Source organism: Pseudogemmobacter sp. TB195 (assembly GCF_058313095.1).
This window is the reverse complement of sequence record NZ_JBZEGG010000018.1, coordinates 1-55,629: the sequence shown is the minus strand read 5'-3', so window position 1 is coordinate 55,629 and position 55,629 is coordinate 1. Positions and strand designations below refer to the sequence as shown.

General features: G+C 63.7%; 53 protein-coding genes (1 of these 53 only partly in view). 36 read left to right on the top strand and 17 right to left on the bottom strand.

Annotated features, from left to right (window positions below; genetic code table 11):
* Positions 1-86: the 5' end (the start) of an NUDIX hydrolase gene (locus AC4FS3_RS18035; protein WP_491021678.1), read on the bottom strand. Its footprint begins 358 nt before the window's first position; 86 of the gene's 444 nt are visible here — the first part of the coding sequence; its start codon is at positions 84-86; its stop codon lies off the left edge, out of view.
* Between the two features lie 224 nt (positions 87-310).
* On the opposite strand from AC4FS3_RS18035, the gene hslO reads away from it, so the two are divergent.
* From hslO to AC4FS3_RS18000, 7 genes are all read left to right on the top strand, one after another.
* Positions 311-1,330 carry an Hsp33 family molecular chaperone HslO gene (gene hslO, locus AC4FS3_RS18030; protein ID WP_491021677.1) on the top strand — a complete coding sequence of 340 codons (1,020 nt, stop codon included), beginning with the start codon at positions 311-313 and terminating at the stop codon, positions 1,328-1,330.
* Positions 1,320-1,940: a CoA pyrophosphatase gene (locus tag AC4FS3_RS18025; RefSeq protein WP_491021676.1), complete on the top strand. Its 621-nt coding sequence runs from the start codon at positions 1,320-1,322 to the stop codon at positions 1,938-1,940. Before hslO ends, AC4FS3_RS18025 begins: the two co-directional genes overlap by 11 nt.
* Before the next feature lie 13 nt (positions 1,941-1,953).
* Complete coding sequence (locus tag AC4FS3_RS18020) at positions 1,954-3,105, top strand: CCA tRNA nucleotidyltransferase (RefSeq protein ID WP_491021675.1); 1,152 nt, start codon at positions 1,954-1,956, stop codon at positions 3,103-3,105.
* Between the two features lie 60 nt (positions 3,106-3,165).
* The gene (locus tag AC4FS3_RS18015) at positions 3,166-5,022 is read left to right on the top strand and encodes an ABC transporter ATP-binding protein (protein ID WP_491021674.1); all 1,857 of its coding nucleotides are present in this window, start codon (positions 3,166-3,168) and stop codon (positions 5,020-5,022) included.
* On the top strand, positions 5,019-6,881 hold the full coding sequence (locus AC4FS3_RS18010; RefSeq protein ID WP_491021673.1) for an ABC transporter ATP-binding protein: 1,863 nt from the start codon (positions 5,019-5,021) through the stop codon (positions 6,879-6,881). The genes AC4FS3_RS18015 and AC4FS3_RS18010 overlap by 4 nt, the downstream gene beginning before the upstream one ends.
* Positions 6,874-8,109: a class I SAM-dependent RNA methyltransferase gene (locus AC4FS3_RS18005; protein ID WP_491021672.1), complete on the top strand. Its 1,236-nt coding sequence runs from the start codon at positions 6,874-6,876 to the stop codon at positions 8,107-8,109. Before AC4FS3_RS18010 ends, AC4FS3_RS18005 begins: the two co-directional genes overlap by 8 nt.
* Before the next feature lie 97 nt (positions 8,110-8,206).
* The gene (locus AC4FS3_RS18000) at positions 8,207-8,707 is read left to right on the top strand and encodes a L,D-transpeptidase family protein (protein WP_092895730.1); all 501 of its coding nucleotides are present in this window, start codon (positions 8,207-8,209) and stop codon (positions 8,705-8,707) included.
* An 87-nt stretch (positions 8,708-8,794) separates the two neighbouring features.
* Here the strand turns inward: AC4FS3_RS18000 and dalA are convergent, their stop codons facing one another.
* A complete protein-coding gene (gene dalA, locus AC4FS3_RS17995; RefSeq protein WP_092895728.1) occupies positions 8,795-9,313 on the bottom strand; it encodes a divisome-associated lipoprotein DalA in 519 nt (172 codons plus the stop codon).
* 263 nt (positions 9,314-9,576) lie between these two features.
* On the opposite strand from dalA, the gene AC4FS3_RS17990 reads away from it, so the two are divergent.
* Both AC4FS3_RS17990 and AC4FS3_RS17985 read left to right on the top strand, forming a co-directional pair.
* The gene (locus AC4FS3_RS17990) at positions 9,577-10,179 is read left to right on the top strand and encodes a L,D-transpeptidase (protein WP_092895726.1); all 603 of its coding nucleotides are present in this window, start codon (positions 9,577-9,579) and stop codon (positions 10,177-10,179) included.
* Between the two features lie 144 nt (positions 10,180-10,323).
* Positions 10,324-10,500, top strand: a complete 177-nt coding sequence (locus tag AC4FS3_RS17985; protein WP_092895724.1) for a hypothetical protein — start codon at positions 10,324-10,326, stop codon at positions 10,498-10,500.
* A 204-nt stretch (positions 10,501-10,704) separates the two neighbouring features.
* Here the strand turns inward: AC4FS3_RS17985 and hemH are convergent, their stop codons facing one another.
* Positions 10,705-11,757 (bottom strand): ferrochelatase, encoded by a 1,053-nt coding sequence (hemH, locus tag AC4FS3_RS17980; protein ID WP_491021671.1) that lies wholly within the window; start codon positions 11,755-11,757, stop codon positions 10,705-10,707.
* 72 nt (positions 11,758-11,829) lie between these two features.
* Positions 11,830-12,651 carry a methyltransferase domain-containing protein gene (locus tag AC4FS3_RS17975; protein ID WP_491021670.1) on the bottom strand — a complete coding sequence of 274 codons (822 nt, stop codon included), beginning with the start codon at positions 12,649-12,651 and terminating at the stop codon, positions 11,830-11,832.
* A 56-nt stretch (positions 12,652-12,707) separates the two neighbouring features.
* Here AC4FS3_RS17975 and AC4FS3_RS17970 point away from each other — a divergent pair, with 56 nt between their 5' ends.
* From AC4FS3_RS17970 to AC4FS3_RS17955, 4 genes are read left to right on the top strand one after another with little or no spacing between them, the layout of a single operon-like run.
* A complete protein-coding gene (locus tag AC4FS3_RS17970) occupies positions 12,708-13,484 on the top strand; it encodes a double zinc ribbon domain-containing protein (RefSeq protein WP_491021669.1) in 777 nt (258 codons plus the stop codon).
* 35 nt (positions 13,485-13,519) lie between these two features.
* Complete coding sequence (gene grxC, locus AC4FS3_RS17965; protein WP_491021668.1) at positions 13,520-13,777, top strand: glutaredoxin 3; 258 nt, start codon at positions 13,520-13,522, stop codon at positions 13,775-13,777.
* Complete coding sequence (locus tag AC4FS3_RS17960; protein WP_491021667.1) at positions 13,777-14,619, top strand: carbon-nitrogen hydrolase family protein; 843 nt, start codon at positions 13,777-13,779, stop codon at positions 14,617-14,619. The genes grxC and AC4FS3_RS17960 overlap by 1 nt, the downstream gene beginning before the upstream one ends.
* A complete protein-coding gene (locus AC4FS3_RS17955; RefSeq protein ID WP_092895714.1) occupies positions 14,616-15,062 on the top strand; it encodes a MarR family winged helix-turn-helix transcriptional regulator in 447 nt (148 codons plus the stop codon). The genes AC4FS3_RS17960 and AC4FS3_RS17955 overlap by 4 nt, the downstream gene beginning before the upstream one ends.
* Before the next feature lie 28 nt (positions 15,063-15,090).
* Here AC4FS3_RS17955 and AC4FS3_RS17950 read toward each other — a convergent pair whose 3' ends face one another.
* Positions 15,091-16,233: a polysaccharide biosynthesis/export family protein gene (locus AC4FS3_RS17950; protein WP_491021666.1), complete on the bottom strand. Its 1,143-nt coding sequence runs from the start codon at positions 16,231-16,233 to the stop codon at positions 15,091-15,093.
* Between the two features lie 144 nt (positions 16,234-16,377).
* Between AC4FS3_RS17950 and AC4FS3_RS17945 the strand changes: the two genes are divergently transcribed.
* The 6 genes from AC4FS3_RS17945 (at position 16,378) to AC4FS3_RS17920 (ending at position 23,366) form a co-directional block, all read left to right on the top strand.
* Positions 16,378-17,238 carry an NAD-dependent epimerase/dehydratase family protein gene (locus AC4FS3_RS17945; RefSeq protein ID WP_491021665.1) on the top strand — a complete coding sequence of 287 codons (861 nt, stop codon included), beginning with the start codon at positions 16,378-16,380 and terminating at the stop codon, positions 17,236-17,238.
* Between the two features lie 3 nt (positions 17,239-17,241).
* Positions 17,242-17,865: a sugar transferase gene (locus AC4FS3_RS17940; RefSeq protein WP_491021664.1), complete on the top strand. Its 624-nt coding sequence runs from the start codon at positions 17,242-17,244 to the stop codon at positions 17,863-17,865.
* A 99-nt stretch (positions 17,866-17,964) separates the two neighbouring features.
* Entirely contained in the window at positions 17,965-19,887 is a 1,923-nt protein-coding gene (locus AC4FS3_RS17935) for a polysaccharide biosynthesis protein (RefSeq protein WP_491021663.1), read from the top strand.
* A gap of 180 nt (positions 19,888-20,067) precedes the next feature.
* Positions 20,068-22,128, top strand: a complete 2,061-nt coding sequence (locus AC4FS3_RS17930) for a YjbH domain-containing protein (RefSeq protein ID WP_491021662.1) — start codon at positions 20,068-20,070, stop codon at positions 22,126-22,128.
* Entirely contained in the window at positions 22,119-22,757 is a 639-nt protein-coding gene (locus AC4FS3_RS17925; RefSeq protein WP_283177131.1) for a YjbF family lipoprotein, read from the top strand. The genes AC4FS3_RS17930 and AC4FS3_RS17925 overlap by 10 nt, the downstream gene beginning before the upstream one ends.
* Positions 22,758-23,168: 411 nt before the next feature.
* Complete coding sequence (locus tag AC4FS3_RS17920; protein WP_198836724.1) at positions 23,169-23,366, top strand: hypothetical protein; 198 nt, start codon at positions 23,169-23,171, stop codon at positions 23,364-23,366.
* Positions 23,367-23,560: 194 nt separating this feature from the next.
* Here the strand turns inward: AC4FS3_RS17920 and AC4FS3_RS17915 are convergent, their stop codons facing one another.
* Positions 23,561-27,109, bottom strand: coding sequence for a translocation/assembly module TamB domain-containing protein (locus AC4FS3_RS17915; protein WP_491021661.1), 3,549 nt, complete (start codon positions 27,107-27,109; stop codon positions 23,561-23,563).
* On the bottom strand, positions 27,109-28,929 hold the full coding sequence (locus AC4FS3_RS17910) for an autotransporter assembly complex protein TamA (RefSeq protein WP_491021660.1): 1,821 nt from the start codon (positions 28,927-28,929) through the stop codon (positions 27,109-27,111). The genes AC4FS3_RS17915 and AC4FS3_RS17910 overlap by 1 nt, the downstream gene beginning before the upstream one ends.
* A 424-nt stretch (positions 28,930-29,353) precedes the next feature.
* Between AC4FS3_RS17910 and rimP the strand changes: the two genes are divergently transcribed.
* Genes rimP through infB form a run of 4 tightly spaced genes read left to right on the top strand, consistent with a single transcriptional unit; the run spans position 29,354 to position 34,924 of the window.
* The gene (gene rimP / locus AC4FS3_RS17905; protein ID WP_198836726.1) at positions 29,354-29,971 is read left to right on the top strand and encodes a ribosome maturation factor RimP; all 618 of its coding nucleotides are present in this window, start codon (positions 29,354-29,356) and stop codon (positions 29,969-29,971) included.
* Positions 29,972-30,023: 52 nt separating this feature from the next.
* Complete coding sequence (gene nusA / locus AC4FS3_RS17900; protein ID WP_092895700.1) at positions 30,024-31,649, top strand: transcription termination factor NusA; 1,626 nt, start codon at positions 30,024-30,026, stop codon at positions 31,647-31,649.
* A 24-nt stretch (positions 31,650-31,673) separates the two neighbouring features.
* Positions 31,674-32,321 (top strand): RNA-binding protein, encoded by a 648-nt coding sequence (locus tag AC4FS3_RS17895; protein WP_198836727.1) that lies wholly within the window; start codon positions 31,674-31,676, stop codon positions 32,319-32,321.
* Positions 32,322-32,326: 5 nt separating this feature from the next.
* Positions 32,327-34,924 carry a translation initiation factor IF-2 gene (gene infB / locus AC4FS3_RS17890; protein ID WP_491021659.1) on the top strand — a complete coding sequence of 866 codons (2,598 nt, stop codon included), beginning with the start codon at positions 32,327-32,329 and terminating at the stop codon, positions 34,922-34,924.
* A 98-nt stretch (positions 34,925-35,022) separates the two neighbouring features.
* Here infB and AC4FS3_RS17885 read toward each other — a convergent pair whose 3' ends face one another.
* Positions 35,023-35,919 carry a LysR family transcriptional regulator gene (locus tag AC4FS3_RS17885; protein WP_491021658.1) on the bottom strand — a complete coding sequence of 299 codons (897 nt, stop codon included), beginning with the start codon at positions 35,917-35,919 and terminating at the stop codon, positions 35,023-35,025.
* A 5-nt stretch (positions 35,920-35,924) separates the two neighbouring features.
* A complete protein-coding gene (locus AC4FS3_RS17880; protein ID WP_491021657.1) occupies positions 35,925-37,310 on the bottom strand; it encodes an SLC13 family permease in 1,386 nt (461 codons plus the stop codon).
* Between the two features lie 204 nt (positions 37,311-37,514).
* Between AC4FS3_RS17880 and rfbF the strand changes: the two genes are divergently transcribed.
* The 5 genes from rfbF to AC4FS3_RS17855 are packed head-to-tail and all read left to right on the top strand — an operon-like array spanning position 37,515 to position 41,941.
* Positions 37,515-38,285, top strand: a complete 771-nt coding sequence (gene rfbF / locus AC4FS3_RS17875) for a glucose-1-phosphate cytidylyltransferase (RefSeq protein WP_491021656.1) — start codon at positions 37,515-37,517, stop codon at positions 38,283-38,285.
* Positions 38,282-39,352, top strand: coding sequence for a CDP-glucose 4,6-dehydratase (rfbG, locus tag AC4FS3_RS17870; protein WP_491021655.1), 1,071 nt, complete (start codon positions 38,282-38,284; stop codon positions 39,350-39,352). Before rfbF ends, rfbG begins: the two co-directional genes overlap by 4 nt.
* Positions 39,349-40,581: a methyltransferase domain-containing protein gene (locus AC4FS3_RS17865; protein WP_491021654.1), complete on the top strand. Its 1,233-nt coding sequence runs from the start codon at positions 39,349-39,351 to the stop codon at positions 40,579-40,581. The genes rfbG and AC4FS3_RS17865 overlap by 4 nt, the downstream gene beginning before the upstream one ends.
* On the top strand, positions 40,578-41,111 hold the full coding sequence (locus AC4FS3_RS17860) for a dTDP-4-dehydrorhamnose 3,5-epimerase family protein (protein ID WP_491021653.1): 534 nt from the start codon (positions 40,578-40,580) through the stop codon (positions 41,109-41,111). Before AC4FS3_RS17865 ends, AC4FS3_RS17860 begins: the two co-directional genes overlap by 4 nt.
* A 17-nt stretch (positions 41,112-41,128) precedes the next feature.
* Complete coding sequence (locus AC4FS3_RS17855) at positions 41,129-41,941, top strand: glycosyltransferase family 25 protein (protein WP_491021652.1); 813 nt, start codon at positions 41,129-41,131, stop codon at positions 41,939-41,941.
* A gap of 3 nt (positions 41,942-41,944) precedes the next feature.
* Here the strand turns inward: AC4FS3_RS17855 and AC4FS3_RS17850 are convergent, their stop codons facing one another.
* Positions 41,945-42,748, bottom strand: coding sequence for a hypothetical protein (locus tag AC4FS3_RS17850; protein WP_491021651.1), 804 nt, complete (start codon positions 42,746-42,748; stop codon positions 41,945-41,947).
* Positions 42,749-42,899: 151 nt separating this feature from the next.
* Here AC4FS3_RS17850 and AC4FS3_RS17845 point away from each other — a divergent pair, with 151 nt between their 5' ends.
* On the top strand, positions 42,900-43,823 hold the full coding sequence (locus AC4FS3_RS17845; RefSeq protein WP_491021650.1) for a glycosyltransferase family 2 protein: 924 nt from the start codon (positions 42,900-42,902) through the stop codon (positions 43,821-43,823).
* A 3-nt stretch (positions 43,824-43,826) separates the two neighbouring features.
* On the opposite strand, the gene AC4FS3_RS17840 is transcribed toward AC4FS3_RS17845, so the two are convergent.
* Entirely contained in the window at positions 43,827-45,113 is a 1,287-nt protein-coding gene (locus AC4FS3_RS17840; protein WP_491021649.1) for a glycosyltransferase family 2 protein, read from the bottom strand.
* Positions 45,114-45,314: 201 nt separating this feature from the next.
* Here AC4FS3_RS17840 and AC4FS3_RS17835 point away from each other — a divergent pair, with 201 nt between their 5' ends.
* Positions 45,315-46,004: an LbetaH domain-containing protein gene (locus AC4FS3_RS17835; RefSeq protein WP_491021648.1), complete on the top strand. Its 690-nt coding sequence runs from the start codon at positions 45,315-45,317 to the stop codon at positions 46,002-46,004.
* A gap of 16 nt (positions 46,005-46,020) precedes the next feature.
* Here AC4FS3_RS17835 and AC4FS3_RS17830 read toward each other — a convergent pair whose 3' ends face one another.
* Positions 46,021-46,428 (bottom strand): CmcI family methyltransferase, encoded by a 408-nt coding sequence (locus AC4FS3_RS17830; protein ID WP_491021647.1) that lies wholly within the window; start codon positions 46,426-46,428, stop codon positions 46,021-46,023.
* On the opposite strand from AC4FS3_RS17830, the gene AC4FS3_RS17825 reads away from it, so the two are divergent.
* On the top strand, positions 46,406-47,527 hold the full coding sequence (locus AC4FS3_RS17825) for a DegT/DnrJ/EryC1/StrS family aminotransferase (RefSeq protein WP_491021646.1): 1,122 nt from the start codon (positions 46,406-46,408) through the stop codon (positions 47,525-47,527). The two genes, AC4FS3_RS17830 and AC4FS3_RS17825, sit on opposite strands and share 23 nt — an antisense overlap.
* 220 nt (positions 47,528-47,747) lie before the next feature.
* Here AC4FS3_RS17825 and AC4FS3_RS17820 read toward each other — a convergent pair whose 3' ends face one another.
* Positions 47,748-48,059: an ETC complex I subunit gene (locus AC4FS3_RS17820; protein WP_092895672.1), complete on the bottom strand. Its 312-nt coding sequence runs from the start codon at positions 48,057-48,059 to the stop codon at positions 47,748-47,750.
* A gap of 201 nt (positions 48,060-48,260) precedes the next feature.
* Between AC4FS3_RS17820 and uvrB the strand changes: the two genes are divergently transcribed.
* Positions 48,261-50,450, top strand: coding sequence for an excinuclease ABC subunit UvrB (gene uvrB, locus AC4FS3_RS17815; RefSeq protein WP_283177109.1), 2,190 nt, complete (start codon positions 48,261-48,263; stop codon positions 50,448-50,450).
* Positions 50,451-50,635: 185 nt separating this feature from the next.
* Positions 50,636-50,773 (top strand): hypothetical protein, encoded by a 138-nt coding sequence (locus AC4FS3_RS17810; RefSeq protein ID WP_491021645.1) that lies wholly within the window; start codon positions 50,636-50,638, stop codon positions 50,771-50,773.
* 19 nt (positions 50,774-50,792) lie between these two features.
* On the opposite strand, the gene AC4FS3_RS17805 is transcribed toward AC4FS3_RS17810, so the two are convergent.
* Complete coding sequence (locus tag AC4FS3_RS17805; protein ID WP_198836744.1) at positions 50,793-51,050, bottom strand: GlsB/YeaQ/YmgE family stress response membrane protein; 258 nt, start codon at positions 51,048-51,050, stop codon at positions 50,793-50,795.
* A 249-nt stretch (positions 51,051-51,299) separates the two neighbouring features.
* Here AC4FS3_RS17805 and AC4FS3_RS17800 point away from each other — a divergent pair, with 249 nt between their 5' ends.
* Positions 51,300-51,521 (top strand): hypothetical protein, encoded by a 222-nt coding sequence (locus AC4FS3_RS17800; protein WP_283177107.1) that lies wholly within the window; start codon positions 51,300-51,302, stop codon positions 51,519-51,521.
* On the opposite strand, the gene AC4FS3_RS17795 is transcribed toward AC4FS3_RS17800, so the two are convergent.
* The gene (locus AC4FS3_RS17795) at positions 51,478-51,795 is read right to left on the bottom strand and encodes a hypothetical protein (protein WP_283177106.1); all 318 of its coding nucleotides are present in this window, start codon (positions 51,793-51,795) and stop codon (positions 51,478-51,480) included. The genes AC4FS3_RS17800 and AC4FS3_RS17795 overlap by 44 nt on opposite strands.
* A 311-nt stretch (positions 51,796-52,106) precedes the next feature.
* Here AC4FS3_RS17795 and AC4FS3_RS17790 point away from each other — a divergent pair, with 311 nt between their 5' ends.
* Positions 52,107-53,171, top strand: coding sequence for a 3-deoxy-7-phosphoheptulonate synthase (locus tag AC4FS3_RS17790; protein WP_283177105.1), 1,065 nt, complete (start codon positions 52,107-52,109; stop codon positions 53,169-53,171).
* Here AC4FS3_RS17790 and AC4FS3_RS17785 read toward each other — a convergent pair.
* Both AC4FS3_RS17785 and dcm read right to left on the bottom strand, forming a co-directional pair.
* Complete coding sequence (locus tag AC4FS3_RS17785; RefSeq protein WP_491021644.1) at positions 53,105-53,617, bottom strand: very short patch repair endonuclease; 513 nt, start codon at positions 53,615-53,617, stop codon at positions 53,105-53,107. The two genes, AC4FS3_RS17790 and AC4FS3_RS17785, sit on opposite strands and share 67 nt — an antisense overlap.
* A complete protein-coding gene (dcm, locus tag AC4FS3_RS17780) occupies positions 53,610-54,806 on the bottom strand; it encodes a DNA (cytosine-5-)-methyltransferase (protein WP_491021643.1) in 1,197 nt (398 codons plus the stop codon). Before dcm ends, AC4FS3_RS17785 begins: the two co-directional genes overlap by 8 nt.
* 180 nt (positions 54,807-54,986) lie before the next feature.
* On the opposite strand from dcm, the gene AC4FS3_RS17775 reads away from it, so the two are divergent.
* The gene (locus AC4FS3_RS17775; protein WP_491021642.1) at positions 54,987-55,433 is read left to right on the top strand and encodes a pseudoazurin; all 447 of its coding nucleotides are present in this window, start codon (positions 54,987-54,989) and stop codon (positions 55,431-55,433) included.
* The last annotated feature ends 196 nt before the right edge of the window (positions 55,434-55,629 follow it).

Here is a 55,629-nt window from a genome sequence, read left to right as displayed (position 1 = left end):
CCCCCGCGCAACAGAACCGCATAGACCCCTGGTCGCCGGCGATACTGCTGCCCGGGTTTCACCGCCTCGCCATACCGTCTGATCATCGCATCCCCATACAGCGCCCCATAAACGGCCCCCCTTGGTCACCCGCCCTGGCGCGCCTATATAGGCCGTCGAACCCAGTCCCGGCCCGGGTGCCGTTCTGCCACCAGCCTTGCCAGAGCCCGCCCTGATGGGCAAGGCTGATGGCGTGCGCGTGCAGAGCCCAGGCCCTGCCCGGGTCTCAGCCCTTCAGACATGCGCAAATTCCGCGCCCGAGGATAAATCTATGGCAACCGGGATCCAGATCGGCTCCAAAATCGCATGGGATGACACGGTCCTTCCCTTCCAGCTCGACCTCAGCGGCATCCGTGGCCGGGTCGCGCGGCTGGACGGGGTGCTTGACCAGGTCCTTTCGCAACACAAATACCCGCCCGCCATCGAGGCGCTGGTGGCAGAATGTGCGCTTCTGACCGCGCTGATCGGGCAGACGATCAAACTGCGCTGGAAGCTCTCGCTGCAGATCCGGGGCAATGGTGCGGCCCGGCTGATTGCCACCGATTATTACGGCCCGACCGCCGAGGGCGAACCCGCCCGCATCCGCGCCTATGCCAGCTATGATGCTGAGCGCGTTTGGGAAACCGATGATCCTTTCTCGCTGATCGGCGACGGGTATTTCGCGGTCATGCTCGACCAGGGGGAAGGGATGCTGCCCTATCAGGGCTTTACCCCCATCGCCGGGGGCAGCCTGAGATCCTGTGCCGAAAGCTATTTCGCGCAATCCGAACAGATCCCGACCCGTTTCGCACTGAGCTTTGGCAAAAGCCACGAGCCGGGGCGTGAGGCCGGCTGGCGCGCGGGCGGCATCATGCTGCAACATATGCCGCAAACCGGCGGTGTGGCCGCGGCGCAGGGCTCGGGCGAAAGCGGGCTGCTGACCCATGCGGATATTCTTTCCGGCGCACCGGCCGAAGACTGGAACCGCGCCAATCACCTCCTCGACACGGTCGAGACGCTGGAGCTGATCGGCCCCAATGTCGCGCCGACGGAACTGCTGGTGCGGCTGTTCCACGAGGAAGAGCCCCGGGTGTTTGACGCACAGCCGTTGCGGTTCGGCTGTTCGTGCTCGGAAGATAAGGTGCGCAACACGCTCTCGATCTACAGCCAGAAAGACATCGCCCATATGACGACACCCGAAGGCAAGGTCACCGCCGACTGCCAGTTCTGCGGCGCGCATTACGAGATGGATCCGGCGACGCTCGGCTTTGAGGGCACAGCTGCGGCCAGCGCCACCGGCAATGGCGGCTGACCTTTCGCCCGAGACGCTGCGGCAGCTCCTGGCTTTGCCAGGGGCCGCCCCGCCATCGTCGGATTACGACCTGAACCCCGGCATCCGCCTGCCCGAGGGCCGCAAACTGCGCCCCGCTGCGGTGCTGATCCCGGTGCTGCTGACCCAGGGCGGCGCGCGGGTCATGCTGACGAAACGCTCCTCGCAGCTGAAACACCATCCCGGCCAGATCGCCTTCCCGGGCGGCAAGACCGACGAGGGGGATGCCGGCCCCGAGGCCACCGCCCTGCGCGAGGCATGGGAGGAAACCGGCCTTGCCCCCGGCGCGGTCGAGGTCCTTGGCCGCCTGCCAGATCATGAGACGGTGACCGGCTTTCAGGTCACCCCGATTCTGGGGCTTATAGCGGCCCCGTTTACCCCGCGCCCCGAGGCCGGCGAGGTCGCAGAGGTTTTCACCGTGCCGCTGGCACATCTTCTGTCGATCCCGCGTTACTCGATCGAGCGGCGGATGTGGCGCGGTGAATGGCGACGCTATTACACCGTGCCCTGGGGGCCCTGGTATATCTGGGGTGCCACCGCCCGCATCCTGCGCGGCCTGGCCGGGCGCGCTGCCGGGCGGGACGGATCATGAAAACCACTGCATCATGAAGATTACCGGCGACTGGCTCACCCGCGCCGAAAGCCAGCAGGTCTTTCACATGCTGGAAAGCGCGGGCCATCAGGCTCTGGCGGTGGGCGGCTGCGTCAGGAATGCGCTGATCGGCGCGCCGGTGGCCGATGTCGATATCTCGACCGATGCGCGCCCCGACCGGGTGATCGAACTCGCGCGCGCGGCGGGGTATCGCGCCGTGCCGACCGGGATCGACCATGGCACCGTCACCGTGATCATCGGTGACGCGCCCTATGAGATCACCACCTGGCGGCGCGATGTCGAAACCGATGGCCGCCGCGCTGTGGTGGCTTTTGCCGACCGGATCGAAGACGATGCCATGCGGCGCGACTTCACCATGAACGCGCTTTACGCCCGGGCCGATGGCACCGTGACCGACCCTTTGGGCACCGGCCTCGCAGATGCACTGGCCCGCCATATCCGCTTTGTCGGCGCGGCAGAGGCGCGGATCCGCGAGGATTACCTGCGCATCCTGCGCTTCTTCCGTTTTTACGCCTGGTATGGCGACCCGGATGAGGGCCCGGACCCGGACAGCCTCGGCGCCTGCGCGGCGCTGGCGGGCGGGGTCGACACGCTGTCGCGCGAAAGGGTCGGGGCCGAGCTGAAAAAGCTCCTCGCCGCCCCCGATCCGGCACCTGCGCTGGCGGCGATGCAGGCTGCGGGCGTGCTGGCGGCCGCGTTGCCCGGCGCCGATGCGCGCCAGGTCGCCTTGCTGGTCCATTTCGAGGCGGGCCGCACCCCGCGCTGGACCCGCCGCCTTGCGGTCATGGGCGGCGACACTCTGGGCGAGGCACTACGCCTCTCACGCGCCGAGAGCACAGAAATCACCCGCCTGCGCGAGGCCACCCTGGAAGGCGGCGCCCCTACCCGGCTGGGCCATATCCTCGGCACAGAGACCGCCACCGACGCCATTCTCGCGCGCGCGGCGCTGCTCGAAAGCCCGCCGCCCCTGGCTTGGGAAGACGCGGTCGCGCGCGGTGTCGCCGCCACTTTCCCCGTCACCGCTGCGGATCTGATGACGGATTACAGCGGCCCCGCGCTTGGCCGACGGCTGGCGGCGCTGAAAGAGGCCTGGCTCGCATCGGATCTGACCCTCGGCAGAGACGCACTGCTGGCTCTGCCCTGAGCCGCAGTTTCCTTCTGCCGCAAAACCGTATAGACACCCGGGACAATTCCGGGTGCTGAAATGTTTCGCTTTTTCGAGGGTCTCGTCGACCCATATACCGCCTATTCCGAAACGGATACCCCGCCGCGCAAGCTCTGGCCCTGGCTGAGGGACTATATCCGCCCCTTCCGCAAGGTCTTTGCGGTCACCGGCACCCTGTCGGTGGCCTCGGCCTTCATTGAAGTGGCGATGATCTGGTATCTCGGGCGGCTGATTGACCTGATGGTAACGTCGGGGCCCGCCGCCTTTTTTGCCGCACACGGGCTGGAAGTGGCGCTGATCGCGCTGGCGGTCCTGGTGATACGCCCGATGATCCAGGTCGGCAGCGTGGCGCTTCTGCACAACACGATCCTGCCGAATTTCGGCACCATGATCCGCTGGCGGGCGCATCGCCATGTCCTGCGACAGCCGGTCGGCTGGTTCGAGAGCGACTTTGCCGGCCGCATCGCCAACCGCATCATGCAAACGCCGCCCGCCGCAGGTGATGCGGTGTTCCAGACATTTGACGCTGTGGCCTTTGCCGCCGTCACGGTGGTCGGTGCCGGGCTTATGCTGGCCGAGGCCGATCCGCGCCTGCTGGTACCGCTGGTGCTGTGGTTCGCGCTTTACATGGCGCTGGTCCGCTGGACGATCCGCCGCGCCGGACCGGCCGCAATGGCAAGCTCGGATGCGCGTTCAGCCGTGACCGCGCGGGTGGTCGATGCCTATTCCAACATCCATTCCGTCAAGCTCTTCGCCCATCACGACCGCGAAATCCTCTATGCGAAAGAGGCGATCGAAAACGCCCGAGCGACCTTCCAGAAGGAAATGCGGATCATCACCAGGATGGATCTCGCGCTGACGCTTCTGAACGGGTTCCTGATCATCGCGATCATCGGCTGGGCGGTCTGGCTCTGGGTTCAGGGTCATGCCTCGACCGGAACCGTCGCCGCCGCTTCGGCGCTGGTTCTGCGGCTGAACAATATGACCTTCTGGATCATGTGGGCCTTTTCCGGCCTCGTTCAGGCTCTCGGCGTGGTGCAGGAGGGGATGCAGACCATCACCCAGCCCATTCAGCTGACCGATGCGACCGGCGCGAAACCGCTGGATTATCGCGAGGGGCTGATCGAGCTGAAAGGCCTGCGCCACCATTACGGGCGTGAGGCGGGCGGCATCCAGGGCATCGACCTGGTGATCCGTCCGGGCGAGAAAATCGGTGTGGTCGGGCGGTCGGGCGCGGGGAAATCTTCGCTGGTGAAGCTGATCCTCAGGTTCTACGACCCGGAAGGCGGCCAGGTGCTGATCGACGGCCAGGATGTGACGAAAGTCACCCAGGATTCCTTGCGCCGGCTGATCGGCATGGTGCAGCAGGACAGTTCGCTGATGCACCGCTCCGTGCGCGACAATATCCTTTATGGCCGGCCGGATGCGACGGAAGACGAGATGATCGCAGCCGCCAGACGCGCCGATGCACATGAGTTCATCCTGACGCTGGAAGACCCTGCAGGGCGCCGTGGCTATGACGCCCATGTCGGCGAGCGTGGCGTGAAGCTTTCGGGCGGCCAGCGGCAGCGGGTGGCTCTGGCGCGGGTGATCCTGAAAGACGCCCCGATCCTGATCCTCGACGAGGCCACTTCGGCGCTGGACAGCGAGGCGGAAGCCGCGATCCAGGCCGCGCTTTACGGCGTGATGCAGGGGAAAACCGTGATCGCGATTGCGCACCGGCTTTCCACCATTGCCGAGATGGACCGCATTGTCGTCCTGGATGATGGCCGCGTGGCCGAACAGGGCAGCCATGCCGAATTGCTGGCGCGGAACGGGCTTTATGCCCGGTTCTGGGCGCGCCAGTCAGGCGGCTTTATCGGTCTTGAAGACCAGTCTGAGGATCAGCCGCAATGAGCGTTTTCGCCTGGCTCGGAGCAAGGATCGACGCGTTCCGTCCGGCGGATGGGCCGCCGCCGCAGCAGCTCGGCGCCTTCATGCGCTGGTGCCTGCGCGGCGCCTGGCCCTGGATGGTGGTCGCGGGTGTGATCTCGGCGCTGACCGGCGTGACCGAGGTGGTCAGCGCGATGATTCTCGGCCAGGTGATCGATGCCGCGGTCACGTCCGGGCCAGAGGCCTTTTTCAGCACCCATGCCTGGCTTTTGCTGGGCTTTCTTGGCTTTTACCTGATCGTAAGGCCGCTGGCTTTCGGGCTTGGCAATGCCTCGAACGCGGTGGTGATCGGGCCGAATGTGATGCCCCTGGTGCTGTCGCGCCTGCATCGCTGGACGCTTGGCCAGCCGGTGACCTTTTTCGACAATGACTTTGCCGGCCGCATTGCCACCAAACAGATGCAGGCGGCCCGCGCCGTCACCGATACGGCGTCCGAGATCATCAATACCGTCTGTTTCGCGCTGGCCTCGGTGATCGGTTCAGCGATTTTCCTGATCGCAATTGACCCCATCGTTGCAGTCGCCCTGCTGGTCTGGCTGGTCGCGTACCTGCTGATGATCCGCTTTTTCCTGCCGCGGATCCGCAAGAATTCGGCCGCCCGCGCAGCAACCCGGGCCATGGTTTCAGGCCAGGTTGTCGACACGATCACCAATATCAAGACCGTCAAGCTGTTCGCCCATCACCGGTTCGAGGATGAAGTTGCGCTGAAGGCGATGGAGAATTTCCGCGACGCCTCGCTGGAATATGGCGAGATCTCCACCTGGTTCCGGCTGGCGCTGATGACGCTGGCGGGGGTGCTGCCGGTGATGCTGATTGGCGGCACGCTGCTGCAATGGCAGGCCGGGGCGGCGACGGCGGGGGATATCGCGGCGGCGGGCGCGGTGGCTCTCAGGATCGCGCAGATGTCGGGCTGGGTCTCCTTCACGCTGATGGGGATCTATACTTCGGTCGGCGAGGTCGAGGACGGGATGAAGACGCTCTCGATCCCCCATGCGCTGGCCGATGCCGAAAGCGCGATCGAACTGCCAAGGATCCGGGGCGAGATCGGCTATAATGGCGTGACTTTTGCCTATGGCCGCACCGATGAGAAAGGCCGGGGCGGGGTGCGCGGCATCCGCCTGACCATCCTGGCGGGCGAGAAGATCGGCATTGTCGGTGCGTCTGGCGCGGGGAAATCGACATTGGTTTCGCTGCTGCTCAGGCTTTACGACCCGGAAAAAGGATCGGTCACCATTGACGGCCATGACCTGCGCGGCGTGACGCAGGAAAGCCTGCGCCGTCAGATCGGCATGGTCACGCAAGAAACCGCGACCTTCAACCGATCCGCCTGCGACAATATCGCTTATGGCAATCCCGAGGCCTCGCAGGCCGAGATCGAAGCGGCGGCGCGTGCCGCCGAGGCACATGACTTCGTCTCCTCCATGGTCGATCACCAGGGGCGCCAGGGCTATGACGCCTTCCTTGGCGAGCGCGGCGTCAAGCTTTCCGGCGGCCAGCGGCAGCGCATCGCTCTGGCGCGGGCCTTCCTGAAAAACGCACCGATTCTGGTGCTGGACGAGGCGACATCGGCGCTTGACAGCGAGGTCGAGGCTTCGATCCAGGAGGCGCTGGAACGGGTGATGCAGGGCAAGACCGTGCTTGCCATCGCGCACCGGCTTTCGACCATCGCGGCGATGGATCGCATCATCGTGATGGAAAAGGGCGAGATTGTCGAAGAAGGCAGCCATGAGGCGCTGCTGGCACAGGACGGGCGCTACGCGCGGTACTGGAAACGCCAGTCGGGCGGCTTCATCGTCACCGAACAGGAAGAAGCGAATGGGTGAAACGGTTCGGCTGGTCATTGACCGGCTGGGGCATCTGGGCGACGCGATTGCGTCTGGCCCGGATGGTGCGGTGTTTGTTGCCGGGATGCTGCCCGGCGAAGAGGTCGAAGGCATATTGCAGGGCGACCGTCTGACCGGCGCGCGAATCGTGACGCCCTCGCCTGCGCGTGTAAAACCGCCCTGTCCGCATGCGAAAAGCTGCGGTGGCTGTCAGCTGCAACATGCCTCGGATGATTTCGTCGCCGGCTGGAAACGCGATGTGGTTGCCCAGTCGCTGCGCCTGCAGGGGATCGAGGCGCCGCTTTTGCCCGGGGTTGTGACCTCGCCACCCGCCACACGGCGGCGCGCGACCCTGTCGGGGCGGCGCACCAAAGGCGGTGTGCAGCTTGGGTTTCACGCCAAGGGCCAGGAGCTGATCATCGCGATGCCGGGCTGCAAACTGCTGCATCCCGACCTGATGGCCACCCTGCCCGCGCTGGAGGCGCTGGTGCAGTTCGGCGGCTCGCGCACATCCGAGATCCAGCTTCAGGTAACGCAAAGCCTCGCGGGGCCGGATGTGGTTGTGACCGGCGGCAAGGTACTGGATGGCCCGGCCCAGATGGAGCTTGCGCGGCTTGCCGAGCGGTTCTCCATCGCGCGCCTGACCTGGGACAAAGAGATCATCTCGCAACGCGAGGCCCCGGTGATCCGGCTGGGCACGGCGCGGGTCGAATTCCCCCCCGGCGCCTTTTTGCAGGCGACATTCCAGGGTGAGGCGGCACTGGTCAGCGCGGTGAAAGCCGCCGTCGGGGGCGCGAAGCGCATCGCGGATCTGTTCTGCGGGCTTGGCACTTTCGCCCTGCCGCTGGCGGCAGAGGCTGCGATTCATGCGGTCGAGGGCCACCCTGCCCTCACGGGTGCGCTTGAAAAAGCCGCGCGCAACACGCCGGGGCTGAAGAAAATCACCACCGAGACGCGCGATCTCTTCCGCCGCCCGCTTGAGACCGATGAGCTGAAGGGCTTTGACGCGGTGGTGATCGACCCGCCCCGTGCCGGAGCCGAGGCGCAATGCCAGCGGCTCGCGGTGTCAGAGGTGCCGGTGATCGCGATGGTGTCCTGCAACCCCGTCACCTTCGCGCGCGATGCAAAGATCCTGATCGCGGCGGGCTACCAGCTCGACCATGTTCAGGTCGTCGACCAGTTCCGCTGGTCGGTTCATATCGAACTGGCCGCCCGCTTTTCGCGTTGAAAATAACGCATCCGTGAGACCGGATGGCGACGGGAATGCTGGCCTCAGTAAGGTGATTCCGCTATCCGGTAAAAAAACAGGCGAGCGGAAACACTCCATGCGGGCATTCAGACTTCTTATTATCCTGGCGCTTGCGGTGACGCTGGCAGCCTGCGGCAAGAAGGATACCAAATTCCGGACATATAAGGGCCCGGAGGTCACTTCGGTCGTCATCAAGAAGACCGACCGAATCATGTATCTTCTTCACAATGAAAAAGTGCTGAAGAAATATGATGTGGGCCTCGGCTTTGCTCCGGTCGGCCACAAGCAGTTCGAAGGGGACGGCAAGACGCCCGAAGGCACCTATTACATGACCTTCAAGAACCCGAATTCGCGCTATCACCTGTCGCTTTACGTGAATTACCCCAATGTCATCGACAAGGAATTCGCGCTTTTGCAGAACAAAAAGCCTGGCGGTGAGATCTTCATCCATGGCGGGCCGCGCAACAAGGTCTCGGTGCGGGACTGGACCGAGGGCTGTATCGCCGTGACCGATGATCAGATCGAAGAGGTCTATTCCATGGTCAATCTGGGCACGCCGATCCACATCCTGCCCTGAATTCTCGCCTCATAACCAGTACCCAAAACAAAACGGGCGACCTGTGCGGGGCGCCCGTTTTGCTTTGAATGGGTCTCTGATTCCGGATCAGCCGCCGGTAACCAGCGTCCACCAGATTTTGCCGCCCTCTTCCTGATACCAGGCGAAGCCCGCCTCGCGCGCATTCGGATCGAGAATCACATCGCGCTGGTCCTTGGCCGCCATCCAGACCGAAAGCGTCTCCAGCTCCGTCTGATAGGTCTCAGAGATATTCTCGCCCAGAAGCCGCCCGTTATAGCCCGCGCGCTGCACCCGAGTCAGCGGCGAAGAGCCGTCAGAGCCGAAATGCCAGGGGCGGTTCTGCACCGACATATCGCGCGAATGGGTCTCTGCCGCCGCATTCAGCGCCGCGCTGAAGGCCAGAGGCTGTGCGCCCTTTGCCCGGCGCATCGTATTGACGCTGTCGAGGAAGCGATAAGGGATCTGTTCGGCAATGGCCGGGGTGATGCGATAGATGCGCGGCAGCGGTTTGCCATCCGCACCAAGCTGCACCGGTTCGGTTCCCGCCCCCACACATGCCGCCAGCAGAAGTGCCGGCCCCAGGGCCAGGAATGCTCGTCTGTTCATGCTCTCACCAACTACTGCCCGTTTCGGTGTTTTGCCCCCTTTTATCCGTTCTGCGGCGCGGGCGCAAATGCTACGCATAACTCAGACGACGGGCGGCCCCCGGGGCCATGCCCAACGGCGGCGCCGACATCGCCCCCGCCCGCTTTCGCGCCTTTGCACAGCGCAGGGCGCCGCCATGCACCGAAGTTACAACCGTTTGATTTGCGCATGACGCCGGAAAACACTAGGTTCCGCACAAAAATACCCATTGCAGGAGTAAAGAGATGTCCGCTGACCACCTGAATCGCCGCAGGGTGCTTGGCAATGCCGCCGCGTTGGGGGCCGCCGCTCTGGGCGCCTCTGCCTTCGGAGCCGCCACTTTCGGCACCGGGCTGACGCCGGCAATGGCCCAGGATACTCCGCGCAACAATGCCTCCAGCTTCCGGATGCTGGACTGGCGGGGCTATTTCGACAACACCCGCAAAGGGGCGATTCTCGTCGATATCACCTCGCGGGCGCTTCACTTCTGGTCGGAAGACCAGTCGGTCTACCGGCTTTACCCGACTTCGGTGCCGCTCTCGGATGATCTGACCCGTCTGGGCCGGACCGAAGTGGTGCAAAAGGTCGTCAATCCGTCCTGGCGTCCGACGCCCTCGATGAAAGAGCGCAATCCGGAATGGCCGGATGTGGTCGAAGGCGGTGCTGCGGACAATCCGCTTGGAACCCGCGCAATGTATCTGAGCTGGACCTATTACCGGATCCACGGCACGCATGACACGCGCAAGATCGGGCGGAAATCGTCCAATGGCTGCATCGGCATGTATAATGAACACGTGCAGGAACTTTACGATATGGCGCAAATTGGCACACAAGTGTTGCTAATTTGACGACACTTTAGCCCTACATACAGCACCCGCTTACAGCGAATTGCATTTTCCAGGGGCTCCTGATTAACAAACGGTTACGAGGACACTTGGGTGCATGTCGTGACCTCTGCAATACCACGGCATGCTGTAACTGGAGATTCTAAGATGAAAAAAATCGCGCTTGCCGCTGCTCTCTCGGTTGCCGCTTCGTCGGCTTTCGCAGGTGGTGTTGTTGAACCCCATATGGAGCCGGAAGTCGTGAAGCAAACGACGTCGTCCTCGGGCGGCATCCTTGTTCCGCTGCTGGTGCTCGTTGTGATCGCAGCAGCTGCCGCAAGCTGATCACTGAAGCAATTCATGGAAAGGGACGGCAGAGTTTCTGCCGTCCCTTTTCATTTGTGCCGATGCGTGAATGCCCATGCGTTCTGCCTGTGTCGGTCCTTGGCGACAGATGCGCCAATGAAAGGCAGGGTGAACCCAGACCGCCCTGCCGGAAGTAGCCGTCAGAACCACCCCGCAAAACGGCCCGGAAGGTGCCTCGCCGGCTCAGACCCAGCCGGCCAGATTCGCTGCGATGATGCCGGTGAGGGCCTCGATATGGGCCGGATCGTCATTGAGGCAGGGAATATAGGTGAAGCGCTCGCCCCCGGCATGCAGGAAGGCCTCCTGAATCTCGCCCTGGATCTCTTCCAGCGTCTCGATGCAATCGGCCGAAAAGGCCGGCGCGATCACTGCGATCCGCTTCCTTCCCTGTTTCGCCAACTCGGCCACATATTCGACCGTATAGGGGCGCAGCCATTCCTCGGTGCCAAAGACCGACTGGAAAGACGTATGCAGCTCTGCCTCGTCCCAGCCGAGCGCCTCGCGCAACAGGCGCGAGGTCTTGCGGCATTGGCAGAAATAGGGGTCACCCTCTTCGACATAGCGTTTCGGCATGCCGTGATAGCTTGCGACCAGCAGATCGGGACGGTGATCCAGCGCCGCATAGGCGCGGGTGACCGACCCCGCCAGTGCCGTGATATAGGCCGGGTTGTCGTAATATTCCGGAACGATCCGGACCGAGGGCTGGCGCTTTTCCTGCATCAGCGCGCGGAAGAGCTGGTCATTCGCCGTCGCCACCGTTGCCCCCGCATATTGCGGGTAAAGCGGCAGGAAGGCGATCTTCGTGCACCCTTTTGCGATCAGCGCTTTCAGCTTTTCTTCGGTCGAGGGCTTGCCGTAACGCATGCAGAAATCGACCTCGACCCGGTCGCCGAACTGCGCCTTCAGCGACGCCGCAAGCGCAGCCGTCTGCGCCTTGGTGATCGTCATCAGAGGCGATTCGTTCAGGTCTTCGTTCCAGATCAGCTTGTAATTCGCCCCCGAGGTGAAAGGGCGTTTCGACAGGATCACCGCCTGCAACAGCGGCTGCCATTTCCAGTCCGGGATATCGATCACCCGCTTGTCTGACAGGAATTCGTTCAGATAGCGGCGCATCGACCAGTAATCATAGCCGTCAGGCGTGCCGAGATTGGCGATCAGCACGCCGATCTTCTTGCTGCCCGTCACCGGATGCCCTTCGGGAAGCCCGTTCGCCGCGCTGTTTCTCGCGTCAGTCATGCCTGTCGCTCCCTCTGCTGGTTGCGGGTCCGGGATACAGGCTTGACCTGTGGGGTCAAGCGCAAGGCCGCATCACGGCAAGCGGTGTTCCGTCGCATGAAGCGCATCCGCCAGCCGCGCGCGCGCCGATCCGGGGCGCAGGGGCTTTTGCTGGCTTTCATGCGGGGTCCATCCGGTCAGGCAGATCACCTCGAATGTGGCCTCGATCCGGTCGCCGGCTGCCGGGAAATTCTGCCGGTAGATCTCGCCCGCCCTGAGAAACAGCGCGCGCGATGTCGGGCGGCGCAACCGGGCTGCCAGCGCATTGGTCTCGCCCATGGCGCGCAGGTCCGACATCAGATGGAAAATGTCGCGATAGGCCACTTTGCGGGTGAAACTGTCGGCCACCGGCAGTGCGAATCCGGCACGTTGCAACAGCGCGCCCAGATCGCGGATCTCTGCCATCGGCAGGATCCGGGGCGAGAGACCGCTACTGATTTCGGCCTCGGCCTCGGCAAGACAGGCGCGCAGCTCGTGCAGCGTTTGCCCGCCGAACAAAAGGGCGAGGAACAACCCGTCGGGCTTCAGGGCGCGAAACCCCTGCACCATCTGCCCGACCGGATCATCCGCCCAATGCAGGCTCATCGCGTGGATTACGGCATCCTGGCTGCCAGGGGCCAGCTCCAGCAGCGGCAGATCCGGGGAGTGCGGCAGATCCGGCAGCGCCCCGGCCCAGAAATCCGGAAAACCGCTGATCAGAACCGGCGCCGTAAACCTCCTGTTAACCGAAAGCAGCCTTTCCTTGATCTCATCGGCAGCCTCTTCAAGCAGGAAAAAGGCCGGATCAGGCAAGGCAACCGCGCGACGGCGGTGCAGCGAAAGGGCGTGGCGATCGGTCAGGACAGGTGCGGACATGATGGCGGAAAATAGGGGGCGCAGGCAAAGATGCAAGCGAAGATACGGTGATCAGGATGCGTCCTGGCCGGGCCGCCCTGCTGGCGAGAACGCTGGGGCTCGGGGTGATCCGGGCGGTATTTCCGCCGCAATGCCTTGCCTGCGGCGGGCTGGTATCATCGGATTTCGGGCTTTGCGGCAGCTGCTGGCGGGACACGCCGTTTATCACCGGCGCCTGCTGCAGCACTTGTGGCCTTGAGGTGCCCGCAGATCCGGATGCCTCCGGGGCAGCTGGCGGCGGGGATCACCTTTGCGAGGAATGCCATGCCGCCCCCCGCCCCTGGGCGGCCGGGCGCGCGGCGATGCTGTACAGGGCGGCGACCGGGCGCAGCCTTGTGCTGGCGCTGAAACATGGCGACCGGCTGGATCTGGCGCGTCCAATGGGCCAGTGGCTCGCGCGCGCGGCACGGCCCCTGCTGGCCGAAGGCATGGTGATCGCCCCCGTGCCGTTGCACCGCTGGCGGCTCTTTCGGCGGCAATACAACCAGGCTGCCCTTTTATCGCATGAACTGGCCCGGCTGACCGGGCTTGATCACGTCCCCGATCTGTTGACCCGCCCGCGCGCCACCGGCAGCCAGGAGGGCCGCTCGCGCGAGGCGCGCTTTGCCGCGCTGGACGGCGCGATCCGCATTTCGCCACGCCAGGCCGCCCGGATCCGGGGGCGTCCGGTGCTGCTGGTCGATGATGTAATGACCTCGGGCGCGACATTTTCCGCAGCCACTGCCGCCTGTCATGCAGCAGGCGCAGGGCCGGTATCTGTTCTCGCCCTCGCACGCGTTGCACGCAATGGTTAAATCCCTATAGTTCCATCCGGAATAAGGGACCAGCCATGCGTAAAGTCGAGATCTACACCACCCCCACCTGCCCCTATTGCCTCGCGGCAAAGCGGCTTCTGACGAAAAAGGGCGTGGCCTTCACCGAGATTGACGTCAGCCGCGACCCGGATCTGCGGATCGCCATGACCAATCGTGCCGGCGGGCGGCGGACGGTGCCGCAGATTTTCATCGGCGAGACCCATGTCGGCGGCTCGGACGATCTGCATGCGCTGGAGCATGAGGGCAGGCTTGACCCCCTGCTGGCCGGCTGATGCGCGCGGCTCTGATCCAGCTGAATGTGACAGACGACCCGGTCGAGAATCTCGCCTCGGTCCAGGGTATGTTTCGCACCGCGGTGGCCTCGGGTGCGGATTTCATCCTGACGCCCGAGATGACCAATTGCCTGTCCTCATCGCGCGATCACCAGCGCAGTGTTTATCACCATGAGGACGACGACCCCACGCTCAGCGCCTTGCGCGAGGCAGCAGCGGCGGCGGGGAAGCATCTGCTGATCGGTTCGCTGGGGCTGTTGACCCGCGATGCGGATGGACGATTCGCGAATCGCTCCTTTCTGATCGGGCCGGATGGCGGCATCCTCGCGCGGTACGACAAAATTCATATGTTCGACGTCAATGTCTCGGAAACCGAGATCTACCGCGAGAGCGCAGGCTATCGGCCCGGCGACCGCGCGGTGGTGGCGGAAACACCCTTTGGTAAGGTCGGCATGGCGGTCTGCTATGACCTCCGCTTCCCGCATCTTTTCCGCCACCTCGCGAAAGGCGGCGCAGAGATCCTGACGGTGCCGGCGGCCTTCAACGACACAACCGGCCGCGCGCATTGGGAGACCCTGCTGCGCGCCCGCGCCATTGAAAATGGCTGTTTCGTCCTCGCCCCTGCCCAGACCGGTTTTCACCGCGAGGCGCATGGCCGCGGGCGGCGCACCTGGGGCCATTCGCTTGCCATCGCGCCCTGGGGCGAGGTGATCGCCGATGGCGGGACCGAGCCGGGCGTCACCCTGGCCGATCTCGACATTTCCCAGATCGCGCGGGCGCGGGGCCGGGTTCCGGCGCTGACCCATGACCGCGATTTCAGTGGGCCGGACACAAATCTATGAGCCAGGACCGCACCGAAGACATTGCCGTCGCGCTGTTTGGCGAATTGTTCATGACCGATCAGCTGGCGCGCAACCGCATCTCGAAGGCACTGCCCAAGGGCATGGAACTGTCGCAGTTTTCGGTGCTGAACCACCTCGCGCGGGTGCAGGATGAACGCAGCCCGGCGCAGCTTGCGCGCGCGTTCCATGTCACGCGGGGCGCGATGACCAACACGCTGTCGCGGCTGGAATGGGCCGGGCATATCCATATCCGCCCCGACTGGGATGACGCACGCCGGAAATTCGTGGCGATCAGCCCCGCCGGACGCGCCGCCCGCGATGCCGCCGTTCAGGCGGTGACGCCGATGATTGCCGAAGTGGTCGAGGCGCTTGGCCAGGACCGCGTGCGCGCCGTCCTGCCGGTCCTGCGCGAGATGCGGGCAAGGCTGGAACAGGAGGGCTGAAGGCCCTCCCGCCGCCTCGGTCCCGCAATCAGTTGTTCGAAATCGCCTGGGCCGCGCGTCCGATGCCCATCACACCCGCCGCAAGGCCGATGATGGAGGCCGCCGAGCCGATCGGGCTTTCTGCCACCACAACCACATCCTTGTTCTGGATGTAGAACTGTCCGGCCGAGAACAGTCCGTCTGCCGAGGTCAGGTCGATGGCAAAGATCACGCGTTGCTTGTCCGGGCCCACGCCCGCCGCGCTGCTCGCCGCACGCAGCGCAGTCGCCGGATAATTGCGCAGGACCAGCACCGATTTGGCATCCGCACGCGCATCGTTCAGCCCGCCGGTCAGCGACAGAGCCTCCAGCGCGGTCACCCGCTCTTGCGGGAAGGGCACCTGCGATTCGGCGCCCGAAGCGCCCAGCGCGATGAAATAGCGCTCATCCGATTCGACATAGACCTTGTCGCCGCCACGCAGCGTGGTGTCCTGCGCCGGGTCTTTCAGCAGCCGCTCTGCAGAGATGCCGTAGAGCTTGCCGTCGCGCATCAGCCGCACATAGGGGTTCTTCATCGCGGCGGGGATGCCGCCTCCCATGGCAAGCAGGCCCAGCACGGTAAAGTCCCGCGAGGGCATCGGATAGCTGCCAGGCGCATTGACGCCTGAGACCAGATCGACGGTCGATTTATGCCCCGGCTGATGCGCGACCAGCACCTGCGACGAGGGCATGATCGTTTCGATTTTTTTCTGTACCGCCTCGCGCGCCTGGTCGGGGGTCATATTGCCAATATAGACCTTGTCGGCGAAGGGCAGGTAGATCGACCCATCGGGCGAGACGGTAAGCCCCGGCAGCGCCACGAGTTTCTGTCCCGGCTGCGACAGGAGCGTCACATCCCCGGTCTCCCAGATCGTCAGATCGACCTTGTCGCCGGCCTGGATAGTATTGCCCGAAGGCCCACGCTTTTTCGTCAGCCAGCCCGAGGTGGCGGCGCCCCCGCCCATGCCGGGCCAGCCCGAGACCCGCCCCACCGTATCGCGCGACACATGCACCACCTGGAAATCGGCGTCTTCGGCATCAGCGCCGCGCAGGATCTCGCTCGCCTTCCCCGCCCCTCTCGGCGCGGTGCAGCCGGCAAGTGACACAGAGACAGTGGCTGCGACAAGCAGCCTGACGACAGACGAGGAACGCATACAAATCTCCGGCGGCAGCCCTGGAATTCCGGCATCGTGCCTGTCCGCATATCCCCATATATGGACAGTTCGACCCCCGGGACCATAAGCTCTGGTCGGCTGCGGTCAATTGCCTGTGACATTGGCCGGGACGATTTGGCGGGAATGCGGCGCAAAAACCTGGGGGCAACTCTGTCAGATACCACTGTTATTGTAACCGGCGCGGCAGGCCGGGTTGGCTCGATCCTGAAACGGGTCTGGACGGCCGCGCCACCGCCGGCGCTGCGGTTTCTGTGGTCTTCGCGGCAGGAGACGCCCGGCATCCGCTGGGATATCGGCGCCGGCCCTGCACCGGCCTGGCGGCGGGATGCGATCCTTTTGCATCTGGCCGGCACGACCGGCGCGAGGGATCCGGGTTCCAATCCGGGTCTGATCCCGCCGGTGCTGGAGGCCTGTCGCCAAAATCATGTCCGCCATCTGGTCTGTCTCTCAACTGCGGCCGTCTATGCGCCGGGGCCGGTGCCGGCCCGCGAAAGCGACCCGCCTGCGCCGCCGGGCCCCTATGGTGCGGCCAAGCTGGAGGCCGAGCGTCTGCTTGTGGCATCGGGCCTGCCGCTGACCATCCTGCGGCTTGGCAATCTGGCCGGGGCCGATGCACTTTTGGCCCCGCGCGCGCCCGGGCAGGACATTCGCCTCGACCCGGTTGCAGATGCGCCGGGCGGGCCATTGCGGTCCTGGATCGGCCCCCTCACCTTCGCCCAGGCACTGGCCGCGCTGCTGGGACGGATTGCAGCAGGCGAAGCCCTGCCGCCCGTGCTGAATATCGTGCAGGCGCCACCTTTGGGCATGGCCGACCTCCTGCGCGAGGCAGGCCTCGCATGGGGCTGGGCCGCACCCAATCCAAAGGTGGTGCCGGTCGCAACCCAGGACAATGCCGCGCTTGCCGCGCTGCTGCCGCTGCCTTCTGCCACGCCCGCACAGATCATCGCGGAAATCCAGGCGCTGCGCGCCCTGCCGGAGCCATAAACCATGACCCCCGGCAAACGCCTCTTTGACCTTGTTCTCGCGCTGGTGGCAGCCTGTCTGCTGGCTGTGCCGGCGCTGATCATCGCGATCTGGATCCTGATCCGTTCCGGCCGGCCGGTTTTCTACCTTGCCGAGCGGATGAAGACCCCCGACCAGCCGTTCCGGCTGTGGAAATTTCGCACCATGACGGTGGACCACACGGTGGACCGCGCCGATAGCGGCGTCTCGGGCGGCGATAAAAGCGCACGCATCACCCGCGAGGGCCGCATCCTGCGCCGCTACCGGCTTGATGAGATCCCGCAGATCTGGAACATACTGAAGGGCGATATGAGCATTGTCGGCCCGCGCCCGCCCTTGCGGCAATATACCGAGGCCTTCCCCGATCTTTACCGCGAGGTGCTGCAATGCCGCCCCGGTCTCACCGGCCTCGCCACGCTGCACTTCCATCGCCACGAGGCATGGCTGCTTGCGCAATGCCGTGACGCGGTCGAGACCGACGAGGTTTACCGGCGGCGCTGTGTGCCCAGAAAGGCGCATCTCGACCTGATCTACCGCGCCAAGCGCAGCCTTTGTTACGATATTGTCATACTTGGCCGCACGATCGGGCAGGTTTTACGGCGGAAATAGGCAGGTAAGCGCCACCGATACTCTGCCTTGCATGTTATGCTTGCCCGGTTGGTGGCATATGCTCATTCTGTGTTCAGTTACCTGGTGATCTTTCTGACAATGACATCTTTTCGCAAGACGCTGTTCTGGATCTCCCAATCTCTGACCAGGCAGCACAAGCAACTGGCCATCTGGCTGCTCGATGTCTCGCTGGCCCCATTCAGCTTTTTGCTGGCCTGCATTTTCACGTATAATACACTCTGGCCCAGCGAGCAGCTCTCGCGGCTGGGGCTGGTCTTTCCGCTGCTGGCGGTGTTTGGCGGCTTTGCCTCGGTCGCCTTCGGGCTGCTGCGGGTCAAGCTGAAAAGCTATGAGACCTTCGGCACCATAGGGATCTTCCCCTATGCGGCAGTGGTGGCGACCGGCGCCTTTTTCGTTACCAGCCTGCCGGGGCTCTATTTTCCAGTGGTCGGCACGCTGGCCTTCGCGCTGATCCTGTTTTTATCCGCCATCGGGTCGCGTGTGATATTGCTGCAGCTTTACCTCTCGGCGCTGCGCTATAACAAAGTGCCGGTACGGGTTCTGATCTATGGTGCCGGCACCACGGGCTTACGTCTCGCTTCGGCCCTGAAAGCGCATGAGACGATCCGCGTTGTCGCCTTCCTTGATGATGACACGAACCTGTCCAGCCAGCGCATTGCCGGGCTGCGCATTCTTTCGCCGCAGTGGATTTCCGACATTGCCCGCAATCATGAGATCAACCGGGTGATCCTGGCGATCCCGTCGCTGTCGGCACCAAAACAGATGCGGATCGTGCGGCAGATGCAGGCGCTCGGGCTGGAGGTGCAGGTGCTGCCCTCGTTCGAGCAGCTCGCCGGTGCCGAGATGCGCGTCGATACGCTGAAATCGGTTTCGCCGGGGCATTTTCTGAACCGCGACCGGCTTGATGTCGGCCTGCCGGACGGATCGGACGCCTATTACGGCCGCTCGGTCCTGGTCTCGGGCGCCGGGGGGTCTGTCGGGTCCGAGCTGTGCCGCCAGCTTATGTCCTGCGGACCGGCGCGGCTGGTTCTGTTCGAGATGTCCGAACTGGCGCTTTACACCATCGAGCGCGAACTCGCCGCGCTCCCCTGCGCGCAGGGCATCCATATCGAACCGGTGCTGGGATCGGTAACCGATGCCCGCACCCTGCGCCGCACCATCCTGGAAAACGGCGTCGAGGTGGTGCTGCATGCCGCCGCCTATAAACATGTGCCGCTGGTCGAGGCCAATCCGATTTCGGGTCTGGTGAACAATGTGCTGGGCACCAGGGCGCTGGCCGATGCCTGTGTCGAGGCGGGGGTGCAGCGCTTCCTGCTGGTTTCGACCGATAAAGCGGTCAGGCCAACCAATGTGATGGGCGCCTCCAAACGGCTGGCGGAACTGGTGATCCAGGACATGGCGCATCGCCACCCGGGCACGCATTTCTCAATCGTGCGGTTCGGGAATGTGCTGGGGTCTTCCGGCTCGGTCATTCCGCTCTTCAAGGATCAGATCGCGCATGGCGGGCCGGTCACGCTGACCCATGAAGACGTCACCCGCTATTTCATGACGATTTCCGAGGCGACGCGGCTCGTGCTGCTGGCGGGCTCGTTCGAGGATGCCTCGACACGCGGGCGCGCCAATGTCTTCGTGCTGGATATGGGCAAGCCGGTCCGGATCCGCGATCTTGCAACCCAGCTGATCGAAGCAGCGGGCTATACTTTGCGCGATGAGAACAACCCGACCGGCGATATTGAAATCACCGTCATCGGGCTGCGTCCTGGCGAAAAACTGCATGAGGAATTGCTGATCGGCGACGGCCTGTTGCGCACGCCGCATCCCAAGATCCTGCGCGCGAGTGAAGAAGACGAAACCCGGCTGGAAATTCCGCTTCTGCTGCAACGGCTTGGCCGGATTGCCGCCACGGGCGATGCCGCGGAAGCCCGTGAACTTGCGATCAGCGTCGCCTGCGGCACTGGCGAAGCCGGGCGGGATCTCAACGCGGCAGTGATGTCGCAGTGACGCGGTTCCTGCCAATCTGTGGGCAGCTGCGCACAGCAGGGCTTGCCGTCCGGTGCAGGCTTTCGCATAGATGGGGCGAACGGAGGGTCAGTTTTGGCAAGCAAGACACGTAGCCTTCTGCTTGCGACGGTTTGTGCATCGGTGATGACGTTTCCCTTTGTGCGAGAGTCGAAGGCAGAGATGAAACCGACGCTGAGCTTCAGCGGCGTGCCCGGCCTTATTGATATGCCCTCGGGCGATGCTATGCCGGATGGGACCTTCAATCTCTCTGTTTCGAAGTTTGGCGCGGTGTCTCGCGCGACACTCAGCTTCCAGATCACCTCCTGGATGGCCGCAAGTTTCCGGCTGCAGGCGACCGGCAAGTGGAACGATGTTCTGCCCGACCCGAATGATTATTCGACCTATAATGACCGAAGCTTCGATCTGCGATTTCGCCTCGCGGAAGAGGGCACATGGATGCCCGCTGTCACCCTCGGGTTGCAGGATTTTCTGGGGACAGGCTTTAATTCTGCCGAATATCTTGTCGCGACCAAAACCTTCAACGACAGGCTGAAGGTGACCGCCGGCATCGGCTGGGGGCGTTTTGGCAGCTACCAGTCCTTTGGCAATCCGTTCGGCGGCGTGCGCGACACCTGGGATTCCGCCACCGGCCTCGGCTCAGAGCTGAACGCCGATAACTGGTTTCGCGGCCCGGCCGCACTCTTTGGCGGCCTTGAATATAAGATCAACGACAAATGGACGGTGAAGGCCGAGTATTCCAGCGACAATTACAATCTGGAATCCGGCGACCGGAAAGTGTTCGAGCGCAAGAACCCCTATAATATCGGCGTCGAATACGCTTGGGGCGACAATGTCCGCATCGGCGCCTATTCGCTTTACGGGTCGGAATTCGGGCTTTCCTTCCATTTGGTGATGGATCCGAAAAACCGCCCCGGCACCATCGGCGTGCTGGGGTCAGGGCCGATCCCGGTGATCACCCGCCCGTCGCGTGCCTCGAACCCGGATGCTTATGACGGCGGCTGGGTGACGCAGGCCGATGCCAATGGTGTGTTGCGCAAGAACCTGAACCGCTATCTGGAAAAGGACGGAATCCGGATCGAGGATTTCGCCTATACCGCTGATCGCGTGCAGATCCGCATCCGCAATGACAAGCTTGACGCCCCGGCCCAGGCGATAGGCCGCACCGCCCGCGCCCTTGCCGCTGTGATGCCGGCCTCGGTCGAGACCTTTGAGATCGTGCCGGTCGTCAAAGGCATGGGCGTGTCGAAAGTCACCATCCGCCGTTCGGATCTTGAACGGCTGGAGCATACGCCCAACAATGCCGCGACCCTGCGGGACCGTGTCACCTGGGCCGATGCAGGCGAGATGATCCCCGGTGGCGCAGGCGCCGAAGAGGACATGTATCAGAAACTCCGCTGGCGCATCCTGCCGGGCTTCCGCGTGACGTCGCCGGCGCATGGCGATATCGGTATCCGCGCCTCGGCCAGCTATGATTTCGCCCCTGGCTGGGTGGCCTCGGGCACCATCTATCAAAAGATCGCCGGCAATTCCGAGAAAGCCCATCTGGTCCCCAAAGGCGGCACCCTGCCCCATGTTCGCTCGGACACGCGCAAATATAACGAGGATTCCGATTTCGCGTTCGAACGCGCGACGCTGGCCTGGTACGCCCACCCTGCCCCGAATTTCTACAGCCGCGTCACCGTCGGTTATCTGGAACGGATGCATGGCGGCGTCTCGGGTGAGGTGCTCTGGAAGCCCGCCGACAGCCCGCTCGCCCTTGGGGTCGAGGTGAATTACACCAAGCAGCGTGACACCGACGGCATGCTGGGCTTTGGCGACTATGACTATGCCATCGCGACCGGCTACCTTTCGGCCTATTACGATTTCGGCAATGGCTATCTCGGCCAGCTAGATGTCGGGCGCTATCTTGCGGGCGATGTCGGCGCAACGCTGACGCTGGACCGCGAATTCGCCAATGGCTGGAAAGTGGGCGCTTTTGCCACCCTGACCGATGCCAGCGCGGCAGAGGTTGGCGAGGGGCGGTTCGACAAGGGGATCCGCATCACCATCCCGATGAACTGGATGCTCAGCAACCCGTCCCGCCAGGAAATCAGCCAGACCATCCGCCCGCTGCAACGCGACGGCGGCGCGCGTGTCGATGTCGAGGGCAGGCTCTATGACACGATCCGCGATTATCACTCTGACCGGGTCGATGACCAATGGAGCCGCGTATGGCGCTGAAAACCACCACCGGCGCGCTGGCGCTGCTCGCCACGCTCGCGGGCTGCGGCAAGCTGGAAAAGCTCATCCCCGGGGTCAGCGACCTGACGGGCGGCGAGGCCGGTGGCCAGCTGGCACCGATCGGCAATGTCAGCCGCGCCGCGATCGAGAAATCGGGCGGGCCGGTGATGAAACTGCGCGTCCCCTCGCGCGGGATCGAGACGTTCCTCACCATCCGCGACCGTCGTGGCGATGTGACACAATGGTTCTCGGCGGATGGGATGCTGTTCTCGTTCCGTGGGGATATCCTGATCGAGACCCGGGGGCTTGGCGCTGATCTGATGTCCTCTGCTGCCCCCCAGGCCGGCCAGATCGCCTCGGGCGGCGCTTACCGGCGGTCGTATTTCTATATGGATGCCGATGACCAGACCGGACGGCGCGATTACAATTGCGTCACCACCACCGACGGGTCCGAGACGGTGACGATCTACGGGCGCGGCCACAGCACCCGCAAGATCAGCGAGACCTGTGAACGCGAAGGCGGGCGCCTCACCAATCATTACTGGCTGGAAGGCGGCAAGGTCCGCAAATCGCGCGAATGGGTCAGCCCGGGCATCGGCCAGATCGAATTCGAACGCGTGGTCGACTGACCGCGCGCGGGCAAGAAAGTGACGGGGGCAGGGAATCCCCGCTGCCTCGCCCGCAGCACCTTATCTTTTATCCGACGCATCACAGGCTTTCGGGCACTGAGGCATATATTCTGGCCTCCTGTAGCCGGAAATACCCGCAATCCCAGGCGTGATTCCGCCGCTTTTGTTGACCAAACGCCACCGCCCTCCGGCCTGGCCACGCGACGATTGCCAGCGCCCCCTCAAATTCCGCGTTTTCGGCCTTAAAAAGCATCATTTTCAGGGTTAAGTCCGACAGGATTGGCGGATCTCTGCATCCGCAGGGCGAATTCATTGCACCGCTGCCACAGTTTCCGCTCAGCGCGTGAGATTAGCTTTTGTCCTGAGCAGAAAAATGCTATCCGAAAGGTGGAGTCGTTCTGGAGGTTTCCGATGAAGAAAGTCATGACTGCTGCAGTCGCACTGTCCCTCGTGGGCTCGGCTGCTTTCGCTGGTGGCCCGGTTGTCGTCGTTGACGACGTTGAACCGGTAGTTGTTACCGAGCGCACCTCGAGCACCGGTGGCGTTCTCGTCCCGCTGCTGATCGGTGCTGCGGTTCTCTGCGCCGTTGCTTGCGGCAGCGACAGCTGAGCCAACTGCGCATAACTCGCGCAGAAACTTAAAAGGGTCAGCCTTCGGGCTGGCTCTTTTTTTTGCCTCATCTCCTTCAGCTGTGCGGTATATCGCAGTGAGGCCGGACAGAAAAAGGGCCACCCGCCAGGGTGGCCCTTTTCCGTTTTCACTGGCCCGCCCGTGCTGGCCCCTCAGTGCTGGCCTGACTGGCCTCAGTAATCGCGCTCCATGAAGATACCGATGCCGCTGCTGCCATCGCTGTCGACCCTGCCCTTGACCGTGACACCGGGCTTCAGGCTTAGGTTGAGGTTGACCCGCGTATTGCCGGACTGATCAACGCCGACCTCGGTATAGACTTTCTCTGAGATATATTTCCCGGCGCTGACCGATGTATTCCCGTCCGCCGAGGTCGAGACATCCAGATCGTCAAAACCAAAGCCGCGCCGCAGTTTATTGACGATCCCCTCGCCACCGCGGCCCGCCAGCGTGGCCACCGCATTGGCCAGCTGCGCAGCCTGGAAGGCCGAGATCGTATCCAGCCCACGCCCGAACAGAAGCCAGGCAAGAACCTCTTCCTGTGGCTTCTCCGGGTCAGAGGAGAAGGTCACTTCCGGGTCATTGGCCGGGCCCGAGACCGTCACGGTGCTGGTCACCTCATCCGAAACGTTGCTCGCCTGGAAATTGATATAGGGCACGAGGCTGCCTTCCATCGTCAGCGACGCGACATCCAGCACAAGACGCTTGCCGAGGATGTCGAGACGCCCCCGGATCAGGTCGAAACTGCCGGCGGGGACGATATTGTTCAGCGTGCCGCCAACGCGCAGCTGCCCGCCGAGTTCGGCATCAAGCCCGCGTCCGCGCACGAAAATCCGGTTCGGTGCCTGGATCACCAGGTCCAGCGCCCAGGGCGGCATGCCAGAGCCGGCCTCTGCCGCAGCACCGCCCGGCGGTACGGCCCCCAGCCCTGCCCGGTCGCGGGTGGCCCGCACCGCGCTCGAATCCCCGACATGGCGGATCTTCTCCATATCGGCCGCGGAAGCAAAGCCGGTCGAGGGCACGCGCAACTCGGTCTCGCCGATCTGCACAGTGCCTGAAAGCCGCGCCGCGCCCATCAGCGGCCCGTTCAGCGCAAGCGCCGCATCAATGGTAGTGTCGTAAAGCTCGGCATCGCGCAAATGGACCCGGTCGGCCTGGATGGTCAGATCGGCGTTGAATGGCGCGGCCAGCGCCAGCGGTCCGTCGACCCGTATCCGCCCGCCCCGCGTCACATCAGTCGTCAGCGCAAGCCGCACCGTACCACCTGAGAGATCCGCCGTCGCCGCCATCCGCTCGAAAGAGATCCCCCGCGCCGGCACGGCCAGCTGGCCATTCGAGAGCGTCACCCGCCCGGCGGCATTCGTCACTCCCCAGCCGCCCTGAAGGCGAATGTCATAGCCCAGCCGCCCCGCCACGGTGATCGGATCGGTGAAGGGATTGGCCACCCCTGCCTCGCCGCTGCCGGTAACTGTCAGATCCGGCACCGGGCCGATACGCCCCGTAAGCCGCGCATCGATCCCCGCCGGGCCCTGGACCCGCAAATCGCTGTCGAAATCCGCGCCCCCCGCCGGGGTCAGCCGCCCCGAAAGCGTCACCGGCCCGGGGAATTCCGCGACCAGCAGCCCAAGATCGCTCAGCCGCCCCGAGACCCGCATCGCGCCCTGATCCCCCTCGCCCGTCACCTCGGCGGTGACATAGGGCGAGGTGAGGTTCAGCGCCCGCAGGATTGGCGCGCCGCCGACCAGAGCCACCGTCGCCCTGATATCCGAGCGCCCCGAGATCAGCCGGTCGACCTCGGCCTGGCCGATGCGCAGCCCCTGGCTTTCGCCGCTGAAACTTGCGGTTCCATTGGCCGCATCACCGGTGAACGTGCCGCTGACCTTCAGCCCGCCGCCATAATTCGCCCCGATATCGGCGAGGTTGCTCCAGTCGATATCGGCTTTGATATCAGCGCCCTGGCTGGTCAGCTTGCCGGAGCCGCTGACATTCAGTGATGCCGCCTGGGCCGAGAAGCTGCGCAGCGTGGTGCCCGTGGTATCGCGCAGAGCCGAGGCTGTGATGACCGAACGCCCCGCGAGCAGCCGGTCGGCCTCGGCAATGCCGGATTTCAGCCCCTGGCCCAGCACGTTCAGATCAAGATCAAACGCCCCGGTCAGCGGCGTCACCGTGCCTTTCAGCCCGACCTCGGCCACACCGGCAAGCGGGCGCCCGGCCAGCCCCGAAAAGCGCCCCAGATCCCCGGCTTTCACCACCATATCAAGCCTGGTCAAAAGCGCGTCGCCGATCCCGGCAATATCGAGCGTGCCGGTCAGCCCGTAATCACTGCCATTGAGGGTGATTTCCGGCAGGCTGAACGACTGGTCGCCCTGGCGCCATCTGAAGCTGGTGCGTCCGGTGGCCTTCGGGCCAATCGCCGTGATCAGCGCGGGATCAAGCCGCCCGATGCCTTCGGCGTCGAACATCAGCGTGCCTTCGATCCCCGGCTTGCCGTCCTGTCGGTCCAGCGTGCCGCCACCGATCACCCCGGCCCGGGCCAGCGAAAGGTCAGCACGGTCAAGCCCGGTCATGCTCAGCTGCATGGTCCAGCCGGAGCCCTGCGCCGCGTCGAATTGCAGCCCGAGCGCCGCATCCTGCACCCGTGTCGGCACCGGGCCAGAGATCGGCAGCAGCACAGCGGTGCCATCAGGGCTGGCCAGCGTGCCGGTCAGATTGATCAGAGACGGCATCCCCCCGGCATCAAGCTTCAGCTTGCCGTCAAGGTTCAGCGAACGCGCTTTCAGTGAGACCTCGCCCAGATCCAGCTCGCCACTGCTGAGGCTGGTGCCTGCCACATCAAGCGACAGGCTGTCGCCGAGGAATTCGGCATATTCCGGCAGGAACAGAGGCGCCGGATTGCCGGTCAGACGCGCCTCGAACCCGGTGCCCGCCTCGATGGTTTTCACCGTAACCGGCCCGGCCAGACGTTCCTCGCCATCGCTTTCCAGCCGGAAATCGGCGGCGAAATCGTCGAATGTGCCCTGACCTTTGACGCTCAGCCCGGCGGCGGGTTTGCCCGGAAGATCCAGCGCAGTCGCGACCAGACCGCCCGCGCCTTCGCGTGCATCCAGATCAAGCGCCAGCTGTTTCGTCTCGTTCGAATAGCTGCCTTTCAGCGCGATCTTCGCCTCGGGCCCGTCATCGGTACGTTCGATCAGTACATCGGCAGTACCGGCGCCGCCCGCAAGGTGCAGTTCCGCCGCCAGCGTTCCGGTAAGCTGCTGCCCGAGCACGCTTTCCCCAAGCACGATACTGTTGGCCTGGACCTTGCCGATATCAATCGAGACCGGCAGATCCGGCAGCGCGAAATCAAAGGTCCCCGCCTCGGGCGACACGGCATCCGGATCGCCCGCCGGAATACGGTCCAGCACGATCGAGGTGGCGGAAAGCTCGTTGACGATCACCTCGCCCGACAAAAGCGCGGTGCGGCTCCAGTCAAGGGCGGCATTGTCGATGGTCAGCCAGACGCCCTGATCATCGGCGATGGTCAGTTTCTGGATCGTCGCGCGCGAGGACAAGGCGCCGGCGAAACCGGTGATCGTCACCTTGCGCCCGGCCCCCGAAAGGCTGTCTTCCAGCATGGCGGTCAGCCAGCCGCGATCATCAGCGGCGCTGTCCTGCGCATGGATAGGGGCGCCCGGCAGCACGGTAAGCGCAACAACCGGGAGAATCAGAGGAATATAGCGCATCAGAATGCCTGCCCCAGACCGATGTAAATCTGCACGCCGTCCCCGGTCTTGCCGCTGACCGGAGCCGCCACGTCAAAGCGGATCGGGCCAAAGCCCGTCTCATAGCGTACACCAAGACCGGCGCCGGCATGGGATTCGCTGTCGCCATCGGCGCCGACATAGCCGGCATCCACGAAAGCCACGCCTCCCCAGCTTTCGCCAAACCGCGCGCGCAGCTCTATCGAGGCGGCGGCGAATTCGGTGCCGCCGATCAGATAGGTGCCGCCGGAGCCGTCCGGCGTGTCGATCCCGAGCGAGCGATAGGGCTGGCCGCGTACCGTACCGCCGCCGCCCGAGAAGAACAGATCATCGCGCGGCGTTTCCAGCAGGTCGCTGCCGACAATCGCACCGCCCTGGATCCGCGCCGCGATGGTGTATTTCTTATCGGCAAAGCTGCGATAGCCGCGCATATCGGCGGTCAGCCGCGCGCCCGAACCGGTGGTGCCAAGCCCGTAAAACGGCTTGGCGGTCGCATCGATATAAAAGCCCTTGCGCGCATCCGTGCTGCTGTCGCGGCGGTCCCAGGTCACGCCCAGCGGCAGCGCGAGATTGCGGTAGCGGAAATCGCCGGTCGGATCTGCGCCCTGCACATATTCGAAGGAAAGCCCGCCCCGGAACGTCACCTGTTCCGAGAAATATTGCGTGAAGGTCAGACCGAATTCGGCGTAATCGGCGTAGTAATCCACCTCATCAAGATGGCCGACCTTTGCCAGAAGCCCGGCCGTGGTGTCCGGGGTCAGCGTAGCCGGGCGATCGATGGTGACGCCCAGTTCGTAATCCACCCCGCTGTCGCCCGAGCCGATATTGCTGATCGCGCCCTCGACCTTGAGCCGCTCACCGCCGCCCAGCAGATTGCGATGCATCCAGTTGCCGGTCAGCGCGACCCCGTCGACCGAAGACAGCTCAGCCCCGATGGAATAGCGCCGCGTCTTCTGTTCCGTGACCGAGATCTCGATGGGCAGGAGACCGCCATTTTGCAGTGTCTCTCCCTCGGTCAGCGTCACAGCCGAGAAAACGCCTGACCGCCGAAGCCGGTTGGCGGCGCGGTCCAGCTCGGTCTGGCTGAATTTCTCGCCCTCGCGCAGGCCCGCGATTTTGAGGATGCGCTGCACCCGCATCCGTTCGGCGCCTTTGACGGTCACCGTGCCGAACCGCAGGGACGGGCCGGGCAGGATCCCGATCCGCGCCGAAAGTGTGTTATTGCGGTGATCGGCGGTAATATCCTCACGCTCGACCTTTGCTTTCGCATGGCTGCGCTCGCGCCATTGCAGGATCGAGGCCGAGACCGCCTCTTCAATCACCCCGGCGCGGGCGACCTCGCCGCGGGTGAATTCCTCGGGCAGGACCGTATCACTGGCCAGCGGGTCGATCACAGTATCGGAAAACTCGAAACGCGGGCCGGGATCGACCCAGACGCTGACCGCACCGACCGAAGAGGGCGCATCCAGCGGCGGGATATTCGCGGCTTCGCGCCCGTCGATGGTGATGCGGATCACCGCCGAATAATAGCCCTCGGCGTAAAGCGCGGCAAGGATGCGGCCGTAATCGGCCCGCGCGGCGGTAAACAGATCTTCGGCCTCGGTCTGTTTTTCAGAGACCTGCGCCACCAGAAGCGACGATTGCCGCAGGGTTCTGGTAAGGTCTTTATCCGCGCCCACCACGTCAAACGCGACCCCGTCCAGCGCCTGGCCGGGCTCCAGCGCGAAACAGGAAATGCCCCCCGCAATCAGCGTGACGCGCGCCAGCCGGCGCCCTGGGAGTCCTGGAAAAAAGCTACGCAAAACATCACCCTCCGCCAACCGGTCAAGTATCGCAAATTCCTGGCCAAGAGCAACCGGAGAACCACAGATTTAGCGTGTTGTGGCAGGCTTATCCCAAACTGTTCCCTCTGTTGCCCGGCGCAGCCGGCTGCCTGGCACACCGATTCGCGACCACCGCCCCGGTGCCGCGTCGCAGTCCTGACAGCTAAGGCCCTGGTTTTGCTGGCCGGAGCCTCCCTGACGCCGCCACCACCTGTGGCCGGACCACTGAGCGCTTGCATGAAAACGTCACTGGCCCTATATAAGGCTCCAACAGCTGCGCCGGGGTCCAAACCCGGGGCTACCGAAAAGATGAGCGGGCCGCTGAGCCCGCTTTTTTGTTTCGCGCCCCGCCCTGCCGTTACCGCACCAGACCCTTCGCCCGAAAGGCATATCCGAGCCCGCCATGTCCGACCTGATCGCAAAAACCGCCATTGACCGCCGCCTCGCCGAAATCGCCACTCCGGTGATCGAGGGGCTCGGCTATGAACTGGTGCGCATCCGTCTGATGGGCGGCCAGGGCAGGATCCAGCGCACCCTCCAGATCATGGCCGACAGACCCGAGGGCGGCATCGGCGTCGAAGACTGCTCGAAAATCTCGACTGCGGTATCGGCGGTTTTCGACGTCGAAGACCCGATCGAAGAGAATTATGTGCTCGAGGTCTCTTCGCCCGGCATCGACCGCCCGCTGACCCGGGAGAAGGATTTCGAAGCCTGGGCCGGCTGGGAAGCGCGGATCGAGACGACCGAGCTGATCGAAGGCCAGCGCCGCTTTAAGGGCGAGCTGAAAGGCGTCGAGGATGGCGAGATCCTGATCGAGATCGAACAGCACGGTCAGCTTGTGATCATCGGGCTGCAATTCGACTGGCTGGCGGATGCGAAACTGGTCCTGACGGATGAGCTGATCGCCGAGATGCTGCGCCAGCGCAAAGTCGCACTGCCCGAAGAGGGCGGTTTTGACGAGATCGAAGAAGTCGAAGGCGAAGAGGAAGACATTTCCGACACGCCCGAGACGAAACACTGACGCTACCGAATACTGACTTCCAGAACCTGACACGAGAGCGGGAGAGACCCAAATGGCGATTACCTCGGCCAACCAGCTTGAGCTTTTGCAGACCGCAGAGGCCGTTGCGCGCGAGAAGATGATTGACCCGGATCTGGTGATCCAGGCGATGGAAGACAGCCTCGCCCGTGCGGCGAAATCGCGTTACGGCGCCGATATGGACATCCGTGTCGCCATCGATCGCAAGACGGGCCGCGCAAGCTTCACCCGCGTGCGCACCGTGGTCGAGGATGATGCGGTTGAGAATTACCACGCCCAGCTGACTGTCAAACAGGCGAAAGACTACCTGAAAGACCCGGCCATCGGCGACGAGATCGTTGACGAAGTGCCTCCGGTCGATCTGGGCCGCATCGCCGCGCAATCGGCGAAACAGGTGATCCTGCAGCGCGTTCGCGAGGCCGAGCGTGATCGTCAGTTCGACGAATTCAAGGATCGCAAGGGCACCATCATCAACGGCGCCGTCAAACGCGAAGAATATGGCAATGTCATCGTCGATATCGGCCGTGGCGAGGGCATCCTGCGCCGCAACGAAAAGATCGGCCGCGAAGCCTATCGCATCGGCGACCGCATCCGTTGCTATATCAAAGACGTGCGCCGCGAAGTCCGTGGCCCGCAGGTCTTCTTGTCCAGGACCGACCCGCAATTCATGGCCGAGCTCTTCAAGATGGAAGTGCCGGAAATCTATGACGGCATCATCGAGATCAAGGCCGTCGCCCGTGACCCCGGCTCGCGCGCCAAGATCGCGGTGATCTCTTATGACAATTCCATCGATCCGGTCGGCGCCTGCGTCGGTATGCGCGGCAGCCGCGTCCAGGCCGTGGTGAACGAACTGCAAGGCGAGAAGATCGACATCATTCCGTGGAACCAGGACCAGGCGACCTTCCTCGTGAACGCGCTGCAACCGGCCCAGGTCTCCAAGGTCGTCTTCGACGATGAAGGCGGCAAGATCGAGGTCGTGGTTCCTGACGAGCAGCTCTCGCTTGCTATCGGCCGCCGCGGTCAGAACGTGCGTCTGGCCTCGCAGCTGACGGCTCTGGACATCGATATCCTGACCGAAGCCGAAGAATCGACCCGCCGCCAGGCCGAATTCGCCGCCCGCACCGCGCTCTTCATGGAGACGCTGGACGTGGACGAGATGATGGCGCAGCTCTTGGTGGCCGAAGGCTTCACCAATCTCGAAGAAGTCGCCTATGTCGACCAGGACGAGCTTTTGTCCATCGACGGCTTTGACGAAGGCACCGCAGACGAGTTGCAGGCCCGTGCCCGCGATTACCTGGAAGAGCAGGCGAAAAAGGCTCTGGAAGCCGCCCGCGCGATGGGTGTCGAGGAAAGCCTCATTGAATTCGAGGGCCTCACTCCCCAGATGCTGGAAGTGCTGGGTAAAGACGGCGTGAAGACGCTGGAAGATTTCGCAACCTGCGCCGACTGGGAACTGGCCGGCGGCTGGACCACGGAAAACGGCCAGCGCAAGAAGGACGACGGCCTGCTCGAGAAATTCGGCGTGTCGCTTGATGATGCACAGAACCTGGTCATGACCGCGCGCGTCATGCTGGGTTGGGTCGACCCGACCGAAATGATGCCGGCAGAGGCAGAAGAGACCGAAGAAGATGAAACCGGCGAAGAGGAGACCGGGGCCTGATCTCAGGCCTCGGGAGTTTCCGCGATGACGCGCGGTGGCCGGGATAAATCAAGGGACGAGCCGGAGCGCAAATGTATCGCTTCCGGCGAGACGGGGTCGAAAACCGGCCTCGTCCGTTTCGTCGTCGGACCTGACGGGCAAATCGTTCCGGATATTCTGGAACGCCTGCCCGGCCGGGGGATCTGGGTCTCGGCCGACCGGGATCTGGTGACGAAAGCCGCGAAGAAGGGGCTCTTCGCCCGGGCGGCGCGTGCCCCTGTGAAGGCTCCGGAAGACCTGGCAGATACGGTCCATGATCTGCTGACAAGACGGGTGATCGAACTGATCTCGCTGGCCCGCAAATCCGGCGATGCGGTCACCGGATATGAGAAGGTGAAAGAGTGGCTGGTGAAGGGGACCGCGCGTGTCCTGATCCAGGCAGAAGACGGATCGGAACGCGGCAAAAGCAAGCTGCGCCCCCCCGAAGGCAAAAACACCCTGATTTCCTGGCTTTCTGCCGGGGAATTGGGTTTGGCATTCGGTCGTGAACGTGCAATACACGCGGCGCTTGCCGCTGGTGGACTCAGTCCACGCATAGTAGAGGAAGCGGCAAGGCTCTCCGGCTTCAGGGCGCCATCGGGCGAACCGGACGCAGAGCATGTCGGCGGGATATCCGCCGGGAAGGATATGTAAGACGTATGAGCGATACTGACGGCAAAAAACCCCTCGGGCTTGGCGGTGGTGGCCCACGTTCCGGTTCGGTGAAGCAAAGCTTCTCGCACGGACGCACCCATGCGGTGGTCGTAGAGACCAAACGCAAGCGCGTTGTGGTGCCTGCCCAGGCAAAGCCCGGTACGGCTGCCGGCGGGGCCGGCGCGTCGCATCTGGGCGACCCGTCGAAACGGCCCGCAGGCATCTCTGATGCTGAAATGCAGCGCCGCCTCGACGCTCTGCGCAGTGCCAAAGCACGCGAGCAGGAAGATGCAGCCAGACGGGCTGCCGAGGAAAAAGAACGCGAAGAGGAACGCCAGCGCCGCCGCGAGGAAATCGAGGCGAAAGAGCGCGAGGATCGCCAGCGCGAGGCCGCTCTCCGGGCGAAAGCCGAAGAGGAAGAGCGCGTCAAGCGCGAGGCCGAGGAAGAGGCTAAGGCCAAAGCCGCAGCCCGCAAGGCTGATGTGCTTGGCACGCAGCGCCGTCAGCCCGCAGCCCCCGAAGCGCCGGCAAAGACCGCAGCCGAAGCCGATCCGGGCGTGCCCGCAGATCGCGGCGCCGGTCAGAGCCGTCCGCGCCCCGGTGCAACCGACGCCACCGGCCCGCGCCCGGCCACCACGCCGCGCAAGACCGAGCGCGAGCGTGAGAATCGCGACACCGATCGCGGCGCCGCACGTCGCGGCGAAGGCGACCGCCGTGCCGGCAAGCTGACACTCTCGGCTGCGACCAATGAAGAAGGCGGACGTCAGCGCAGCCTTGCTGCGATGAAGCGCAAGCAGGAAAAGGCCCGCCAGAAGGCAATGGGCTTCTCGAAGCCCGAGAAGCAGGCCCGCGATGTGCAGTTGCCTGAGACCATTGTGATCAGCGAACTGGCGAACCGGATGGCCGAACGTGCCGCCGATGTCGTCAAATCGCTGATGAAAATGGGCATGATGGTCACGATGAACCAATCCATTGATGCCGATACGGCTGAACTGGTGATCGGGGAATTCGGCCACCGTGCAGTCCGCGTCTCGGATGCTGACGTTGAACAGTCGATCGACACCGTTGTGGACAAAGCCGATGACCTGATCACCCGCTCGCCGGTTGTGACGATCATGGGCCATGTCGACCACGGTAAGACCTCGCTCCTGGACAGGATCCGCAAGGCCACCGTGGCCACGGGTGAAGCCGGCGGCATCACCCAGCATATCGGCGCCTATCAGGTGAAAGCCCCGAACGGCCAGCTGATCACCTTCCTCGACACGCCCGGCCACGCGGCCTTCACCTCGATGCGCGCCCGTGGCGCCCAGGTGACGGATATCGTGGTGCTGGTGGTCGCGGCGGATGACGCGGTTATGCCGCAGACGGTCGAGGCGATTTCCCACGCGAAAGCGGCGGGAGTCCCGATCATCGTGGCGATCAACAAGATCGACAAACCTTCGGCCAATCCGACCAAGGTGCGCACCGATCTTCTGCAGCACGAGATCGTCGTCGAGGCGATGTCGGGCGATGTGCAGGATGTCGAGGTCTCGGCCCATACCGGCCAGGGCATTGACGATCTGCTCGAAGCCATCGCGATCCAGGCCGAAGTGCTTGACCTGAAAGCCAACCCGAACCGGGCCGCCCGCGCGGCTGTGGTCGAGGCCAAGCTGGATGTCGGCCGCGGCCCGGTGGCGACGGTTCTCGTGCAGAACGGCACGCTGAAGAAGGGCGATATCTTCGTCGTCGGCGAGAAATGGGGTAAGGTCCGCGCGCTTGTGAATGACAAGGGCGAGACCGTGCTTGAAGCCGGTCCTTCGGTTCCGGTCGAGGTTCTTGGCCTTGATGGGACGCCTTCGGCTGGTGACACGCTTGACGTGGTGGCATCCGAGGCCCAGGCCCGTGAGATCGCCGATTACCGCGAGAAAGCGACCAAGGACAAACGTGCGGCTGCCGGTGCTGCAACCACGCTGGAACAGCTGATGGCGAAAGCCAAGGCTGACAAGGATGTGGCCGTGCTGCCGGTGATCGTGAAGGCAGACGTCCAGGGCTCGGCGGAAGCCATTGTCCAGGCGCTTGAAAAGGTTGGCAATGACGAGGTCCGGATCCGGATCCTGCATTACGGCGTCGGGGCTATCACCGATTCGGATGTGGGCCTGGCCGATGCTTCGGGCGCGCCGATCCTTGCCTTCAACGTGCGTCCCAATGCGACCGCCCGCGCTTCGGCGCAGCAAAAGAGCGTCGAGATCCGCTACTATTCGATCATCTATGATCTGCTGGATGATATGAAACAGGCGGCTTCGGGCATGCTCAAGGCCGAGATCCGCGAGCATTTCATCGGCTATGCGAAGATCCTCGAGGTCTTCCGCATCACCGGCACCGGCAATGTCGCAGGCTGTCTGGTCACCGAAGGCATTGCCCGCCGTTCGGCTGGCGTGCGTCTGCTGCGTGACAATGTGGTGATCCATGAAGGCACGCTGAAAACGCTGAAGCGCCACAAGGACGAGGTCAAAGAGGTCCAGTCCGGCACCGAATGCGGTATGGCGTTTGAACGCTACGAGGATATCCGTCAGGGCGACGTGATCGAGATCTTCGAACGCGAAGAGATCCAGCGCAGCCTCTGAGCGCCCGGCCTCAAAGCGTAGTAACTATGGAAAAGGCCGGGATCATGTCCCGGCCTTTTTTCATTTGTTATCTGTTTTGGGCTCTGGCTGCTGCGCGATCACGGCCAGAGATCATCTGCGATTGCGCCTGTGGCAGCAATCAGCGGCTCTTCCGCCCGACTGGCGAGGGTTGCGAAAACCACATCACCGCCCTGCCCGGCCTGGCAGATCAGCTCCAGCTCGCCATTGTCGCGCGCGGCAAACGCTGGCCTGTCATGGAGAAAGCCGGGACCGGCCCCGCTTGCGATCAGGCTGCGGGTTGCGGCCTCGCGGTCGATCCCGATCACCTGGCGCGGGCGGAACTGGTGGCGCAGGAAAAGCGCCTCGCCAGCCAGGCCACAACAGCTCGGGCGCTCGGAGGGCAGGATCCAGGCCTGTTCCGCAAGCGCCTGCCAGTCGGGATCGGACGGATCCGCCACCATGCCTTTCGGCGCGGCAAGCCAGATGCTGAACCGCCCCACCACCCGCTGCGTCAGATCACTCAGATCCTCCGCGCCACCGTCCGGCGCGGGCGCATTGAAGAACCCTGCGTCAAAATTGCCCTCCCGCAGCCCGCGGATCACCTCACCGCTGCTCGCCTGTACCAGGGTCACCGCGATTTCCGGATGTCGGGCAGAAAGCGCGCTGACCAGAAGGCCTGGCGGTTCCGGATCGGAATTGCCGCCGCCCGCGATCCGCAGCGGGCCGGACAGTCGCCCGCGCAAAAGCTGCGCCCTGGCGAGGAAATCGCGATGCGCCGCCAGGATCGCTTCGGCCTGGGACAGCAGCCGGGCGCCGTCCTCGGTCAGCCCCATCCCACGCGAATTGCGCCGGAAGAGCACCAGGCGCAGCTCCTCCTCCAGCGCTTTGATATGGGCGCTGACCGCCGGCTGGCTCAGACAAAGCTGTTCCGAGGCGCGGGTGATACTGCCCGCCGCCGCCACGGCGATAAAACTGCGCAGCTCATGGATATCCATCGTGGTTACGATAGCGGAAACATGCCGAGACACCACCACCAGACCAGATCAAGCGGCGTCAGCACCAGAAGCGTCAGCCCGAAGAGGATGAGGCAGATCCGGGTCATCTCGCGCATCGGCAGATTGCCGGTCTGGGCCGCCATGATCAGGGGCGGCGCCTGAAACGGCAGCATCACATTGGAAAACGCAAGTGCCTGGGTCATCAGCACCGTGGCCAGCGGCAGACCGGTCGCCTCTGCCAGATGGCCGGCGCCCGGGGTCATGACCAGTGGCACGCCGGGCTGATTGGTCACCAGCGCCACCAGCGTCGCGATCGCGCCAAGCGCCAGGGTGCTGCGCAGCGGCTGGCCCGGAGCGAGCCCGATCAGCCCGGATGCCTGACCGACGATCCATTCGCCCAGCCCACTGGTCGCAATCACCGCCCCGAGCCCCATGATCGCCGCCACGAAGAACAGGGTCCCGTAGCCGATTTCCTCATTCAGGCATTTCGGCCCGGTCAGCCCGGCGCCCGGCCAGAGACAGATCACCGCCCCCGCCAGCGCGATCCAGCCCGGCGAGATGTGATGCAGCGCATCGGTCAGCCACAGGCCCAGCATCGCAAGGATGATCACCAGAAGCGCGATCTCGGCCCGGCTCATGGCCGATGGCGCCTCATGCCGCTCCGGACGCCCGGGTGGCTGATCGGGATAGAGGCGCAGGATCACCACCACCAGCAGCACCGCCTTCAGCGCGCCCAGAACCGGAAAATGCAGCCAGAGATAATCGAAATAGCCGATGTGATATTGCCAGAGGCTTTCGGCACTGCCCGCAAGGATCATGTTCGGCAGATTGGCGGGCAGGATCGCATAGGCCGGCAGGCAGGTCCCGAACGTGGCCGCCATCAGCATGGCCATCCGCCCCGGTCGCCCCTGCGCATATCCGAGGTGATCCGCCAGCGCCGCCACCACCGGCAACAACAGCGCGATCCGCCCCATCGACGAGGGCAGCACGAAAGACAGCACCACCCCCACCGCAACGATCGTCGCCACGATGCCGCCAAGGCTCTGCCCCGTCAGCCGCCCGAGAAGCGGCGCCAGCCGCCGCCCGAGCCCGGTAAAGCGGATCGAGGCCGCCATCACCATCCCTCCGAACAACAGCCAGAAGGTCGAGGAGGAAAAGCCCCCCAACACCACTTCGGGCAAAGCCAGCCCGCTCAGGATCGCCACCGCGAAGAAGATCAGCCCGGTGAGATGTTCCGGCACTGCGCCACTGGCCCACATCAGGATGCAAAACGCACCTAAGCCAGCGGTCCCGGCGATCCCCCAGGGCAGCCAGAGCGCCAGCCCTGCGGCGAGCGCAAGGCTCATCAGGGTGATCAGCGCCGCCATGCCCTGTCTTTGTACCGCGCCCATCAGATCCTCCTGCCATTCTTGCCGCCCCCGCTGGTCCGGCCAGTCCACGCTATTGCATATCTGCCGCCCGGCTTACCAATCGAATGACCGGGGGCCTCCCCCCGGAAAAGCTGAGGACCGCCGAAGACACAGCCCCATCCGCGCCGGAGGGTGTCATCCGCGCCCGCGATATTCTACATAGCGGGCGATGGATATGGGGCTGCCATGCAGGCAGTTATCCTGGCAGGGGGCTTTGGCACCCCGATCTCGGAACAGAGCCATCTGAAACCGAGGCCGATGATCGAGATAGGCAGCCGCCCGATATTGTGGCATATCATGAAGATCTATGCCCATCACGGCATCACCGATTTCGTGATCTGCCTTGGCTATCGCGGCCATATGATCAAGGAATATTTCGCCAATTACGTCATGCACAGCTCGGATATGACGGTCGATGCGCGGACGGGCGAGATCACCTATCACGGCTCGGTCGCCGAACCCTGGCGCATCACGCTGATTGACACAGGCGAGAATTCGATGACCGGGGGGCGGCTGAAGCGGGCAAAACCCTGGCTTGGCCAGACCTTTTGCATGACCTATGGCGACGGGGTCTCGGATATCGATATCACGGCGGAAATCGCCTTTCACCGCGCCCATGGCAAGCTTGCGACCATCGCGGCAGTGACGCCTCCGGGCCGCTATGGCGCGCTTGAGATGACCGCAAGCGGCCAGGTGGAGCGGTTCATCGAAAAGCCGCCCGGAGATGAGGGCCGCATCAATTGCGGCTTTTTCGTGCTGGAGCGCGAGGTCCTAGACCGGATCGAGGGCGATCCGACACCTTTCGAGGGAGATCCGCTCGAGGGCCTCGCCCGCGATGGCGAGTTGCTGGCCTGGCGCCATCCCGGTTTCTGGCACGCGATGGACACACTGCGCGACCGCAACCATCTGGAAAAGCTCTGGGCCGGTGGGGCCGCGCCCTGGAAAATCTGGTCGTGACCTCTGGTTCCGCGAAGGACTTCTGGGCCGGGAAGCGCGTTCTCCTGACCGGACATACCGGGTTCAAGGGCGTCTGGACGGGCCGCTGGCTGGCGCGGCGCGGCGCGGTGGTGACCGGTCTCGCTTTGACGCCGGAGCCGGGGCCGAACCTCTCGACGCTTCCGGGCGAGGATCATCTCGCGGCCTCGCATCTGGTCGATCTGCGCGAGGCGGCGGCGGTTGGCGAGGCCGTGGCACAGGCGCAACCCGATCTGGTGCTGCCTATGGCCGTACAGCCGCTGGTGCGACGGTCTTACGCTGAACCGGTAGCGACACTTGCCACCAATGTCATAGGCACGCTGCATCTGCTTGACGCGCTGCAGCGGCTGGAACGCCCGCGCGCGGTGCTCGTGATCACCTCGGACAAGGTCTATGAGAATGACGGCTCCGGCCGTGCCTACGCGGAAGGCGACCGCCTGGGCGGGCATGACCCCTATTCGGCCTCGAAAGCCGCGACCGAGATCGCTGTGGCCTCGTGGCGGCAGTCTTTCTGCACAGAGGCTGGCCCCCGGCTGATGACCGCGCGGGGCGGCAACGTGATCGGCGGCGGCGACTGGTCGGAGGACCGGCTGATCCCCGATATCATCCGTGCGCTGGCCGCAGATGAGGTGCCGGTGTTGCGCAACCCCGCCTCGACCCGGCCCTGGCAGCATGTGCTGGAATGTCTTGACGGCTATTTCACCCTGCTTGAGACAATGACAGGTGACGCGCCCCTGCCCGATGCGCTGAATTTCGGCCCTGCCGAGGGGGCAGAGCCGGGCGCGGTCGGCGCGCTGACGAACCGCCTGCTCTCGGCCATGGGCCGCCCCACCGCTTTCGCGCAGGACAGCCAGACCGGCCCGCATGAGATGGCGCTCCTTGGCATCAACTCCGCGCTGGCGCAGGAGGTGCCTGGCTGGACGCCGCGCCTTGACGCCGCCCGGACCATCGGCCTCACCGCTGACTGGTATGCCGCTTGGGCGGAGGGGCAGGATGTGACCGCGCTCACCGACCACCAGATTGCCCTTTACGAGGATATCCGCCCGTGACCCGTTCCTGCCGCTTTTGCAATGCAGACCTGACCCAGACGCGCGTCGATCTGGGCGAGACCCCGCTTGCAAACAGCTGCCTGCCCGCAGGGGATGCCGGCGCCCTTGCCGCCGAGCGACACTTTCCCCTCCATGTCATGGTCTGCAACAGCTGCTGGCTTGCCCTGACGACCGAGACCGTGCCTGCGGACGCGATCTTTTCGCATGGCTATGCCTATCTCTCGTCCTTTTCCCAGGGCTGGGTCGATCATGCCCGCCGCTATGCCACCGCGATGACGGCGCGGTTTGGACTTGGCCCGCAGTCGAAGGTGGTCGAGATCGCGTCGAATGACGGCTATCTGCTGCAGCATTTCGTGGCGGATGGTGTCCCGGTGCATGGGGTCGAACCCGCCGGCCATGCCGCAAGCCTTGCCGAGGCAAAGGGCGTGCCCACGCGGGTCGCGTTCTTCGGCGAAGCGACCGCGCGGCAGCTGCGTGAAGAGGGCCATGGCGCCGACCTGATGGCCGCGAATAACGTGCTGGCCCATGTCCCCGATATCCGCGATTTCGCTGCCGGATTCCGGGTGCTGCTGAACCCCGAAGGCGTTGCGACCTTTGAATTTCCGCATCTGGCGCGGCTGATCGAACAGGTACAGTTCGATACGATCTATCACGAACACTATTCCTACCTGTCGCTGACCTTCGTGCGCCGCCTGATGGATGAGGCCGGGCTGGAGGTCTTCGATGTCGAACGCCTGCCAACCCATGGCGGCTCGCTGCGGGTCTTTGTCGGCCATAAGGGCGCGCATCAGCCGGGGCCGGGCCTCGCAGAGGTCGCGGCGGAAGAGACGCGCCTGAAGCTGGATCAGGCTGCCGGATATGGCGATCTCGCCGGCAAGGTCGCGGCAATCACAAGCGCCTTCCGCGCCTTCGTGGCGCGTGCGCGTGAAGACGGCAAGACCATCGCGGGCTATGGTGCGGCGGCCAAGGGCAACACCTTCCTCAACGTGGCCGGCATCGGCGCGGATGACATTGCCTTTGTCGTCGACCGCAACCCCGAGAAACAGGCGACCCTGTTGCCGGGCAGCCATATCCCGGTCTTCGCGCCCGAGGAAATCGCCGCCCGCCGCCCGGATTACCTGGTGATCCTGCCCTGGAACATCGCAGCCGAGGTCCGCGACCAGCAGGCGCAGATCCGCGCATGGGGTGGAGAATTCGTCACCGCGATCCCGGCGCTGCACATCGGATGAGGCTGAACCCCACGCCCCTGCCCGGCCTGATCACAGTCGAGGCCGATCCGCATGAGGATGCGCGCGGCCAGTTCGCGCGGGTCTTCTGCCGTGACAGCTTTCTCGCGGCGGGGGTGGATTTTCAGCCGGTGCAGGTCAATCTCTCGACCAACACCCTGGCCCATGCGCTGCGCGGTCTGCATTACCAGGCCGGCGAATTCGCCGAGCAAAAGCTGGTGCGCTGTGTTGCCGGACGGGTCTGGGATGTGGCGGTCGATCTGCGCCCCGGGCCGTCGCGCGGCACGTGCCACGCGGTGGAGCTTGATGCGGCGCGCATAAACGGCATCTATAGCGCCAAAGGTTTTGCGCATGGATTTCTCAGCTTCACGCCCGGCGCGGTGGTTCAATATATAATGGCGCCCGCTTATATCTCCCGTCACGGGCGCGGCATCGCCTGGGATGATCCCGATCTCACCGTCACCTGGCCCGCGCGGCCTGAGGTCATCTCTGAAGCCAACGCCGCCCTGCCGCCCTTCGCCAGCCTGATCTGACCGCTACAGGAGTGACCATGCCCGACCCGCAAGCTCTGCCCGATCCGCAAGCACTGCCCGATCCGCAAGCATTGCCCGATTTCGGCGCCTGGCTGATCAACTTGCCACGATCAGCACAGCGGCGCGCAGCTATGGAGGCACAGCTTTCCGCGCTGAACCTGCCCTATAGCCTGCACGAGGCCACCGATGGCCGCGCGGAATGGGACCGGCTGGTGCAGAATGTCGACCTTCCTGCCTTTCGCCGCAATGTGGGCCGCGAGGTGCTTCCGGGCGAGATTGGCTGCTACCATTCGCATATCGCGGTCTGGCAGGCGTTTCTCGACTCCGGCAGGGATGTGGCGCTGGTGATGGAGGATGATGTCGTCTTCCACCCCGAATTCATGACCGCGCTGCAAACGGCGTTGGCCGCGAAGGCCGACTGGGATTTCCTGAAGCTCAACAAGATCCGCGCCAAACAGCCCTTGCGGCAGAAAAAGCTCGGCACCTGGGATCTTAACGCCTATCTCGGCCCCGCGACGGGGCTTGGCGCCTATCTGATCCGCCGCGATCTGGTGGCGCGGCTGTTGCCCGGGATACTGCCGATCACCCGGCCCATCGACCACGAACTCGACCGCGTCCATATCCATGACTTCCGCCATTACGGCCTAGAACCCTTTCCCAGCCATGTCGATGACGGGAATTCCAGCACCATCACCGGCCAGTCGCACAGCGATGTACGAAAATTTACCTGGTATCGGCGGCTGCCGCTATATGGGCTGCGTTTTCGCAATATGATCGGAAAGCTGGTCTATCTGACCCGCAAAGGGCGCTTTCCCGCCCCTAAGGGCTGAGGATCAGCGCGGCAGATCGCCGCCGTTTTCCACCCAGTATTCCGCCATCCAGCGCACCTGGCCATGGCCCATATGCGGAAACCTGTCCCAGAACCGGTTGCCCGGGCGCAGAAGGTCAATCGGGCGCGGCGTACCATGGAAGGCGAGCACCTTGGAAGATGCCGGCGGCGCTTTGGGCGGCAAAAACAGATCCAGGCCAATTGGTCGGCGCAAATGCCGCTTGAAGCTGATCACCCAGCCATCGGGCCAATACTCCATCGCGCTGGCTTCGGCCCCGACCCAGTTCTGCTCGATCACATGGTCGCGCACCGCCTTTTCGCGGTCTGCGGTAAAGCGGTCGACAATCTGGCCTTCGGCGCCGAGCGTAAAGGCGAAAATGCAGGTCCCGGCCTCCCGGGGCGCATTGGCCCGCGACGGCCGCCCCCAACCCTCGCCCATATCCGTGGTCAGGACCGGCGCCGGATGGTCGAAAAACGGGTCCAGTGCGCCGCAGATCACCATATCAAGGTCGATGAAAAGCGCGCGCCCCTTCAGCCCGTAAAGATCATGCTCAAACACCCCGAGTTTAGCCCAGGCGCCGCTTTTCCACATGCCGGGGCTCAGCCCCAGATCGGGGATCGGATAGGCCTCGATATCGGGGCCAAGCCCGGTCGCGTCATCCGTCAGGCAGACAAAGCGGAAATCCCCGGTGATGTTCCGGCGGCAGGCATTATAAAGCACGTTCACATAGCTGGCCGGATAGAGCTTGCCCCATTTCATGCTCAGCACAACGCGCTCGCCAGAGCCGCTTTTCGAATGGGGAACCATACTTGCCTCGGATTTACGTGCATTGGATCACAAGGGTCCATTCTGTCACCATTCGGCCCGGGCTGCCAGTGCGGGCGGCACAGCCCCGTCGCAGCCTCGCCATTCGCCGCGCAATGCGCTAGTCATCTGGCAGGAAACGGGGGACCTGGCAGTGACAGAGGGGCGGGATGCGGTAAAAACTGAGGGGCTTGCGCTGACGGTGCTGATCCCGACGCATAACCGCCCGGATCTGCTGAAACGCGCGGTCGCTTCGGCGCTGGCCGATCTGCCGGCGGGGGCGGAGGTTCTGGTGATCGATGATGCCTCCACTGTGCCGGCCAGCGAGGTTCTGGCCGGATGGGACACGCGGCTCCGGGTCTTGCGTAACAGCGGTTTGCGCGGTGCGGCCGGGGCGCGGAATTTCGGCGTGGCGGAAGCCTTGGGCGAGATCATCCTCTTTCTCGACGACGATGATGAACTCCTGCCCGGCTACGCCGCCCGCGTGCTGAAGATCGCCGCCAGCGAGGTGGTGGATTACGGCTTCAGCGCGGTTCTCAGGCGCGACGCTTCGGGGCATGAGGAAACGGTCACCCGTAAACTGGCCCCGGGCAAGGTGGCGGAGAACGCGCCGCTGCGCCACAAGATCGCAGCGCTCAGCGCCGGCTTCTGGATCCGGCGCAGGCGGTTTCTGGCGCTTGGCGGCCTCGATCCCGCGCAGCGCATCGACGAGGATACCAGCCTGTGCTGTGCCCTGATCACAGCGGGCAATCTGCCCTGGTATGAGGCTGCGCCTGGAATGCGGGTCCATATCCTCCACAGCCCCGCAGATGCGCCTGGCGCCCAACTGACACAGGGCAGCGACCCGGATGTCATCCTTGACTGCTATCTCCGCACCTGGACCCACTATCAGGCCAGCTTTCCCGTCCTGTCCGAAGCGCGCTGGTTCCTTGGCGCGCGCTATCTGCGCCGGGCGGCGAAACTGGGCACGCGCGCGCGGATCCGTGACTTCGTCGCCACGATCCGCCCCCGGATCATGGCACCGGCCTTCTGGCTTTACGGAGCGGTCAAGCTCCTCTCATCAAAATCGCGGCGCTGAAGATCAGCTCTCCGCCGGTTGCCACGAGGCCCAGGGCCGGGGAGCGCTTTCAAAGAGCCGCGCCGCCGTGCCATGCATCCGCAGCATCCGCGCAAAACCCGATACCGGGCCGAAATGCCGCCCGGCACTCGTCTCAAGCCGGGTCAGGCGGTCAAGGAAATCAGCGGCTGTCAGAGCATCCTGCATAGGTGGTCCGCCAACAGCCCTGATCCGTCCGGGCGCATTGCTGCGGCGCATCACGTCTTTCGCGCGCGGCGCCCCGGCAACAGGCGAAGCTGCGGGTGGAATATCGAAATCCGGCCCGAAGAACATCCGCGCCAGCGCGACACAGTCGGACCTGTCCGGTTCGACGAAACCGTCGATCTCCGGGGCGACGCGCGCGCTCCAGGCCGCCATGTCCAGACCCAGTTTGCGCCCGCATTGCAGCGTCGCTTCAGTCAGCCCGTCCAGTGTCACAAGGATCAGGGATGGCACCCGTGCAGGCAGCCGGCACTGATAAGGGTCCTCGGCACTTTCGCGGATGAATTTCATAAATTCCGGGCTTTCCGCCGCACTTGCAACCTTTGCCCGCTGCTGCCCCGAAGCCCCGTTAGAGCGCGGCGACGTGCCGCCCATGGTCAGAGGCAGGTTGACTTTCATGATCGGGCGGTCCCCGATCACCAATGCCTGCACCGAGGTATAAAGATCGGGTGAGGACCCCCGGAAATAGGGCCCGCTGGTCTTCGCCACCACGCGGTCGACAAGCCGGCGGCTGATCATACCGTGATAGATCATGCCGCCATCGTGACAGGTGCGGAAACTCGCGTTGCAGAAATTCGCCAGCACGACCGCCGGGTCGATCATCTCGCAGCGGCCATCCAGATGTTGCGGCCGGATCTTGACCCAGCCATCGGTGCCGCTGGCGGGGTCGGGCCAGTGGTAATTCTCCACCCGCCATTTGTAGATATCGACATCCTTCGCCTCGATCATCTGCCGCGCCAGCGCCAGGCCATGGGGCAGCACCGCATCATCATCGCCGATATAGATCAGATGCGAGCCGCTGGCATTTTCCAGCGCGAACTGATAATTTTCGCGCATGGAAAGCCGGCGTTCGCTGCGGATCACCCTGAGGCGTGGGTCGCGCTGCGCGGCAAGCCAGGCGTCGGTACCGTCGCCCGAGGCGTTATCGGACACGAGTATCTCAACCTCCACCCCGGCACGGTAGGCGGCCAGCTGCGCCGAGGCCAGCGCGCAGAGCAGATACTCCAGTCGTTCGCGGGTGAGAATGATAAGGCTGATCTTGCAGGTCACGAGCTTCTCACAACCGGGGCGCGCGCGAGGCCGGCATTCCAATTTATATTTGCCGCCTGATCTCCCTAAAAATCGCAGAGATAGCGGCGGGTCTAACCAGGGTCAGCGGTGTCTGACCGATGTAAAGGGACAAGTGCCGGATGAACCAAGACAGCAGATCGTCCGCCCTGCGCGAGCGGGCTGAAAAAGGACAGGCCAGGGATGAGCAGCGAGATTTTCCTCTGGGGGGCCAAATCGCAGGCGCGCATCATTGCGGCAGAGCTGACGCGCGCCGGCACACCGCCCGGGATGCTGTTCGACCCAACCCTGAGCGCGCCGGATTTCTCCATCAGCGCCGGTTTTTGCAACACCGCCGGGGCGCTGGCCGCAGCGCTGGACCGCGTGCGCGACTTTGTGGTCTGTATCGGCGGGGCGCATGGCGCACAGAGGGCAGCACTGTCTCACAGGCTCAGGGATGACTGGGGGCTGACGCCGCTTACCATCATCTCGCCGCAGGCAAGCATGGTTCCTGAGTCCGTCCTTGGCGCAGGCGCGCAGCTGATGGCGCGGGCCTATATCGGGCTTGCCAGCCGGATCGGGGATTTCACACTGATCAATACCGGCGCCACGATTGACCATGAATGTGTGATTGGTGAGGGCGTTCACGTCATGGGAGCGACCGCCATTGCCGGACGCGTCACCATCGGCGATTTCGCTAACATCGGCACCAATGCCACCATCCTGCCGAACCTCACCATCGGAGGCGGCGCCCAGATCGGCGCCGGCGCGCTGGTACGCCGGGATGTAGGCGAAAACGAGGTGGTGGTCGGCAATCCTGCCAGGTTGCTCAGGCTGGAGCCGCCGGTCACCGATCTTTCACTGCTGGATCAGGCCTTCTTGCGGCGCAGATAACCGCCGGGCGAAGAGGCTATCTGCAGCTTGCCACTGATACCTGATCGGGTTCGAAATCGCTGTTTTCAGCCAGAAAATCATGCATCCCGCTCAGCATCTCATCACCCGGATACCAGATTTTCGACCGTTTCTTCGGGGTTTGGTCCGGCGTCATGAAGCCGATCACCGTATCAGCGACCACAAGATAGCAGCCTTCGGCCACCAGATCGGCATAGGCGCGGCATTCCGCCAGAACATGGTCGCGCGAATGGTCGCTGTCGAGAACCACCATCACCCGCGCACCCGGCGGAATCTCGGCACGCACTTTTGTCAGCGTGTCTTCATCGGCGGAACCGCCCTCGATCAGCACAACCCGTTTCGACATCGGATGGCTTTCGATCGTGTCGCGGTTATGGGTGCGGATGTCGATATCGACGTGGATCACCGAACGCGAAGGCGACCTGGCGCGTGAGGCCGCGCTGAACGCCTGGGGCGCAGATCACTACCGCTATAACCGCCGGTTCGAAGAGATGCTCGCTGCCCATTGCGGGGTTGCCCATGCGGTCAGCCTGCCCCATGCGACCTCGGGGCTGCATCTGGCGCTGGCAGCGCTCGGGATCGGGCCCGGCGATGAGGTGATCGGCCCGGATGTGACCTGGATCGCCTCGATGGCGCCGGTCACCTATATGGGCGCGGTGCCGGTTTTCGTCGATATCCTGCCCGATACCTGGTGCCTTGACCCGGTGGCGGTCGAGGCCGCAATCGCGCCCCGCACGAAAGCGATCATCGGCGTCGATCTCTATGGCTCGATGTGCGACTGGGATACACTGCGCGAGATCGCCGACCGTCACGGGATTGCGCTGATCGAGGATGCGGCCGAAGCGCTTGGTTCGACATATTGCGGCCGCCCGGCTGGCAGCCTTGGCGATGTGGCGGTGTTTTCCTTCCACGGCTCGAAAACCATCACCACGGGCGAAGGTGGCGCGCTGGTGACCTATGACCCGCAGCTTCATGCCCGGGTGCAAAAGCTGCGCGATCACGGCCGCCCGCCGGGGGACCGGTTCTTCCGCAATGACGAGGTCGCATTCAAATATAAGATGAGCGCCGTCCAGGCCGCCCTTGGCATCGCACAGATGGAACGGCTGGACGCGCTGGTCGCCCATAAGCGGCAATTGTTCGGCTGGTATGCCGACCGGTTGCGCAATGTGCCGGGCCTCGCGATCAATGCCGAACCGCAAGAGGTGAAGAATTCATTCTGGATGGTCACGGTCATCCCCGATGAAGGCTATGATCTGGATAAATTCGCCCTGCAAACCGCGCTGGCGGAACAGGGCATTGATTCAAGACCATTCTTCTCAAGCCTCTCATCGCTCAAGGCCTATGCGGACACAGACTGCCGCCCCCTGATGACGCCGCGCACAGAGACCGCACGGATCGTCCATGCCGGGATCAATCTGCCCTCGGGCTACGGCCTCGATGAAGCAACAGTGAGCTATATCTGCGAAACACTGAAAGCGATTCTGCAGGGATGCGAACGGCGCTGAGGCGACGCGCACCCGCGCCGCTCTCTCCGACGCAAAAGGACGAAATCGCACCTGAAAGCCGTGCCTGACGGCCATGGTCGCGGTCAGGCCGACCGTCATACTCCGGGCACAGCCAGGCGTCAGCTGCGCGGCACGCACCATCGGTGACAGCTCAAACCTGACTGCCAGTCGGGGGCAAACTGCTGTGAGCCGGACCGAACCTTACTGCAATCCACCCAAGTCAATGAGTCCAGGGATTGCGCCGGTCAGTGGCGAAATTCTCGCCATAGCCACGCAGGCGGATATTTGCCTTGCGCGGGGTCGGCTCGATCACCGTATAGGCGATGCCATGCTGCTGGGCATAGGCTTCGGCCTCTTCCCGGGTCTCGAACCGCAGCTTGACCTGGGTCTGTGTGTCCGAAGATGAGGTCCAGCCCATCAGCGGATCCACTTCGCGCGCAGAATCCTGCGCGAATTCCAACAGCCACACATGGGTTTTGCCCATACCGGATTGCATGGCATTGCGGCTGGGCTGATAGATACGGGCTCGCATTGGGCAGACCTCCGGAATAGCCCCGCCGTTCTGGCCGAAACGCGGCGAAAGCGCAAGGGATGCCGACAGATTGAACCTTCGCGCCGGCGCATTGCGCGCCGCCGGAACATGCTCGCGCTGAACTGGGGTTGAACTGGAACAAAAACAGATCAAATTAGCGGGTGACTGCCCGCTGCCCCCCTGCCCCTCCCGAGGCCCGAGATGCATAACAACGCGCCCGACAAGCTGCCCGACATTTCCCATATCACGCCCGTGCGGCGCGAAAAGCTCGAAGGCGGGCAGCGCTTTGTCATGCACACGCCCTTCACAGCAGCAGGCGACCAGCCGACCGCAATTGCCGAGCTGTCGCAGGGCGTGACCGCGGGCGAACATGACCAGGTGCTCCTGGGGGCGACCGGCACCGGCAAGACCTTCACCATGGCGAAGGTGATCGAAGAGACGCAGCGACCTGCGATCATCCTTGCGCCAAACAAGACACTGGCCGCGCAGTTATACGGCGAATTCAAGGGCTTCTTCCCCGATAACGCCGTTGAGTATTTCGTAAGCTATTACGATTACTACCAGCCCGAGGCCTATGTCGCGCGCACCGATACTTTTATCGAGAAAGAGAGCCAGATCAACGAAGCGATCGACCGGATGCGCCATTCGGCGACACGGGCACTGCTGGAGCGTGACGATGTGATCATCGTGGCGTCGGTGTCGTGCATCTACGGCATCGGCTCGGTCGAGACCTATTCGGCGATGACCCAGGACATGGTTCAGGGCCAGTTCTATGATCAGCGCAAATTCATCCAGGAGCTGGTGGCCCAGCAATACCGGCGCTCGGAGGTCGGGTTTCAGCGGGGCGGGTTCCGCGTCCGGGGCGATGTGATCGAGCTTTGGCCCGCCCACCTTGAAGACCGCGCCTGGCGGTTCTCATTCTTCGGCGAAGAGCTTGAGAGTATTACCGAATTTGACCCGCTGACCGGCGCTAAAACCGGCAGCTATGCTCAGATCCGCATCTATGCCAACAGCCATTATGTGACGCCACGCCCGACCATGGCCCAGGCGATCCAGGGCATCCGCGCCGAGCTGCACCAGCAGCTCAAACGCTTTAATGACGAGGGCAAGCTGCTCGAGGCGCAGCGGCTGGAACAGCGTACGCGATTTGATCTGGAAATGCTGGAAGCCACCGGCGTCTGCAACGGGATCGAGAACTATTCGCGCTATCTGACGGGGCGCGCGCCTGGCGAGCCGCCGCCCACCCTGTTCGAATTCATCCCCGACAATGCAATTGTTTTTGCAGATGAATCCCACGTTTCCGTGCCACAGATCGGCGGCATGTACCGGGGTGACTTCCGGCGCAAATCGGTGCTGGCAGAACATGGGTTCCGCCTGCCTTCCTGCATGGACAACCGGCCATTGAAATTCGAGGAATGGGACGCGATGCGGCCGCAATCGGTCTTCGTCTCGGCGACGCCCTCGGCATGGGAGCTGGAACAGGCAGGCGGCGTTTTCACCGAACAGGTGATCCGCCCGACCGGGCTGATCGACCCGATGATCGAGATCCGGCCGGTCGAGATGCAGGTGGATGATCTGCTGGACGAGGTGCGGCGGGTGGCGGCAAAGGGGCTGCGCATTCTCGTGACCACGCTGACCAAGCGCATGGCCGAGGATCTGACCGAATATATGCATGAACAGGGGATCCGCATCCGCTACATGCATTCCGATATCGACACGATCGAGCGGATCGAGATCCTGCGCGATCTGCGGCTCGGGGCCTTTGACGTGCTGGTGGGCATTAACCTTTTGCGCGAAGGGCTCGATATTCCCGAATGCGGTCTGGTGGCGATTCTCGATGCCGATAAGGAGGGCTTCCTGCGGTCAGAAACCTCGCTGATCCAGACCATCGGGCGGGCGGCGCGCAATGCCGAGGGCCGCGTGATCATGTATGCCGACAAGATCACCGGCTCGATGACGCGCGCGATGGCCGAGACCGACCGGCGGCGGGAAAAGCAAAAGGCCTATAACCGTGAACATGGCATCACGCCGCAAACCGTGAAGAAAAACGTCGAGGATGTGCTGGCCGGGCTGTGGTCGGGCGACACAGATCAGTCGCGGGTGACGGCGAAGATCGAGCGGCCAGCGGTGGGGCAGAACCTCGCGGCGCATCTCGACGCTCTGCGGGTGGCGATGCGCAAGGCGGCCGAGAACCTCGAATTCGAGGAAGCCGCCCGGCTGCGCGACGAGGTCAAACGGCTCGAAGCTGTGGAACTGGCCGTGGCCGACGACCCGCTGGCGCGGCAATCGGCGGTCGATGAAGCGGTGGAGGAGGCGGTGAAGTCTTCTGGCCGCTCGACCGCCGGGCGCGCGGGCCAGCGCGGCGGCACCAAAAGGAGCAAGCGGCGGTAACGCAGCTGGCTTTGCTCCGGCACGGTTAACCTTCGTTAACGTGCGCACGCCCTGCTTTGGGAGGGCTCCTGGTATATTCTTTGGTGCTTCGGTGCTTCGCCAATTCGGCCCTGGCGCTGAGCGCAGAGTCCGGCGGGGTTTCAGCACAGGACTGTGACCAGAACCGGATCCCTTCAGGATGAAGCATGCTATTCGACTCTGCTGTCAATCACATCGGCGGAACCGGCACTTACGCCGCTTATGTCGAAGGCTCGGTCAGGGCCAGCGGTCAGGATATCTACGATCCCGACCGGGATGGCGACGGGGCCGGCTGCGACCGCTGACCCCGTCGAATTAGCGTTTTCAGGCCGTCCGCACCAGGCGGATCAGCAGGAGCAGGATCACCGCGCCGATGGTGGCGTGGATGATGGAGGCAAGAATAGCATTGCCGCCGAAGGTCAGACCGATGCGGGGCAGGATCAGCCCGGCGATAAAGGCGCCGACCACACCAACCACGATATTCCCGACCAGGCCAAAGCCGTAGCCTTTGACCAGTTGCCCCGCCAGCCAGCCGGCAACCGCGCCGATGACCAGAAGAATCAGAATGCTTTCGATACCCATAATCTCTCCCTCACTTTAACGAAGCGCCGTCAGGGTGTCGGGCGTTGCCGCCCCGCCCAAAGATCGGCGGTTCTGTTGCAGAGCCTCACTATGGCCGGAAGGTTAACGCAGCCGGAGGGATTTGGTTCCATATCGCGTAAAGACGCGGCCTCGCAGCGATTGACCTTGCCGCCGCATCCGCCGATTGTGCTGCACTGCAGCCTCTGCCGCCGTGCCATCCGTCGACCCACGTCCTCAAAGACCGGACCCATGCCCATGCAGATCCTCGACCCGTTTCACCCGATGTTCGAGCGCCCCCTCACGCGGCTTTTAACCACGATCCTGCCAATCCTGTGGTCTGGTCTGGAATTCTTTGCCTTCAACGCGCCGCTTTGGGGCGCGGTCTTCCTCGTCGCGGGGCTTTATGCCGGCTATATGCTTTTTATCGTCAGGCCGAAGGGGCCCGACGGGGGCCCGGACGGGGACAAGTGACCAGCCCCCGCATCTCGCCCGAATCCCCCTGGAGCGCGCTTTCGCGCAATTTGCAGCCGGTGAGTTCCGGGATCAGGTCGATCATTATGGCCCGAATCGCCTGATGTTCCCCCGGCGAGGCCCAGCCGAGACGGATCACCTCGACACTGCTTCCCTTCAGAAAGACCACATAGTCATGCCCGCCGCGGCTGGCCTCGAATCGTTCGGCGCCAAACATATGAGGCGCGGGCTGGGCACCACAGGCGGCAAGGGAAAGAGGCAGGATCAGGGCCATTCGCATCATCCGATGCTCTGCGACCAGGGTTAATAATTCCTGAAGATCTTTGCCCGACCCGCCAGGCCCCTGAAAATCCCTGTTATTTTTCTGGTGACAAAGTGACTTTTCGCGCTTAGCTTTCCCCGCATGTCCATGTCCTGCGCCCCCGTCTGGTTTTATTACTTCCGCTCATGCCAGCGGATGCGGGCGGCTGTGTAACGCGAGACAGGCGATACTCACCAAAAACCCCCAAGCCGCTGGTTCGACCGGCGGCTTTCCGTTTTCGGGGGTGCCGGTCAGATCCTGAGGCAAAGTACAGGAAGACCGAAATGCCGACCGAAACCAACAACCTGCGTATCCAGGAGTTGCGCCCCCTGCCCTCGCCGCTGGAGCTCGCCGTGGCGATCCCCCGCGATGCCGCCATATCCGAGACCGTGGCGCAAAGCCGCAACGCCATCCGTGAGATCCTGGCGGGTCGCGACGAGCGGCTGCTCCTCGTGATCGGGCCCTGTTCGATCCATGACCCCGAGGCCGCGATGGATTACGCCCGCCGCCTCGCGGCCGAGCGCAAGCGCCACCAGGACAAGCTGGAAATCGTGATGCGGGTCTATTTCGAAAAGCCGCGCACCACGGTCGGCTGGAAGGGGCTGATTAATGACCCGCATCTCGACGGGTCGGACCGGATCGAGGACGGGCTGCCGCTCGCGCGCAAACTGCTGCTCGATATCAACCGCATGGGTCTGCCCGCCTCGACCGAATTCCTCGACCCGATCATGCCGCAATATTTCGCCGATCTGATTGCCTGGGGCGCGATCGGGGCGCGCACCACCGAAAGCCAGATCCATCGCCAGCTGGCCTCGGGCCTGTCCTGCCCGGTGGGCTTCAAGAACGGCACCGATGGCTCGGTCCAGATGGCGCTGGATGCGATTCTGTCGGCGCGCGGCCAGCATTCCTTCCCGGCGATCACGGCGGACGGCAGGGCGGCGATTGCGCGCACCACCGGCAACCCCGATTGTCATGTCGTGCTGCGCGGCGGATCGAAAGGGCCGAATTTCAGTGCGGCTGACGTCGATGCGGTCGCGGAGGCCGCGGCAAAAGCCGGCATTGATCCGGGCATCATGATCGACGCGAGCCATGCCAACAGCGGCAAGGATCCGGCCCGCCAGCCCGGGGTGGTCGCCGATGTCGCCACCCGTATCCGCGCCGGCGAGCGCCGTATCCGCGCGCTGATGGTCGAAAGCAACCTGGTCGCCGGCGCCCAAAAAGTCGTTCCCGGCCAAAAGCTTGTCTATGGTCAGTCGATCACCGATGGCTGCATTTCCTGGGATCAGACGGTCGAGCTGCTTGACGGGCTGGCCGATGCGGTCAAAGCGGGCGATATGGCCGCCGCCTGAGCCATAATCTCTATACGCTGGCCGCCTCCGGCAATCCAGGCGGCCAGCTCTGCCAGAACCATACCTTCGGGCTGGCGCCCCCGCCCTTTCAGCGCGCATTCCCAGACCAGGGCAACCCGCCAGCCCTGTGCCTCAAGCGCGGCCAGGATGCGGGCGTCGCGCGCCATATTGCCGCCGATCTTGGCGCGCCAGAACTCTTCCCGGGTCCTCGGCCAGCGAAACAGATCGCAGCCATGGCCATGCCAGAAACACCCATGCGCAAAGATCACCGCCCGGTATTTCGGGAGCACAAGATCCGGCCGCCCGGGCAGATCGCGCGCTTGCAATCGGTAGCGAAAGCCGAGCCCATGCAGCCCCTTGCGCAAGACCATCTCGGGCCTCGTATCCGCGCCCCGGATCGCCTGCATATTGCGTCGCCGCGCATCAGGCGAATGGACGTCAGCCATGGATCAGCGAAAGGATATGCGGCCGCATCTTCTGCGCGACCTCGGTGAAGACCGGCACCGCCACCGAATTGCCGAACTGGCGATAGGCCTGGGTGTCCGAGACCGGAATGCGGAAATTCTCACCATAGCCCATCAGCCGGGCACATTCTCTGGGCGTCAGGCGACGCGGGTTTTCACCTGGCTGCTGGCGGATCAGAATCTCGGACCCGTCCTTATAGTAGCGCGCCGAAAGCGTGCGGGCGATGTCATCCGGCCCGAAAAGGCCAAAGCCGAAGCCATTGCCCTTTGCGCGATGCTTGGCGGCATAGTCCTGAAGATAGCGCCAGAGCTTGTCGGTCAGCGTGTATTTCTCGCTGACGACCGCATCGGGGCCGGTGGTGAAATGCCCTTCCGGAGCCTCGGTGCCATTCTCGGGATGCAGGATCGTGCCCAGCCGGCGACCACCGTAAGAGGGCAGCTCAAGATCAGCCCAGCTGAAAGAGGTGGCCTCGCGAAAACCCACCATCACGATCCGCTCGCGGTGCTGCGGCACGAAATGACCGGCATCAATCACTTTGGTAAACAGCTGGTAGCCCAGCTCTTCGGTCAGCGTCCGGTTGATCACTGCGAAGGTATTGCCCTTATCATGACTTTGCAGGTTCTTTACATTTTCCAGCAAAAACGCGGCTGGGCGATGGTGTTTTATCAGCCGCGCCACGTCAAAAAACAACGTTCCCTGGGTTTCATCGGCAAAACCATGCGCCCGGCCGAGCGCGTTTTTCTTCGAGACCCCGGCGATAGAAAACGGCTGGCAGGGAAAGCCCGCAACCAGCACATCATGGTCTGGCACATCTGCCTCAGCCACCTCGCGGATATCGCCGGCAATCGGGCGGTTGTCGGGATAATTTGCATGATAGGTCTTCTGCGCGAACTGGTCCCATTCCGACGTAAAAACACAGCGCCCCCCCGCCGCCTCCATGGCACGCCTGAGGCCCCCAATTCCGGCGAAAAGGTCAATGAACGTGAAGGAACCAACGGGATCCGGATGGCGCCCGGCCTCGGCGCGCAATACCGTCAGAACGGCCTCGCGCGGGGCTTCTTCGCCGCGTTTCCAGCGGTAAATATGGCCCTCAGAATAGCCAAGACGTTTCGCAGCATCGGGCACAGACCACCCCGCCTGGGCCAGAAGCCTGTCAAATTCGGTTTGCATCGCGGCTTTCATCTCTGGGAATTTTTCTGACATTATGGCGATACACGCCCCGCCGCAACCGGGACTGCGACGCCCCGCCGCAGCTCCGGTTTGACCTCGCTCAAGGTCGGGCGGGACAGCCTCGCCTAGCGCATGGGGAATGGCCGGTTGCCGGTCATTTCTGTGACACAGGAGTTTACCATGACATCCCGCATCCTCTTTGCCGCCCTGATCGCCTGCGGCCTCGCAGCCCCCGGCCTTGCCGCCGAAATCGAGGTGCATATGCTGAACAAAGGCGCCGCTGGCACAATGGTTTTCGAACCCGATTACGTGCGCGCCGAACCGGGCGATGTGATCAGGTTCATCCCGACCGACAAGAGCCACAATGTCGAGGCGATCAAAGATATATTGCCGCCCGGCGCCGCAATGTTCAAAGGCAAGATCAATGAAGCGCTTGACGTGACGGTGACCGAGCCGGGCATTTACGGCGTCAAATGCACGCCACATCTTGCCATGGGCATGGTGATGGTGATCCAGGTTGGCGCCGCGCCTGAAGATCTGGCGGACGAGATCGAAAAGCTCAAGGCTGTGAAACTGCCGAAGAAAGCGCGCGAGCGGATGGATCTGGCACTGGATCAGGTTCAATAATCGAACATCGATATGGAAAACGCCGCCCGATTACGAGCAGCGTTTTCCCTTCTTCAACATTTCTTCCGGATCTGGCGTTAAAGCCTCATCCCTTGTTCATCCTGTTCTCAATAAGGTCTTCGACGACGGTCGGGTCTGCGAGGGTTGAGGTATCGCCCAGGGCGGCAAAATCGTTTTCGGCGATTTTGCGCAGGAT

Coding starts and splice junctions, on each gene's coding strand:
- hslO (WP_491021677.1), top strand. CDS start 311: ATGGCAACCGGGATCCAGATCGGCTCCAAAATCGCATGGGATGACACG.
- AC4FS3_RS18025 (WP_491021676.1), top strand. CDS start 1,320: ATGGCGGCTGACCTTTCGCCCGAGACGCTGCGGCAGCTCCTGGCTTTG.
- AC4FS3_RS18020 (WP_491021675.1), top strand. CDS start 1,954: ATGAAGATTACCGGCGACTGGCTCACCCGCGCCGAAAGCCAGCAGGTC.
- AC4FS3_RS18015 (WP_491021674.1), top strand. CDS start 3,166: ATGTTTCGCTTTTTCGAGGGTCTCGTCGACCCATATACCGCCTATTCC.
- AC4FS3_RS18010 (WP_491021673.1), top strand. CDS start 5,019: ATGAGCGTTTTCGCCTGGCTCGGAGCAAGGATCGACGCGTTCCGTCCG.
- AC4FS3_RS18005 (WP_491021672.1), top strand. CDS start 6,874: ATGGGTGAAACGGTTCGGCTGGTCATTGACCGGCTGGGGCATCTGGGC.
- AC4FS3_RS18000 (WP_092895730.1), top strand. CDS start 8,207: ATGCGGGCATTCAGACTTCTTATTATCCTGGCGCTTGCGGTGACGCTG.
- dalA (WP_092895728.1), bottom strand. CDS start 9,313: ATGAACAGACGAGCATTCCTGGCCCTGGGGCCGGCACTTCTGCTGGCG.
- AC4FS3_RS17990 (WP_092895726.1), top strand. CDS start 9,577: ATGTCCGCTGACCACCTGAATCGCCGCAGGGTGCTTGGCAATGCCGCC.
- AC4FS3_RS17985 (WP_092895724.1), top strand. CDS start 10,324: ATGAAAAAAATCGCGCTTGCCGCTGCTCTCTCGGTTGCCGCTTCGTCG.
- hemH (WP_491021671.1), bottom strand. CDS start 11,757: ATGACTGACGCGAGAAACAGCGCGGCGAACGGGCTTCCCGAAGGGCAT.
- AC4FS3_RS17975 (WP_491021670.1), bottom strand. CDS start 12,651: ATGTCCGCACCTGTCCTGACCGATCGCCACGCCCTTTCGCTGCACCGC.
- AC4FS3_RS17970 (WP_491021669.1), top strand. CDS start 12,708: ATGCGTCCTGGCCGGGCCGCCCTGCTGGCGAGAACGCTGGGGCTCGGG.
- grxC (WP_491021668.1), top strand. CDS start 13,520: ATGCGTAAAGTCGAGATCTACACCACCCCCACCTGCCCCTATTGCCTC.
- AC4FS3_RS17960 (WP_491021667.1), top strand. CDS start 13,777: ATGCGCGCGGCTCTGATCCAGCTGAATGTGACAGACGACCCGGTCGAG.
- AC4FS3_RS17955 (WP_092895714.1), top strand. CDS start 14,616: ATGAGCCAGGACCGCACCGAAGACATTGCCGTCGCGCTGTTTGGCGAA.
- AC4FS3_RS17950 (WP_491021666.1), bottom strand. CDS start 16,233: ATGCGTTCCTCGTCTGTCGTCAGGCTGCTTGTCGCAGCCACTGTCTCT.
- AC4FS3_RS17945 (WP_491021665.1), top strand. CDS start 16,378: ATGCGGCGCAAAAACCTGGGGGCAACTCTGTCAGATACCACTGTTATT.
- AC4FS3_RS17940 (WP_491021664.1), top strand. CDS start 17,242: ATGACCCCCGGCAAACGCCTCTTTGACCTTGTTCTCGCGCTGGTGGCA.
- AC4FS3_RS17935 (WP_491021663.1), top strand. CDS start 17,965: ATGACATCTTTTCGCAAGACGCTGTTCTGGATCTCCCAATCTCTGACC.
- AC4FS3_RS17930 (WP_491021662.1), top strand. CDS start 20,068: ATGAAACCGACGCTGAGCTTCAGCGGCGTGCCCGGCCTTATTGATATG.
- AC4FS3_RS17925 (WP_283177131.1), top strand. CDS start 22,119: ATGGCGCTGAAAACCACCACCGGCGCGCTGGCGCTGCTCGCCACGCTC.
- AC4FS3_RS17920 (WP_198836724.1), top strand. CDS start 23,169: ATGAAGAAAGTCATGACTGCTGCAGTCGCACTGTCCCTCGTGGGCTCG.
- AC4FS3_RS17915 (WP_491021661.1), bottom strand. CDS start 27,109: ATGCGCTATATTCCTCTGATTCTCCCGGTTGTTGCGCTTACCGTGCTG.
- rimP (WP_198836726.1), top strand. CDS start 29,354: ATGTCCGACCTGATCGCAAAAACCGCCATTGACCGCCGCCTCGCCGAA.
- nusA (WP_092895700.1), top strand. CDS start 30,024: ATGGCGATTACCTCGGCCAACCAGCTTGAGCTTTTGCAGACCGCAGAG.
- AC4FS3_RS17895 (WP_198836727.1), top strand. CDS start 31,674: ATGACGCGCGGTGGCCGGGATAAATCAAGGGACGAGCCGGAGCGCAAA.
- infB (WP_491021659.1), top strand. CDS start 32,327: ATGAGCGATACTGACGGCAAAAAACCCCTCGGGCTTGGCGGTGGTGGC.
- AC4FS3_RS17885 (WP_491021658.1), bottom strand. CDS start 35,919: ATGGATATCCATGAGCTGCGCAGTTTTATCGCCGTGGCGGCGGCGGGC.
- AC4FS3_RS17880 (WP_491021657.1), bottom strand. CDS start 37,310: ATGGGCGCGGTACAAAGACAGGGCATGGCGGCGCTGATCACCCTGATG.
- rfbF (WP_491021656.1), top strand. CDS start 37,515: ATGCAGGCAGTTATCCTGGCAGGGGGCTTTGGCACCCCGATCTCGGAA.
- AC4FS3_RS17860 (WP_491021653.1), top strand. CDS start 40,578: ATGAGGCTGAACCCCACGCCCCTGCCCGGCCTGATCACAGTCGAGGCC.
- AC4FS3_RS17855 (WP_491021652.1), top strand. CDS start 41,129: ATGCCCGACCCGCAAGCTCTGCCCGATCCGCAAGCACTGCCCGATCCG.
- AC4FS3_RS17850 (WP_491021651.1), bottom strand. CDS start 42,748: ATGGTTCCCCATTCGAAAAGCGGCTCTGGCGAGCGCGTTGTGCTGAGC.
- AC4FS3_RS17835 (WP_491021648.1), top strand. CDS start 45,315: ATGAGCAGCGAGATTTTCCTCTGGGGGGCCAAATCGCAGGCGCGCATC.
- AC4FS3_RS17825 (WP_491021646.1), top strand. CDS start 46,406: ATGTCGATATCGACGTGGATCACCGAACGCGAAGGCGACCTGGCGCGT.
- AC4FS3_RS17820 (WP_092895672.1), bottom strand. CDS start 48,059: ATGCGAGCCCGTATCTATCAGCCCAGCCGCAATGCCATGCAATCCGGT.
- uvrB (WP_283177109.1), top strand. CDS start 48,261: ATGCATAACAACGCGCCCGACAAGCTGCCCGACATTTCCCATATCACG.
- AC4FS3_RS17810 (WP_491021645.1), top strand. CDS start 50,636: ATGCTATTCGACTCTGCTGTCAATCACATCGGCGGAACCGGCACTTAC.
- AC4FS3_RS17805 (WP_198836744.1), bottom strand. CDS start 51,050: ATGGGTATCGAAAGCATTCTGATTCTTCTGGTCATCGGCGCGGTTGCC.
- AC4FS3_RS17800 (WP_283177107.1), top strand. CDS start 51,300: ATGCCCATGCAGATCCTCGACCCGTTTCACCCGATGTTCGAGCGCCCC.
- AC4FS3_RS17795 (WP_283177106.1), bottom strand. CDS start 51,795: ATGGCCCTGATCCTGCCTCTTTCCCTTGCCGCCTGTGGTGCCCAGCCC.
- AC4FS3_RS17790 (WP_283177105.1), top strand. CDS start 52,107: ATGCCGACCGAAACCAACAACCTGCGTATCCAGGAGTTGCGCCCCCTG.
- AC4FS3_RS17785 (WP_491021644.1), bottom strand. CDS start 53,617: ATGGCTGACGTCCATTCGCCTGATGCGCGGCGACGCAATATGCAGGCG.
- dcm (WP_491021643.1), bottom strand. CDS start 54,806: ATGCAAACCGAATTTGACAGGCTTCTGGCCCAGGCGGGGTGGTCTGTG.
- AC4FS3_RS17775 (WP_491021642.1), top strand. CDS start 54,987: ATGACATCCCGCATCCTCTTTGCCGCCCTGATCGCCTGCGGCCTCGCA.